Source organism: Stenotrophomonas sp. NPDC047960 (assembly GCF_043204395.1).
Classification (GTDB): Bacteria; Pseudomonadota; Gammaproteobacteria; order Xanthomonadales; family Xanthomonadaceae; genus Stenotrophomonas.
On sequence record NZ_JBIDBX010000008.1, the window covers coordinates 1 to 57,671 of the forward strand.

The window sequence follows — 57,671 nt, forward strand, 5'->3', positions numbered from 1 at the left end:
CCTGCGCGCGCCATCGTGCCACCCCACTTTATTTCGTAATGTATTACATACCATGTAATTACATACTATTAAAGCAGGTAGACGACCGCTCGTCGGCGAAAATAGTTATACGGGATAATATTGAATTATCCCGCGTAACCGGCGTTTCGGCCATTTCAAGTCGTCAAAACGGTACGAAACCGCCCAAGGCCGGCGATCGCTGGGTACTATGGCCCAGAGCGGAAAGGAGGCCAGCCGGGGTGCAAGCAGGCGCCGCCACCGAACTCGTTGGCCATCAAAGGACTGTGCATGCCGATCGAACGTATCGTCATCGACAATTTCAAGTCGTTTCGCCATCTGGACCTGCCGCTCAACGCCCACATGAACTTGGTGGTGGGCGATAACGAGGTCGGCAAGTCCACTCTGCTGGAGGCCATCCACGCGGTGGTCACCGGCCAGCTGCATGGGCGCAATCTCGCCTACGAGCTCACGCCCTACCTGTTCCATCAGCCGACGGTGCGGGAGTACTTCGCGGCGCTTGCAGCAGGCACGCCGGCCTCGCCGCCACGGATCTCCATCGAAGCCTATCTGGGCGGCGATGCCGCGCTGGCGTCGTTACGCGGCACCAACAACTCCCTGCGCCTAGATACTGCCGGCATCCGGCTGCTGGTCGAGCTCAACGACGACTACCGCGAGGAGTTCAACGCCTACCTGCAGCAGCACCAGGGTGCGGTCAGCCTGCCGGTGGAGTACTACACGGTGCGATGGTATTCCTTCGCCAACAATGGCGTCACCGCCCGCAGTATTCCGTTCGACTCGACCATCATCGACACGCACGGCATCAAGACCTTGTCCGGTGCCGATCGCTATATTGCCGGCATCATCGAGCAGGCACTGACGCCTGCGCAGCGCGTCTCGCTGTCGCTCAGCTTCCGACGCATGCGGCAGAGTTTCTCCGAAGAAGCCGATGTGGCGGCCATCAATGCCTACCTGACCGAGCACACCGGGGACATCAGCCACCGAGCGCTGACGGTGGGGGTGGATACATCGCCGCGCTCAACATGGGAAACCAGCCTGTCTCCGTACCTGGATGAGCTCCCCTTCACCCAGGCCGGCAAGGGGGAACAAAGCGCGGTGAAGATGAAGCTGGCCATGCACGCGGCAGGGGCGGCCCACGTGCTGCTGATCGAAGAGCCAGAGAACCATCTGTCCTTCTCCAGCATGACGCAACTGATCGACAAGATTGCGACCCTCTCCACCGCGCAGCAGGTGATCATCGCCACCCACAGCAGCTTCGTGTTGAACAAGCTGGGCGTGGACAATGTGATCCTGTTCAGCGCGCAGGGCCAGATGAAGCTGGACCAGCTGCCGAGCGATACACACGACTATTTCATGAAGCTGCCAGGCCACGACACGCTGCGGCTGATCCTGGCCAAGCAGGCAATCCTGGTGGAGGGCCCGTCTGATGAGCTGATCGTGCAGCGTGCCTACAGCGACCACCACGGCGTGGCGCCGATGGCTCGTGGCGTAGACATCATTTCGGTCAAGTCGTTGGCATTCAAGCGCTTCTTGCAGATTGCAGATCGGCTGAGAATTCAGGCCAAGGTGATAACCGACAACGATGGCGACATCGCCGTTGTGCAGGAGCGCTATGCCGAGCACATCAACGCGATCTATTACGATTCCGATGAGAGCGCCCCGTCGCTGGAAGAGCAGCTGATCAAAGCCAATTCGCTGGCCGAGCTCAATACCGTGCTGGGCAAGGCATTTGCCGATGAGGTAGCGTTGCTCAAGTACATGAAGGGCCATAAGACCGACACGGCCCTGGCGATCTTCAACAGCCCGCATTCGATCAGGTTCCCGGACTATGTCCAGCGTGCCATCACCTAACCGGGTACTGCTCTCAGCGGCCGGCTCGGGCAAGACCACCTTGCTGGTCCGGCAGGCCCTGGAACGCCCTGGGCGCCGCATCGCGATTGTGACCTACACGCTGGAGAATCTAGAAGAGATCCGGCGCTCGTTTGAGGTCCACGCTGGTGCGGTCCCCGCGCATGTCACCTTGCACAGCTGGTATGGCTTCCTACTGCGCCAGTGCATCCGCCCGTACCAGGCGGCACTGTGCCCTGAGCCTCGCATCGAGACCATCCTGTTCGTAGAAGGTGTCACCAACAACCGGGCCCCACGCACCCAGGTGGCGCGCCACTACCGGGCAGGCAACCGGATGTATTCGGACCGGGCCGCCGACTTTGCTGTGCGCTGCGATGAGCTGACCCAAGGTCAGGTCATCGCACGCCTGGCGGCCATGTACGACGAGCTCTACATCGACGAAGTTCAGGACCTGGCCGGCTTTGATTTGGATCTGGTCGAGCGGCTGTTGAAGAGCCATATCGCCGTCACGTTGGTGGGTGATACGCGGCAGGCGACGTATGCCACCAACTATGCGCAAAGGCACAGCCAGTATCGTGGACCCAATCTGGCAGCGCTGTTTCAGATCTGGGAGTCGGACGGCTTATGCCAGCTGGATCACCGCCTCATCAGTCTGCGCTGCGTCCAGGCCCTGTGCGATATGGCGGACACGCTCTATCCGCAGATGCCGCGAACCCAATCAGGCAATGGCGAGGTCACCGGGCACGATGGCATCTACCTCGTCGCTCCAGCGGATGTTGCAGCGTATATGCAGGAGTTTGCCCCCACCGTGCTCCGGCATGACCGGCGGCAAGCGTGCGACGGACTACCGGCCGTGAACTTTGGGCAGTGCAAGGGCCGCACCTACAGTCGAGTCCTCATCTTTCCGAACGGGCCATTGACGCAGTACCTGCGCACCGCAGATGCGGCGCGTATCACCGCGCCACCGAAGTACTACGTGGCTTTCACCAGGGCGCGGCAAAGCGTGGCCTTTGTGTATGCCGGCGCGTGCGCCCTGCCGGGTCATCAGCTCTATGCGCCAGCCAGCGCAGACGCATAGAGCCACGGACAGCGATCACATCTTCTTCAACGGCGCCCCGGTGGGTGGCGGTGGCACCGGGCCCGGGTCGTTGAAGCACAGCATGACCTGATCGATGCCGAATTGGTCGGCCAGCACGCGGGCGGTCACCGCGTGCACCAAGTCCAGGTCGACTGAGGGCGCAGCGACCGTGATGGTGGCAGCGATCGCACGGCCATGTTCTTTGCCGGGGACCAGGCGTAGATCGTCTACCGCCTTCACACCGGGGTCGGTAAACATCGCCGCACGGACCTGTTCCAGGTTGATCTCGTTCATGATGTCGAGGACTCCAAGGCAGTGCGATCGCCGCGGGGAGCTCGGTCGCGATGCAGCCAACGATAGAGCACCGGCAGCACCAACAAAGTCAATGCGGTGGATGAGACGATGCCGCCGATGACGACGGTGGCCAGCGGTCGCTGCACCTCCGAACCAGCACCGACATTCAAGGCCATGGGCAGGAAGCCCAGCGAGGCTACCAGGGCGGTCATCAACACCGGCCGCAGGCGTCCAAGGGCGCCGTCGCGTACCGCCTCGTCCAGCGGATCACCCTGTTCGCGCAAGCGGCGAATGAACGCGATCATGACCAGCCCATTGAGTACGGCCACGCCCGACAGTGCGATGAAGCCCACGCCGGCCGAGATCGACAGCGGAATCCCACGCAGAGCCAGTGCCAGCACACCGCCGGTCAGCGCCAGTGGCACGCCACTGAACACGATGGTCGCATCCTTGGCCGAACCGAAGGCCATGAACAGCAGAGCGAAGATCAACGCCAGTGTCACCGGAACGACCACCCCCAGGCGTTGGGTGGCCGAGATCAGCTGCTCGAAGGTGCCGCCGTAATCGATCCAGTAGCCCTCTGGAAGCGTGACATCCTGGCCGATGCGCGTGCGCAACTCGCCGACGAACCCGCCCAGGTCGCGTTCCCGCACATTGGCGGTGATCACCACACGCCGCTTGCCGTTCTCCCGATTGATCTGATTGGGCCCGCGTTCCACCTGGATCTTCGCCACTTCCCGCAGTGGCACCGTACGAGGCCCGCCATTGGCGCCGGCGGCCAGACGGCTGGACTCATCGACACTGGTGCTTGCCGGCAGCGGAATGGGCAGATCTGCCAGCACGGCCGGGTCTTGGCGCTGGGACTCGGGCAGGCGCACCACCAGGTCAAAGCGTCGGTCGCCGTCGATCAACTGGCCTGCGATACTGCCACCAATGGCCGTGGCCACCGTTTCCTGCACATCGCCCGGGTTCAGGCCATACCGTGCCAATGCCGCCGGATCTGGCGTGATGGTCAACAGCGGCAGGCCCGAGACCTGCTCGGCCTTGACGTCTTCGGCGCCAGGGACGCTGCGCATCACCCGCTCGACCCGGCTGGCCAGACGCGTCAGCTGGTCCAGATTGTCGCCGTAGACCTTGACCGCCACGTCCGAACGGACGCCGGAGATCAACTCGTTGGTGCGCATCTGGATGGGCTGGGTGAACTCGTAGTTGCTGCCCGGAATTTCCTTGGCCGCCGCCTCCAGCTCTTCCACCAGCTCGGCCTTGGGCTTGCGCGGATCGGGCCACTGGCCGCGGGGCTTGAGCATCAGGAAGGTGTCGGCCATCGACGGGGGCATCGGGTCGGTGGCCACCTCGGCGGTGCCGATCTTGGAGAAGATGTTGGCCACCTCCGGGAACTGGGCCAGGCGCTTCTCCAGCGTTTCCTGCATAGCCACCGACTGCTCCAGGCTGGTGCCGGGAATACGCATGGGCTGCAAGGTGATGTCGCCCTCATCCAGGCTCGGCACGAACTCCGAGCCCAAGCGGGTGGCCAGCACGCCACAGCCCACCACCAGCACGGCCGCGCCTGCCAGCACCACGACCCGGCGCCGCAGTGCCCAATCCAGCAGCGGCGTATAGCGGGCCCGCGACCAGCGCATGAGGCGGTTGTCGTGCTCAGCCACGCGGCCGCGCAGGAAGGTGGCGATCGCCGCCGGCACGAAGGTCAGCGACAACACCATGGCGCCGGTAAGGGCGAGCACCACCGTGATCGCCATCGGGTGGAACATTTTTCCTTCCACCCCGGACAGCGCGAAGATCGGCAGGTAGACCGCCGCGATGATGCCCAGGCCAAACAGGCTGGGACGGATCACCTCGGCGGTGGCCGAGGCGGTCAGGTCATAGCGCTCTTCATCGTTGAGCTGGCGGCCCAGCGCGTGCTGCGCCTCCCCGAACCGGCGCAGACAGTTCTCGATGATGATCACCGCCCCGTCCACGATCAGGCCGAAGTCCAGCGCACCCAGACTCATCAGGTTGCCCGATACGCCGCCACGCACCATGCCGATGATGGTGAACAGCATCGCCAGCGGAATCACCGCCGCGGTGATCAACGAGGCGCGCACATTGCCTAGCAGCAGGAACAGCACCACCACCACCAGCAGCGCGCCCTCGATCAGGTTCTTGGACACCGTGCCGATGGTGCGGTCCACCAGCGCGGTGCGGTCATAGACGGCCTTGGCATGTACACCGGCAGGCAAGCTGGCGTTGGCGGCGTCCAGCTTGGCCGCGGCCGCCTGGGAGACTTCCCGGCTGTTGGCGCCGAACAGCATGAAGGCGGTACCGACCACGACCTCATGGCCATTCTGGGTGGCCGCGCCGGTGCGAAGCTCCTTGCCTTCGCCGACGCTGGCGACGTCGCGCACCCGGATGGGCACGCCGTCACGGCGGTCCAGCACGATGTTGCCGATCGCCTCTAGATTGGCCAGCTGACCTGGCACGCGCACCAGGAACTGCTGGCCATTGCGCTCGATGTAGCCGGCGCCAATGTTCTGATTGTTGCGCATGACCGCGGCGACCACGTCGTTCAACGTGAAGCCCAGCGCCACCAGCTGGGCCGGGTCGGGGGTGATGTGGATCTGCCGCTCAAAGCCGCCGATGGTGTTGACCTCGGTGACGCCCGGCGTGGTGCGCAGCTGCGGCCGGATCACCCAGTCCTGCAGGGTGCGCAGGTCCGTGGCCGTGTACGGGGTGCCGTCGGGCTTGCGAGCGTTGGGCTCGGCCTCCACGGTGTACATGAAAATCTCGCCCAGCCCGGTGGAGATGGGGCCCATTTCCGGGTCCAACCCTTCGGGCAGCTGGGAAGAGATCTGCTGCAGGCGCTCAGCGACCTGCTGGCGGGCAAAGTACAGGTCGGTGCCGTCCTTGAACACGACAGTGACCTGGGAGAGCCCATAACGCGACAGCGAGCGGCTGTAGTCCAGCTTGGGCAGGCCGGCCATGGCCGTTTCAATGGCAAAGGTCACCCGTTGCTCGGCCTCCAGCGGCGAGTAGCCCGGGGCTTGGGTGTTGATCTGGACCTGGACGTTGGTGATGTCCGGCGTGGCGTCGATGGAAAGGTGACGGTAGCTCCACACGCCCAGCGCAACCAGCGCAGCGGTGAGCACCAGCGTCAGCCAGCGATGGCGGATGGACAGCCCAATGAGGCGTTCGAGCATGGCGGGCCTCATTCCTCTTCCACGGTGGACTTTTCGATGTCGGCCTTGATCAGGAAGCTCTGAGCCACCACCACCTGTTCACCGGCCTTGAGTCCTTCCAGTACTTCGGCGCGTTCGGCGTCGCGGCGGCCCAGCTTGACCGGCCGGGTGTGGTAGGTCTCGCCCTGCTGCACGTAGACCACGTCCTGGTCTTCAGCGGTCTGCAGCGCGGTGATCGGCACCACCAGCGCTGCCGATTGGCGATCCACAGTCACCCGCGCCTTGACCGCCGAACCGGGCCGCCACAGGCCATCGGTGTTGGCCACCGTGGCGCGCGCAATGGTGCTTTGGCTGGCGGTGGCGGTGCCGGGAAGGACGCGCTCTAAGGTGGTCTGCGCCGTGACGCCATCGCTCAAGCGGGTGACCGTCACCGGCACGCCGGCACCGATGTGCTGGACGTCGGCCCCGAAGATGTGCAGGTCCACCCACAGCGTGGACAGGTCCGCTACCTCGAACAGCGGTGCGCCCTCAGCGGCTGCCATGCCCACAGCGGCCGTACGCGCCATGACCACGCCACTGATCGGCGCGGTGACGGTGTAGGTGGTCAGGCTCAGGTTGCTCTCCACGGTGGCCAGTGCCTGGCCGGCGCGTACCTGATCGCCCACGCCGGCTCGCACGGAGCGGACCGGTCCGGGAAAGCGTGCAGTGACCTGCGCGATGCGCCCGTCAATCGGGGTCAACAGCCCTTGCACCTCATGCTCATCGGCAATCTCACCGGGGCCTGCAGGCGCGACCTGGATACCCGCCGCCTGCGCCGCTTTGGCGGCAATCTTGGTTTCCAACGGTGCCTCCTCGTGCTCACCGTGTTCTTCGCCCTCAGCGGCGGCGCCGCTCTCGGAGGCTTCGTTGGGGGCCGACGCGTTGCAGGCGGCCAGCATCAGGGCCATGCCCAGTGCGGTCCAGGAAAAGCGATTCATGGGGTCTCTCCAGTGGAAGCGGCCGCCGGCGGCGTGACAAGCGCCTGGCCGGTCAGTCGTTGAATTTCGATCAGGGCGCGCTGCGCATCGAGCGCCACGTCCAGCTGCTGCTGGGCCATGGCCGTGCATTCGGACTGCAACTGTGCCCATTCCAGGTAGCTGATCGCGCCAGCGCGATAGGCGCGCTCGGCGGCCTGCTCAGCCCGGGCCAGCTTCGGCAGCACGTCGCCTTGCAACCGTGCCACCTCGGCCTGTGCCACGGTGTAGCGGCCATGGGCCTCGACCAACGTGGAATACAGCGACAAGCCCTTGGCCTCGCGCTCGATTGCCAGCACCTCCAGTTCGGCTTCACCGGCGCGAATCTCCGGCTGTGCACGGCTGCGGCTGCCCAGCGGCATGGACAGGCTGGCCACCAGCGCGGTGTCATCGGACTCCTGCAGGCGACGCACACCCAGCTGCCAGGACAGGTCCGGCGCGGCCGCCGAACGCGCCAGCTGCAGTCGTGCCTGCGCGATCCGACGGGCGTCGGCAAACTGCGCCAGTTCCGGAGTCCGCTCCAGCTCCTCGGCCAGCGTCTGCATGGACGCGATCGCCGGCAAGACCATGGGATCGGCCGCAGCCACCTCGAAGCTGGGAGCACGTTCGCCCCACAGTGCGGCCAGATGCTGACGAGCGGCGATTCGCTGCTGCTCGGCCCGATCACGGGTCAGCTCGGCCCGCGCCAGTGCAGCTTGGGCGGTGAGCACCACCGATTCTGGTGAGGCGCCGGCCTGTAGGCGCTGCCGGGCGGCCGCCACGGTCCGCTGGCGCTGACCGACATCCATGTTCGCCAGTTTGCGTTGCCGATCGGCACCGACCACGGCCAGGTAGCGCTGCGCCGTTTCGGCGAGCAGGTCCAGTCGGCCGGTCTCCCGCTGCACGGCCAGTGCATCAATCCGGCCCTGGGCCAAGGTGCGGCGGGCGTCGAGCTTGCCGCCGCGCTCCAGCACCGAGCTCAGGCTCAGGGTCAGCTCGGCGCTGTCCAGGCCGCGAGCGGCGCCGCTGCCCAGCGCATTTTCGACCTCCGCCCCCAACGTCCACGGTGGCCGCTGTACGGCCTGGTCGCGCTCGGCAGCGAGCACGATGGCCCGCGCATCGACCAAGCGCAGCTCGGGGTGGGTTTGGGCCACGCGTGCAAACGCGTCGTCCAAGGTCATCAACTCGGCGGCCGCGGCCGCCGCCGTCGTCGCCGCGCTGCCCAACAGCAGCCATGCGGCCAAGGCCGCCAATCGCACATGCATGGAAGTACTCCGAAAGATTTCGATATCAACAAACGATCACCACCGCGCGCAGCAGCGGGTCGCTGGGCCGGCACTGCCGGCGGACATCACCCTGCGATCGGAGGCCGGAACGGCGCGACCGGATGCTCGTGCGGATAAGAGCGCGTGTTGGCTTGGATCACCGGAAAATGCCGGCCGATGTCCGCCACGGCCAGCAGGATCTCAGGCGCTGGCGCGGCCTGGCTGCAACACAGCACCAGCTGCTGAAGCCGGTGCAGGGCGGCGTCTACGCCACGCTCGGAAGCTGGCGGCGCCACTGCCGGGCCGCGGTCGGCAGTGACCAGGTGGGTTTGGGCATGCAGCTCGCCGACCAGGGCCAGCACCGGCTGTGTCACCAGGCCCACGGCCAGATGCGCCAGCAGAAGCCAGCGCAGGCCCGAGCCCTGCCGGCCAAACCTGGTCATGCAGCCGTCTTGCGCGCGTCGGCACGTGCCCGGCGGGCATCACCCAAAATCTCGAAGGCTTCCTTGATCACATACAGGCCGATCAGGGCGCCGATCACGAAATCCGGGTACGGGCTGGCCAGCCACCACACCAACAGACCGGCCAGGATCACCCCAACATTGGCGACCACATCGGCCCGCGTGAACAGCCACGTCGCTCGCAGATGCACTTCGCCGGACTTTAGCGGCGCCAGCATGCGCAGCACGGTCATATTGACCGCCAGCGACAGCAGGGCGGTGCCAATCATCCAGCCGCTGACCGGCTCGGCGCCGTACATCACGCGACGGCCGACCTCAACCAACACGCCCACACCCAGCACAAGCAGCACGCTGCCGCTGACCCACGCGGCATTGGCCTTGAATCGCGCCGTGCGCCCGATAGCGACCAGGCCAATGGCATAGGCGGTGGCATCGGACAGCATGTCCAGAGCGTCGGCCAGTAGGCCAGTGGAATGGGCAATCCAGCCGGCGATGCCGCCGATCACGGCCATCGCCGCGTTCAACGCTAGGGCGATCCAGAGGACGCGCCGCTCCTGCGCATTCTTGGCCTCGTGGTGGCAGCCGCAATCACTCATCGGAACATCTCCAGTCGCAGGGAAGCCGGGCCCGGGCGGGCCGCTGGCATGACACAGCAGGTGAGGGTAAAGTCCGTAGCTACTACGGAGTCAAGCGTACTACGAATGAAAATCAGTGAGGCTGCCGACGCCAGTGGATGCCACCTGGAGACGATCCGCTATTACGAGCGGATCGGCCTGCTGCCGCGCCCGGGGCGCTCGGGCAATGGCTACCGGGTCTATGGCCCGGCCGACATCGAGCGGCTGCGCTTCATTGCGCGCGGCCGGGACCTAGGCTTCAGCCTAGAGGAGGTCCGCAGCCTGCTGCAGCTGGCCGGCGATGAGGAGCTTTCGTGCGGGGACGTGGATCGGCTGGCACGCAGCCATCTGACCGACGTGCGGGCGCGCATGGCCGACCTGCAGCGCATGGCCAGCGAGTTGGAACGGGTGATTGCCAGTTGCCACGGTGGGCAGCGGGCGGAATGCACCATCCTGTCGACCCTGCGGCAGCCGGTCGCTGTGGAGGCCACGCGCCAGTGACCGAACTGGACCGCTACCTCGATGCGGCCACGCGCCAGAACACGGTGCGCAGCTATGCGTCGGCGCTGCGGCACTTTGAAGTCGAGTGGCAAGGCCACCTCCCAGCGACACCTGACAGCGTGGCCCGATACCTGGCCGCGTATGCGCAGACCCTGGCCACCAGCACCCTTCGCCAACGCCTGGCGGCCATCGCCTCTTGGCACCGCGACCACGGATTTGTCGATCCCACCCGGTCGCCGCTGGTGCGCAAGGTGCTCAAAGGCATCCAGACCCTGCACCCCGGGCAGGTCAAGCAAGCCGCGCCGCTTCAGATTCGGCGGCTGGTCGAGCTCGACGACTGGCTGGCCGCTGCGATCGCGGCGGCACGCGCGCGGGGCGACGGAGCGGCAGCGCTGCGCCACCAACGGGACCGAGCGCTGGTGCTGCTCGGATTCTGGCGTGGCTTTCGCGGCGATGAACTGCTGCGTCTGGACGTGGCCCATCTCACGCTGGTGCCGGGACAGGGGATGACCTGTTTCCTGCCGCGCAGCAAGGGCGATCGCCGAGCGGCCGGCGTTACCTACAAGGTGCCGGCGTTGTCGCGGCTGTGCCCGGTGGAGGCGACCCAGGTGTGGCTGCAGGCGGCCGACCTGCAGGAAGGACCGGTATTTCGGGCGGTCAACCAATGGGGCCAGGTGAGCGCCGAAGGCCTCCATCCCAATAGCTTGGTGCGCCTGCTACGCGAGTTGCTGACCAGTGCCGGCTTTGCCGATGCGGGGCTCCACAGCAGCCATTCGTTGCGCCGCGGCTTTGCCAGTTGGGCCAACGACCAAGGCTGGGACATGAAGGCGTTGATGGAGTACGTGGGCTGGCGCGATGTGCAGTCGGCCATGCGCTACCTGGATGGGCGTGACCCGTTTGCCCGGGACCGCATTGAAGCGAGCCTACCCAGTCCAACCGCGCCGGTACCGGCGATGGCACTGCCGGCACCCGAGGGCAAATCTGCGCTGCAGCTCCGTCTGCGCATGGTGCTGACCCCGTTTGCCCGCGCGGGCCGCGGCGCGGCCAAGGCCCGGGGCCGGATTGAAGAGATCTGCTTGGCTCCGTTCCAGGCAGTGCGTCTGAACACCGCCAGCAGCGAGTACCGGTTAACTGTTCCCACCGATCCCGATCGGGATCTGGATGAAATCCTGGCCACGTTGCTCGATGACATGCACCGCATGGCCGATACGCACCAGTGTTTCCTGGAAGCGTCTCTCAATACAGACGACGGCCGGCACTGGGATTGATCCCCTCATAACCTCCGGATCCAATGGCTACCCTTCACGAGACCGCCTACCCGCGACTGAAGCCTGATCCCACCGCCAAGGAACTGGAGGAGATCTCTACCCCCACCGCCGCTGAGATTGCATTCGCCAAGCAGCTGACCACCCAGCCGGGTCCGCAACTGGCGGTACTGATCCATCTCAAGCTCTTCCAGCGCTTGGGTTACCTCACAGTGTTGGCCGAAGTGCCCGAGCGGATCCGGAAGCACATCGCCAAGGCCGCCCGACTCGGGCGCGTATTGGACACCGACCAGCTCGAACGCTATGACGCCTCCGGCAGCCAGCGCCGGCATATGCCGCAGCTGCGGCAGTTCATTGGGGTGCGTCCCTTGGACAAAGCTGGGTTGTCTTGGCTGGACACAGTGGCCACCGGAGCAGCCCAGACCAAGCACACTATCCCGGACATCGTGAACGTCCTGCTCGAAGAGCTGGTGCACCACCGCTACGAACTGCCAGGCTTCCGCACCTTGGAGCTGGCCGCCATTGGCGCACGCGAGCGGGTCAATTTGGGGTACTACCGCAGCATCAGCCACGCACTGACGCCTGCCACACGCACGCTCATTGACGAATTGCTGCGCGCACCGGAAGGCTCCAGATTTACTGGCTGGCAATCGCTCAAGCGCGAGCCTGGCCGGCCGACCAACAAGGAAGTTCGTTTTTATCTGCAGCACATCCGCATGCTGCAGCAGTTGGCTGACCAACTGCCTCCCATCGATGTGCCGGTGCCCAAGCTCAAGCAATTCCGTGCAATGGCTCGGGCCTATGACGCCAGCGAACTGGCCGAATTGGCTGAGGACAAGCGCTATGCGCTGGCCACCATCTTCATTCGCTCCCAGCACGCCAAGACGCTGGATGATGCAGCCGAGTTGTTCATCAAGCAGGTGCGCGGGCTGGAGAACACGGCCCAGCAGAAGCTGCTGGCTTACCAGCTCGAACATGCCAAGCGGGCCGACTTCCTCATCGGCCAGCTCAAGGAGATCCTGCAGGCCTATCAGCTCGACGGCAGCGATAGTCAGCGCGTGGATGCCATCGACAACAGCCTGGAAGCGGAAGTGTCGACCTTGCTGGCCGAATGCGAAGAACATATGGCCTACGCCGGGAAGAATTACCTGCCTTTCATGCTGCAGCCCTATGGCGCGGTCAGGCCGCTGCTGTTCAATGGGCTTGAGCTGATGAACTTGCGGGCGACCAGCCACGATGCCGGCATGGAGCCGTTGATCGCAGCCGTGCTCTCGCTGCGCAACCAGCGCCGTGAGCTGATCGAGGTCGCTTCCCTCGGTTTGGACCCGGAAAAGGACTTCGACTGGATGTCCAAGCTCTGGCGTCAGCACGTGTTCGGCAAGCGGGCCAGCGCGGCCGGCGCCGGCTGGATGCACCGGAAGTATTTTGAGGTGGCCGTGCTGGTGCAGGTCAAAGACGAGCTGAAATCCGGAGATCTCTTCATTCCCAGCAGCGAACGGTTTGACGACTACCGCGAGCAGCTGGTCGATGAAGCCACCTTGGCCCAGGAACTGGAAGCCTATGGTCAGGTGTCAGGCCTGCCCACCGACGCCGAGTCTTTCGTGGCGGGGTTGCGTGCACAATTGACCGCCTTGGCCGATGAGGTTGACGCGCGTTTCCCGGAAAACGCGCATGCGGACATCCTAGATGGGCGCCTGGTGCTGCGGAAGGGGCAACGGGCCGAAGTCTCCAGCGCGATTACCGCCGTGGATCGCCTCATCGCCGAACGGCTCCCAGAGTCCAGCATCGTAGATGTCCTGATCGATGCCAGCCAATGGCTGGATCTGCACCGTTTCTTCCGCCCGATCGCCGGTACCGAGAGCCAAGTCGAAGATCTGCCCCGACGTGTGATCACCACGCTATTTTGCTATGGCTGCAACCTGGGGCCGACGCAGACGGCGCGGTCGATCAAGGGTTTCAGTCGGCGCCAGGTCGCTTGGCTCAACCTCAAATACGTGACCGAGGATGTGCTTGAGAAGGCCATCGTGGAGGTCATCAATACCTACAACAAATTCGACTTGCCGGGCTATTGGGGCAGCGGGAAGAGCGCCTCAGCAGATGGCACCAAATGGAGCGTCTACGAGGACAACCTGTTGTCGGAGTACCACATCCGTTACGGCGGTTACGGTGGCATCGGCTACTACCACGTATCCGACAAATACGTGGCGTTGTTCAGTCACTTCATTCCCTGTGGCGTGCACGAGGGCATCTACATCCTCGACGGCCTGCTGGCCAACACGTCCGACATCCAGCCTGAGATCGTCCATGGCGACACGCAGGCCCAAAGCTACCCGGTCTTCGGTCTGGCCCACATGCTGGGCATCCAGCTGATGCCCAGGATACGAAACATCAAGGATCTGACATTCTTCCGGCCCGAACCTGGCAGGGCCTATAAGAACATCCAGGCATTGTTCGGAGACAGCATCGACTGGCAACTGATCGCCACCCATCTCCACGACATGCTGCGGGTGGTGATCTCGATCCGATTGGGCAAGATCACCGCGTCCTCGATCCTGCGCCGGCTGGGCACCTATAGTCGGAAGAACAAGCTGTACTTCGCCTTCCGGGAACTTGGCAAGGCCGTCAGAACGCTGTTCTTGCTGCGCTACATTGATGACAACGAGATCTGCAAAACGATCCATGCTGCGACCAACAAGAGCGAGGAGTACAACGGCTTCGTGAAGTGGGTCTTCTTTGGCAGCCAGGGGATCATTGCTGAGAACGTCCAACACGAGCAGCGCAAGATCATCAAGTACAGCCAGCTGGTCGCCAACATGATCATCCTCCACAACGTGGAGGGCATGAGCCGCACCTTGGCTGAGATGCGGAAGGAGGGGATTGAACTGACGCCCGAGATCCTGGCCGGCCTGTCGCCGTATCGGACCAGCCACATCAATCGCTTCGGCGACTACCATCTCGACCTTGATAGGGAAGTGGCGCCGCTGAGCTATACAGCGAAAGTCCTTGAACAGGCCCCATAGACGGGGAGATCCGCTATCGGGACAAGGAAATTATGATTTTGTTTCAATCGCTTAGGCGGTTTTTTGCCCTGTACGTAACGATTCCCTGCCGACCCTCTACTACTGTCGATTCCGACCACCTGCTTCACGGTGCCGGCCCAGTGCGGATACTGGCGCCGCAGTGCCGGCACGACGATATTCTTGACCGCGTAGTTTATTTTCAACCCTGCCTTGGCCGCTGGCGTGGCTTGCCGGTTACCGACCCAGATACCCATGACGCGGTCACCGTCGTAGGAGGTAATCTTGCCGCCCTCCTTCTTGATGATGGTGGCGGCGCAATGCAGGAACGCTTTGTAGATCTCCGCGCTCAGCCACCAATGCTCGGCATCGACCATCTTGGTGGAGCCTTTAAGGTCTGCGTACAGGACCGTGGCGCGATCAAACTCGACTGCGTCGTTGCCGAGCCGCAGATCCTCAGGATCGGGCACGACCTGGCCCTGTCGGGTTGACCATTCGTTTTGCGTGATCGCTTCCACTGCTGCCGTCATCTCTTCCAGCACTGTCATGGTCAGTCTCTCGGTCCAGCGGCGAGAATCCGGGCGCGGATCTGCTCGCACGCCGGTGCCAGCAAGGCACGGGCATCGGCACCAGGTTTGTATCGGTAAGGAACGGTAGTCAGCCCCGCCAGATCGCTCGGCAGCTTCAGCTTGTCTTCGCGCGGCTCCATCAGGAAGGCGCGCCGACGTCCCAGAAACCCAATGAACATGCCCAGCTCAAAGACGACGTTGTCGCGCATGACCGGCCACTCGTCACCGCGGCTGATCACCATGTCGTCGGCATGCGCCACGGCAATTGCAAAGTCCGCCTGCTCCAGCTGGGCCTCCAGCTCATCAAGGGTGTAGTTGGCCGCGCGGAAAACGCCGTGGTCCCAGACCACCGTCAGGAAGGGATCGTGCTCGAAATGCTGCACCAGCAGGCGGGTGACCGGCAGCGCCTCCACCGAGGACATCACGAAGACCCGGACCCGTTCGCGGGGGGCCGTAATCATTCGGTTACGCTCCTTCAGCCGGCGCGACAGAGCAGCTGCCAAGCGCCGCCAGATCAATGGGTGTGCATCGGCAGCGCGACTGAAATCGCTTTCAGGCACCTTCAACACCACTGTGGGCTCGGTGGCGGTAATGGTGGCCGCACGCAACTGGGTCGGCTCGATGGCTGCCATCTCCCCCACGTGTTCCCCGACTCGGCGGGTATTGACCACCTTGCCATTGACGATCACGTCCACCGCACCGGCAACGATGAAAAACACGTCGGTTTCGGCATCTTCTTGCGTGATGAAGGACGCGCCAGCCGCGACTTCCAGCAGTTCCCCGGCCTCAGCCAGCTGCGTGGCAGCAGCCTCCAGCCCCGCCAGGGTGCGGAACTCGGCCAAGGCCGCCACCAGTCGCCTGCCGCCGTCGGCAGAAAGTCGCTCGATAATGCTCGCCCCCATACCTTCCCTCCCTTGAAAGTGTGAACTGGCTCCCAATATACGACAAATGAACCAGCCGAAAACCGGTTGGTGCCCGGCCCGAGAGCGACGCGACCCGCTCCGGCTCGGTCTCCATTTGGCCGCAGGGAGCAGGACGATGGGACATAGCTGGAAGGAAGACCGCACCAAGAAGCGCCTTACCACGCGTTACGAGGAAGTCCGTAAGGTCGATATTCGTGACTACACGCGCGAGACCTCGTTGGACAATATCGCGGTCAACCGCGCCTATCGGGTTAACGGCGCGCATGTCTACATCGACATCGTCAATCTGCAGGACATGCTCAACTGCACCAATGTTGAAGGGGAAACGTGCCACAAGCGCGCTCTCCGCTTCCTGAATCAGCATTACCGCGCCGTCCACCGCCTCCTGGTCGAGAGTGAGACGGTCCGCGTGGATTTCCACAACCAACGGTTGCATGCGGTGGTCACCAAGCCCTATGGCGATGCCGATGAGCGCGCACGGATCGAGCGCGCGGTGGCCATTGCCCAGCTGACCATCGACGTTCTGGCCGAAACGGGCGATACGGATGAGCACATCCCTAATGCACAGGTCCGTGTGGGTATCGACAGCGGGCTGGCACTGGCCGTCAACAACGGTCGCCGCGCCAGCCGCGAGCCGCTCTTCCTGGGCTCCCCGGCAAATCAGGCCGCCAAGTGCGCCGGCCATGGCGTGGCGGAGGGCATTTACCTCACCCATGGTGCACGGGCGCTGCTCGAGCTGCCGGCGCTGAGCGGCGACAAAGACCGCACCACGCCGCTGACCCAGGATCAGGTGGCGGCCTGCGTTGAGGCGGCAGGCTTGGGCGTTTCCAAGACGCGGATCATAGAGCTCTGGAAGGAGGAGCAGGAGGACCTGCCCATTGGCGAATTCGAATTCAGCCGCCCTACCCCGCCGATTTCCGATCTGGACTTCAGCCTGCTTAGCGCTGCCAAGTCCAAGCGCTTCGAGGGTGTGTCGCTGTATGCAGACATCGACGGCTTCACCAACTTCGTAGATAAGCATCTGGATGAGGATCCGCAGCATCTGGTACGCGCTCTCCACGTGCTGCGGTCAGAGCTGGATGCGGTAGTGCACTTGGACTTTGCCGGGCGGCGCATTCGCTTTATCGGCGATTGCCTGCAAGGCGTGCTGCTGGAAGGTACCTCAAAGGAGACCGACACCGAAGCGACGGTGAGTACAGCTGTACAGTGCGCAGGCGCACTTCGCAGCAGCTTCGCCGTGGCCATTGACTACTTGAACTCCGAGGGTTCGATCACCGAGGAGCTGGGTCTGGCCATCGGCTTTGAGCTTGGGCCGCTGGCACTGTCCCGGCTGGGAATGAAGGGCAGTTTGGTGCGCTGCGCAACCGGCAGGGCGGTGCTGGCCTCGGAGGCCGAACAGCGGCAGTGCGATGGCGTGCAGACCGCGATCGGTGAGAAGGCCTACAACGCCGGTACCGACGCAGTTCGTCGAGTGTTCGCATCTGACCGAAAGGTGGCCAACCTCGATTACGCGGCAGCGGTGGAAGAACTGGCCGCGTCGGGTGACCCAGTGGCCAAGGCGGTGTTGGCGGCCCATTACGCAGAGGCGGCCCCCGCGGTGGTTCCCGGCCTTGAACAGCCGATCCGCCCGCACTCAGATATCCACTGATGGCGTTGGCCTTCGAATTGCTGCAAGGCGTGGCATCGGACTACGGTGCCACGCTGCATCGCGCCGCAGGCGGAGGGAGGGCTGAGATCTCGGTCACTCGTCCAGGCGGGGCTGTGCATGTTTTCACCCTGGCGATCTCCATCGCCGGGGAGCACGTGTCTGCTAAGGAAGTCCCAGGACACCACCAACTTCCGCAATTCTGCCCTGACAGACACATCAACCCCAACCAAAGCTTCTGCCTGGGATGGGGTGACGGTAAGCCGGGGCACATTATCGACGAAGCGGCAGCCAGACAGTGGTGGTCGACGGTGTATCGATTCTTGGCCCATCAAATCAGCGCGAATGTACGCAGGGTCTTCCCAGGTGCAGAAAACGGCCGCGCCCATGGCGACGCGGCCAAGCATCAAGCTATCGCGGAGCAGGCGGCCGAATGCCTGGGCCCAGAATTCAAGGCGGCGGCGCAAGCCGGTCTGTTCGAAGTCCTGCAAGATGTGCGGCCGGGAAAGCGTCGACTGGAGCTGTGGCGTGGCGATCAACTGATTGCGCGCGTTTCACTTCGCAGCAATTCCCTGATTTCCGGAAAGCTGGCCTGCCCCTGCGGTTGCCGACCGAAGCGCACGACAGCGGAATGCGCGGACCACGCCGAAGCTCTGGCGACCTATGTCCTGGAGCGGCACCGCTGCGCGCTAGCCGACAGGGCCTTCCTTGATCAATGCGCGGCAGCGGGAATGGCTTGCTGCGGGACCTTGGAGACATGCGGTCTTCGCAACGCCATCCGGCGCAAGCAAGTCGGATGCACGAAGAAAGAGAACCCTCAACATGCAAGAAGTTCGAGATACTGGCGACCGCCAGCCAAATCAAAGCGACCGCGTTAACGCTGCATGGCAGCAGCTTCAACTCGTTCTTGGCTTCTTCTCGCGAGTGGACACGAAGCTATCGGTGGGTCTGGGCATCAACCTGGGCATGCTGGCGATGCTCTCCACCCGAATCCCCAAGCCAGAAGATCTCACCCTGCTTGTTTCAGTCGTTGGCGTGCTGTTCCTGACGCCCCTCACTTTGAGCTTCTGGAACCTGTGGTTGGGCTATTTTCCCGATCTTCGCGGCGGATCCAATTCGCTGATCTTCTTTAGTCGAATCGAAAAAATGACCGAGTCTGAGTTCCTGCGCGCGTGTGAAACCAGAACGCTGGATGGGTTTGAGCGCGACGTGTTGGGCCAATGCTGGAGGAATTCCAAGATCCTGGTCGCTAAGTTCAAGTGCTTGAAGAGGTCTTACCTCGCTACCGCCCTGACCATTGCACCTTGGATGGCGCTCATTACCCTGCTGCCACCGCCTGTAAAGTAGCAGCACGCTATCGATCCGGTAAAGTCGGCACCATGGCACCTTGATTGAATGAATCCCCCTCGAATCAGGTGGGGGCGTCACCCCTTGGCAGCCATTGCATTTGGCTTTCGGGAAACAAGAGGGCCGACGGTCGCCAGCGTCTTTCCCTCATACAGTCCTCATCCATCGCCATTGCACCCCATCGAGCCACCAGCTCGACAGTACGTCCATGGAACGACTGCCTCACCGGATCGAGGGAAGCGGCGTGCGTGATGTCGCCCTCGCCGGCATACGTCCCAGCGGCGGCAATCCATCTCGCAGATGTCCGACTTCGGCCAGAAGTGGGCATCTACCCTACCCCCGATAACGAATCCTAATCATGAAGCTGGATGCCTCCTCCCGCGTTTGGCGGAGGACAACTTCCGGCCCAAAGCACCTCACAACCCGGCGTCCGAGTCTTCTGCTCGACTGCGTCTTCTACGCCGCCCTCTACTCCGCGATTCCCAGTGCATCATGCTTTCTGATTTGATCTTCCGGCTAAGCACCGGCTCTGGATGCCCTATCCATGGGGGGGGGCGCTCCTCAAGGGAGATCGCTTTTCGGAACGTTGCAGGAGTCGAACGCTACCGGGGTGTCTCCTAGCTCCTCACAAGCGGTCGCTAATGACACGAGGAACTCAACCGCAAGCTTTCAAGCTTTGAAAGCCCAACCGGCGCAATTTCGCATTCCCAACCATGCGATTTGAAAGTGCTTCCACGCCTAATTGCCCCCAATTAAGTGCATTGCAATCAATATGTTAGCCATATTGCAGGGGGTTGCGCGCACGAGTAGAGTTGTTGTCAGTGCGCGACCTTGCGCGGCCAGACCACGACTGAGTACGGCAGATGTCCGAAGACTCGCTCGAAACGAAGTACCTGCGCACCTTCGGCGCTGTTCTGTCTGCGGCCCAGACCGCAAGGATCCTTGGCTACAAGAGCACTGCGTCGTTGGCCAAGGCGCGCGCACGCGGGTCGCTGCCCTTCCAAATGTTCCTGCTGCCCAAGCGCCGCGGCTGGTTTGCCGACACTGTCGATGTTGCCGCCTTCGTGGATTCTGCGAAGGCATCGTCCGGCGGCTAGCCGCATTTCCCAACCCACCAGGAAGCCCTGAGCATGAGCTGAAACCGCCCTCTCTGACCCCTGGAAATGACAATGCCCCCGCGTCAACGAGGGCATTAGCCTCTCGAAAGAGCGAGAGGTAGGAAGTACTAAACACCAACAGGTTTAGGCTCCTTCATTTCTTCCGCGAAGTCAAGCCGCCAGTGATGGTCGGCCAGACAGGTGTTGCCTTTACATGGGCCGGCATATGCCGACCCGAGTGAAGGTTGCGCCCTGGCCCGCCCCGTCCCTCGCGGTGTGGTGCCACCGTGCACCTAATCCGGAGAAAACCATGCTTTCAGGAGCTGCCTGCCCGGTAATGTTCGACACTGCTCGGGTCAATCACCCCAACCTGCGCCCCACCGAAACTTCTTATGCCGCTTGGCCTGTACGCCGAAGCCGGCTAGTCGCCACTCTGCGCGGCATCACCCGCCACTACCCCGTGATGACTGCCGCGAACAGTCACCATGACTGGCTAGCTGGGTACGCGGCTCGCTTCTTTCAGTTTCGGTGCCATGCCCTTGCCGCTCCTCCGGTCACCGCCTCCCCTGCCGGCCACCGGCTAGGGATTCAATGGGAGAGGCGTCATGGCTAGTCTTCCCCACCCTTCAGTCACCTCATCAGACACCCCGCCCGCGTCTAGCAAGGAGGCGTACACCGCTCGCCCACTCACGCCCTCTGAATCCACCAGACTGGACGCCTACTACTACCAGTCACCAAGGAATAACCAACGCCTGGTTGCTGTCGTGGAACCATGCCGCTTGGCCTTGGCGCTGGATCTGGAGTTTGATCCAAGCGTGGCAACCTACGTTGAGCGCCCTAGAACATTACTGGTGCGTGGCCGAGATGTTGAGCTCTGCTTCTGGATCTCCAGGAAGTGTGGCACCGAAAGCTTCATCGTATTCCGCAGACAGGCCGCCGCCACTGTTCCGGCGCTCCGCGCCGAACAGCAGTTTTGCGCCGAACTGATGGAAGCTTCACAGCGTGCGGGTTTGGACCTTGCAATCCGGAAGTTGCAGTCCATTCTTGCAGCACGGGTGGCCAATGCCACGCGACTTGAGCTGCTTCCTTATGTGCAGGCAGCTAGACGGTCGCGAGGAATCAGTGTCTTCATTGACGCAGTGATGACCCACATGAGAAGGCACCCCGTCAGCTCTTTCCATGCAATCGAAACGAGCCTGCGCCCGACGTTCGATTGGCGGGATATTCGCAGTGCGACCTGTCTTCTGGTACATCGCGGGGACCTGGCGATCAACTTCAATGAGAGGCTTCGGACCTCGTCGTCAGTTACGCTGGGAGCAAACCCATGAGCGGGGTGAGTCGCGAGGAGCTACTGTCCTGGGATCTGCTTAGTCCTCAAGGGCTGACCTCAAACCAACTCAAGTCCTACCAGGCTCGCGTTGACGCAGTTCATGCCGTCGTCGCAGGCTCCTCGATCGCTGCGGTCGCGAAGCGTCACGGGCTGAACGCCAAGACGCTTGCATTGACGCTGCGAAACACACAGCAGACGTCCCCAGATGGGCGGCCGTGGGGTTGGCGCGCCTGCCTGCCATACAGAGTAAGAAATTCCAGCCAACGCCTTGCCGCAGAATTTCCAGCCGCTGCGGGACCGGGAGCATTCAATTCGTTCCTGAGAAAGCTCCCGGAATTCGAAGAAATGCTCATAGGCTACGCCGGCCCACTGCCTTCGAGAAATGAGCGCAGCCCCAAGTTTGATCGATTCTTCAAACTACTGAAGAAGACTGTGCAGAAGTCGGTTCCGGCAGATCGCTATCCAGCTAACGACAAATCATGTGCGAGGAGAAGCGTCCTGCAGTACCTAAAAAGACTGCGTCAAGGCTCTCCGTTTGTAGATGATGGCTTCGAGATAGAGGACGCAACCCTAGCCAGCCAGCTGAACGAAGTGTTTGCGCTACAGATGGGTGACTGGGTGCAGTTCGATGGACACTCTTTGGACACGAATTTCAATGTTGAAGGCGAGGACGCGGATGGGAACCCGTTCTTCCAAACGATCACGAAGACGTGGTTGATAGTCGGCTACTTCGCGCTGATGCGGCTCTGCTCTAGCTGGTGGCTCTCCTTCTCCACCAACTACAACGGAACCGAATTCAACGCGGCATGCGCAGAAAGCTTGCGAGAAAGGTCCGTTCGTGACCTCGTTGTGCCCTCAATGAACTATGAGCCAGGGGCGTGCATCGGATCCTTGTCCGTCATTGGATTTGTGGCAACGGGAGCAATTACGAGTGTCGACAATGCGATGGCTCACAAATTGAAGGTCAATAGGTTGCGAATGGCGTCGGAGCTGATGGGTGTCATTCATCTTGGGCATAGCCATGTTCCTGAAACGCGTGGTCACCTCGAAGCGTGGAACAAGCGGATGGAAGAAGCGGTGGTCCGAAAGCTGCCAGGCGGGTTCCGGCCGGCGGGCGAGCTGTCCGATGCGACCAAAACGAATGGCTACAAATTCGAGAACTTCCCAATGCAGCCCACGGCACTCGAAGATCTCATGGATGTCACGATCGCGGCTTCTAACATATCGCCGATCAACACGCTCCAGAACCGCACGCCAGTCGAGGCGCTTCAGTCTTTTGCAGCGTCTGGCGGATGGCTGTTTGCCACCAAGGATCACGAGGATCGGGCTCGGTCACTTTCGAAGCACAACTTCTCCGTAACCATTCGTGGAGATCGACGTAAGAGGCGTCAGCCCTATGCGCGCTTTGGGCACGCGAAGTATCGAGCCGCATCAATGAAGAACAGGTGGGACTTGTTAGGCCAGAAATTCGCGGCAGAGGTCGACATCCACGATGGAAGGTTCTTGCATCTATACACCGCGTCAGGAGAGCTGTTCGTAGTCCTGAGGGCGCTCCGCCCTTGGGGTCGCTCACCGCATAGCCTTGCGCTTAGGCGGTTAATCCAACGCCGAAGCCGAACGGATGGCTTCGAGATCAGTGGTGCAGAAGATGCGGTCATCGCGTACAGGGAGCATGTAAGAAGGAACTTCAGCTCAGAGCACGGCGCTGCGCTTGCAGCAACGCGACACCGGCGTGACCTAGATGCGGCATCTGAGGCTTCACCGGTGGCTAAGGAAACGACACTGCCTTTGGCCGAGACCGGCCAACAGCGAGCACCTGCTGAGGACTTGTTCGTACCCATTACCGGCCGGGTCAACTTGGGCAGGAAGGGGCCGAAGCAATGACAACGTTCAACTACAAAGGAGAGCCCATCATCCCGACCCGCGGCATGGAAGATGCTCTGACCAAGATCATCTCCGCACTTGAGGTTGACTACCGCGGTATCGGGTTTCATTCGCTGACCCGGTTCGGAAAAAGTACCCTCGCGCAGTTCATCTGCGCAAACACTGAATGGACAGAATGCAAATACGTGGCCAAGCAGGCAAACCTCCGGGTGCTTGGTCCTGGAGAGTCCGCATTCCTGGACTGGTTCATTTCACAGCTCGGCTCACAAGTGATCTCCCACCAGGCTGCTGACCGAAAGATCGAGAGGATCGTTAATACCGTTGATCTGATGCTCAGGTCTGCAGGCGGCGGATCGCTATTCTTCATCGCCGATGATGCAAACTTGCTGGAGCAAGCCGCCTTTCAACATTTCATTACAATCGATAACGCGCTGGAGAAGAAGGGCATTTCGCTCTTTGTCATCTTCCTGTTTCAGGACAATCACACTTCCAGCCGGCGCGAAGAGATCAATAGAACCACGGTCACACCTCAGGTCCGTGGGCGCTTCTTGACCCGCTACCATCGCCTGCATGGAATTCGAGGGGCCCTGGACGTTGAGACGTTCTTGGAGCGCTTCGAGGACGAGGTAGAGGCTAGCGCCGGAGCCGGCGTTACCTTGCCCAGGAGCCTTGCGCCAGAGCTCTACGACGGGGAGTTCCGTTTACGGCATTTCAGTGAGCAGATCTGGAATGCCGGTTGCAGCTGTCGCGCCGCAGCCGGGCACTCCAGTCAAGATGAGTGGCCTCTCAAGGCTATGCGCCTCATTGCGTACTACTTGGCGACCAGGGTCATCTGCAAAATTGGCTTCAAGGAGGTCACGTCTAGTGACATTGAAATGTCGGTCGCCTTCTCGGATCTTGCTGCCTTTGATGGCGAATCGGGAGCGCTGACTTTCACAGCAGATGGAGGCATCAATGGATAGCGACAGTGAGGTCAGAACTGTAGCCCACCTACCGCCAGCGTGGAGTGCCGGCATTTCCCCGTTCGGATTCGTTGTTCAGACGCTGAGATTCAATAGCCTTTACTGCAGTGATGGTCATGGTGCGTTCGGCATTCGCCCAAGGTACACCGAGGATTTGTGTCGTCAGCTCTGTCTCTCTGCAAAGGCCAGAACTTCGATTGCGGCAAGAATTCCTGCTGCGTCTATCCTCGCGCCACTGTGGCAGCCAACTGCTTGGCAAGCATTCGGCGGTTCTGCGACGCACTGGCGTCCATACCTGTCGGGGTGTACTGAGTGCATGAAAACTGGGTATCACTCGATGTTGTTCCAGATGCCTTGGGTCAACCGGTGTCCGTGGCACTCGCAACCCCTCTCATCTCAGTGCGACCATTGCTCGAGACCGCTATGGCATGGCTTTCGCTCCGATGCCCCTCCCCTACTATGCCCATGCGGGCATGACCCGGTTTCGAGCCGGAATACCCTTGACGAAGAAGGTAGGATCGAGGACCTTCGTGGCAGCTGGATAAAGCGATACCTTCGCTGGGCCGGGGCGAGTCGAGGTCGGCGAACGCTGATCGGGGTGGGAGATGATCTGACGTCCGCCGAGGAGGCGGCAGTCCTGTTTCGCGGCAGGGCTTACCCTTGGTACCGACCGAAGTACGCCTCGTCGGACGTGCTCATCAGGGCGTCTACCGTACGTCATGGGCAATCCGTCGAAGCTCGCTCCCAGAAGGCCGCGTTCTCGCGCCTTGCCCCGTCCATGGGGCCAGGTCGTGACTTCTTTCTTGAGCTTCCTCAGGCGCTTGAAAGACCGATGGCGCGTATCACGGCCTCAGTTGCGGCGAAGTTCCGCGAGTCGACCTTCTCGGCACGTGAGCGAGCCTGCTTAGGCTTGCCTGAGGCCTCGGAAGGTGGGGGGCAGCCATCCTCGCGCGCTTCGGTTGTATTGCTCCCCGCCTACAGAGTCCGCGAGCACCTGTTCCTGGATGGCCGTGTATTGGGTAGGCCCACACAGGCGGTCCTAAGAGAGATCGCGCAGGCAATGTCTCTCCTCCCGTCTGACAACCCTGCGATCGAGGCCCTGGCGCGGGCATACGAACGGGTACTGGGTCGCGGCTTCGCGAGCTCCGCCCTTCACTTGCTCGGCCGACTTGACGGCTCTGCTACCGATGATGAAGCCGCACTGATCCGCCCAGTGGTGTTGATCAGACATAGAAGGAGCTCGTGCCTTCTGACTCTGGCGTGGCTGGGCTGCGCCCGCAAGGAGCGAAGCAGAGCCGGCGGTCAGGTGTAGTGGATGGAGGATCCTTCCCTGCCAAACCTGGACCGCCCCTTACTAGTTCGTTGAGATGCAGAATTGTCTGCATCGGATCTCCGAAGGGCGGAATTGTCGGCATCTGACCTTCCAGTGGAAGGAATGTCTGCGACTGGCATCCTAGGCACAGAAAGATCTGCGTTGGATCATGGAGATTGTGGCGTTGCGATAGAATTATGACCCAAGAAATCAGTGACTTAGCTTGCCGTCAAATCTCTGCGACGAACAGCCCCCAGGATTCGCCGAGAAAGGCGGTTGGGCATGGGTGATCCTGGCCCCACTGCCGAACCTTTAAATGTGGTCCAGATGCGACGTGGGCCGCGACCTGGCCGACGCGGGTGAAGCGATAGCCGTAGGGGTGCTGCCCCTACACCCTAAGGAACACCGCAAACTCTCAGACGATCACCAATGAGGGTTTTAAGATTCGACGCGGCGCTCATTGCAGCAACGTGAAGCTGCCAGATACCTGCTCCGTATGCGCGCAGCTCATCTTCCTTGAACATCACGAGGATCTTCAACGCCTCGCTGTCAGGACTAGACACCAGCTGTTGATCAAGCGCCTGCCGCTCCATCAAAAGCTGATTGTTATAGCCAAAGGTGTCAGCGAGTGACTTAAGGTGTGCATACGTCTCAACTACAGCTTTGCGGACCTCCGCGCTTTGAACACGCCCTATTCCGCCGCAGTTGGTGTCGTACACAACAAAATAATTGGACAAAATTGGGAAATATATTTCAAGGATGTCTTGACCCCCGTTCATTTCGACAGCTGCGCCGATTCTGTGCATGTAGAGCGATTCAAGTACAGATATCTCATGGATAATTGCCTGGAGCACTGCGCGAACCTGCTTGCGCTCCGCAAGCCACGTCACAACGAGCTGAAGTAGCCATGCAACTACTATGCCGAATAACGCAAAGCCGCCGCCAACAACGGCGCCAATGATGGCGCCCACTAACGATCCGAAGAAGCCATCTCCAAGAATATCCACTCCCTTACCCCTATCGGCCGGATCTGGCGTGATTGTATGCCTGTGATAATCAGAATGTTACAGGCACGGCTGGCAGCGCAATGGCTAGCCGCCACCGTGGCGGTTCGGCACGGACTAGTGGAACGTGCCCATAGGACGCGGTGCTACGGCGATGGACGTGTGGCCCGGGTCGGCTGCGGTCATCGGCTGCCTCTTGCCGAGACAGCCTGGATAGCCTGCCCGTCGACTTGCCCTCAAAAGGGCTGACCAAACCCGTCAGGTGGTTTGGCCGCCCTCCAGCACCGCCAAGACTCACGGCAACTCTTTCAGCTCAGGAAAGTTCGAGCTTTTCCTATGCAATTTCTTAGCCTCCTTGGTCCTCATGGAAAGAGCCAAGCCCGCACCAAGCCGGCACCTCCAACGTCGGAAGCTCGCCGCTACAAGTCAGGTCCGCAATCAGGAAGTCCACCCATGCTGGCTCGTACCCATTGCTCGCGCCCTTTTTGATTCCCGGCTGCTGATGTCGGTTTCTATGCCAAGCGTCAAATCGCTCGCAAACCGCTCTCGGATCGCCGAAAAACTCGGAGAACTGCTCCATCAGCGCAACGTACTCTACTTCGTCAACATTCCCTGAGCGGATCTTTTCCAGCGGTTGGTATGCCAGCTCAAATTCATCCTTTGAGTGTGGTGAATCCTTCGACTTGAACAGCCAACGCTTTAGCAATGCTTCCAGTCCAGCAACCTCAGGCGCTCTTTTGGCCAACCAAGCATCCTCTTCTTCAAGCGTTTTCAGATGTGGTTTGTCAGCATGTATCAACGCCTTCGCCAGCATTATGTCGTTGTGCTCTTTGTCCACCACCTCAACCACCGGGAGGTACGCCACCAAGGCCATAGGCTCGGGTAGCAACTGTGGCCGCGGCTTTCCACTCACCACATGCACCGGGTCAATATCAACCACTACAAGCGCCTGATCCTTATTTGACAGCGCTCCCTTGCAATCGGGCTGGAGGATGCCCGTATGCCACCCGTGGTAAGGCGTCAGAAGCTTTACCGCGCCCGCAGTTGAATGCGAACGAGTGACCGAGTCTATGCCGATGAAGCAGCTCTCTCCGCTGGCGCCACCAAGCACGGCATTGCAGAAAACCGTAGCCGTCCCGGAGGCCAATACGCTGGCTTGGCCGGCATGCCAGTAGTCGTTTGTGCGGTTGGTATGGGCCGGCACCAGCAGCACCGACCGCCGCTCGCGCTGTGTCTGCGCAATGGTGAGCAGATCACCCACTGCCTCTAGATCACGATTGACCATATTGTTTGCGTCCGCCACCACTCCCGCCGGCGCCTCAAAAATGGCCAATATCTTCTCCAGCTCCTGTACCAACGGCTTGCGATTTGCCGGGCTGGTCAATAGGAAAAGCTCTGAGCAGATCAGCTCCATACAATGGCGCAGCTTAGGAGAGCCCTCGGCAAGGTTCACCATCAACCCTTTGACCTGGCTGGAAGTCCAGCCATCTTCTTGTTTGCTCTCCTCGCGCAACCGCATAACAGCGTCCATCACACGCCTGTCCGAATACAGTGGCGCTAGCTCATTCAAGTCCGGCCTGAACAGTTCATGTGAAGCTACTGACCTGTACTTCTTGCCTCTGGTCAGCTCAAAGGTTGTCTTTCCTTCCAGCCTGAACTCGTCCAGTAGCGACTTCTCAGGCCGCCACAGCAGGGTGAGCATTTCCTTCAAGTGGTCTGGGTGACTCTGTGCACTGAAATTTCGATAGGTCCCGGCCAGCACCGCAAGTCCAGGATAATGATTGGCCAACTTCCGCTTCATCCAATCAATGGTCTCCTTGCGAAGAGAAACCTCTGGCAACACCAGCAACTCGACACCCAGCCTGTAGCATGCATCGAGCGCTGCCTCCAGCACTGCGCGCCGCCGGTGCTCCGGCCACGAGACAACCTGCACCGTGTCCTTCCATTGGTGCTCACTCCCAGGCTTGGCGGCTTTCCTGGCTGCTTTCAAGTCCTTGTTGTCCAGCTTCGACGCCAACACCTCGCGGGCCCCCTTACTCAGCGGCAGCCCATCAATGCCCACTTCCGCCAGTGGGTGGCAGTAGCTATCGTGGGCACTGAGCTGGAGCAACGCCACGCGGAAGTGACTTGATTCAGTGCCCGAGACATCGGCGGGAGTCTTTCGTTTACGAGTATCGAAGGAAGCGCTCTGCAGCTTGCGCAGCTTGGCCAGCACATCAAACCCCGACTCAGCACGGCCCTTCTGCCTAAACGCAGCCCTATCTTCGCCTACATCACCCCCTCCCCTTTCTGGCGGTGGGTTCGGTGCTGGCAGGACAGTCTCTTGACTGCGCGTGAAGAGCGTCTGGCCATCTTCCTCCGGCGACTGCGCACGTTCAACGGTTCCAACACCCTTTGCCTCCACAGGCATGGACGGTTCAAACGGGCTCACTACGGCATGCCCACGATGCATGCCAAACCAGCGCCCTAGCTTTCCGTTCAACCAGTGGACGGCTAATAGTTCGCCATCTGCGGTCCTCCGCGTTTCCGTCCAAGCAGACAGCCTGCCCCTGCCAACTTCCACGCGCTCAGGACCCTCCCGCCCCAAGAAGGAGTACTGGGGCACGGACATCTGCCAGCCCTTGCCGCTGGCATCGGTGAACTCACCGGTATGCGGGTCTCTACCAAAGCGCGACGCCTTCTCTCGAATGACCTGCACGCCCAGCACGCCATCAACAGCGACCATGGCCGCTGTTATCGCGCCCACTAACGCATCACAATCCAGCACACTGAGCGTGGGGAGATCCTCAAAAGGCCACGCGGATTCATCGCACAGCGCTTCGATTTCGATTGTGTCCGCGGGTTCGGTTGCCACGTCGGACGCGGCGTCTGCGTAGCGCCATTTAGCGAGCGTGGAGAACACCGTGGCCAGCGCTGGAATCTCCAGAGCCTGAGGGAAGCTGGCATCCAAGAGCCCCACCATCGCTAGCATCCAGTGCCATGGGGTAGCTCGTCCAAGCGCATCGCCATCAGCATCAATGAGCCATTTGCAGATGGCGCGGTAGTCACTTTGTGGGTCGGCGCTCAACACCTCGGGCAGCGCCCATGTTTCGGGCAACTGAGGCAGTTCGCTCAACCGGTTCGTATTGCCCCACATCAGCCCCCACAGAGCGGCAACGCTGCCCCGCAGCCCGGCAGTGGCAACCGCAAGCGCCAAAGCCACCCGCAGGGCGGGCGCTCTGTCGGACGCCTGCTCGGCGTGCACTCCCGGCGCCTCGTTCAGTGCGCCATAAAGCGCATGCATCAATCCAAGTTCAGGGCGCATCCCATCCGGACGCGCGGGTACGAGTTCCATGCCCTGCAGCACCCACAGAGGAAGGTGCTCAATTACCCGAGGAAATACCAAGTGAAGCAGATTGCGCAGGTCAGCGCCACCGCCACCGCCACCGCGCAAGCGAAGCGCCATCGCCTTGGTCTGCGCCTCCATGGTCAGCACATGGTGCGTCCTGGTGCGCAGGTCTGCGTTAGACGGGTACTTCCGCAACAGCTCCAGCGCTCGGCTTACTGTTCCAGGCAACGCGCCCAGCTTGGCCGCGGGGGCATCAGACAGCGCATCCGACAGGTAAGCGCCCTGTAGCTTGCGTAGCTGCTGCCTGAGTACATAGCTCTCAAGCTGGTCAGCGTGCACCTGGTCACGTTCAATGGAGGAGTCACCTTGAAGGACATTCTCAGCCAATGTCTCCTCGCGGTTTCCCGTCTCCCCCGATATTGTCGCCGCAATGCCCAGCACGTCGGCAACCGCCCAACCCACCCGCCAGATGTCTGCATGGAGGTGTGGAACGCTTGTAGCGCGGACCCGGCCATCATCATCGTGGAACCACGCATTGACACCCAGCAAGTCGCGCCGCACCGGCTCACCCACCAGGTGGATGACTACTTCACCGTTGCGTTCGTGCTGTACCAGCTGTGGTTTGAAGGGGACGTAGGCCATCGCCTCCTCAACGTCATCGCGGTGCATTGCGTACAGTCCGTCAAACAGCGCGGCGGCTAGGTACGTCAGTGGCCCCAGTAATGCCATTTCGCTTGGATCAATGCGCTTCCATGGCACCTCGGCGCTCGTTTCCACCCCCAGGCATGTGGTGTCGTCCTGCTCGCCACCGAATTGAAGCGTTGAAAAGCTGGCAGCGGAAGCTCTGTCGCCCAATGCAACTCGAATGAAATCACGTGAATGCGGCGCTTGGGGCGGAACGGTGTAGACGTATACGCGCTTTCCAAAGGCCCCTTCCCCGCCCCCCATTGCAAAGACCGAGGTTTGCTCGCGGGCGACAGGCAGGTTTGCGATCAGCTCTAGTGCCGTACCTGTTTCATCTTTGAATAGCTGCTTGAACCTGGTCAGAACTTCCAGGCCCTTCCCTTTGGGGGCGCTGTTCAACACGAAGTCTATCGCCATGCCCCGCGCGGTGCTCTCGCTAGACTCACAAACCGGAGCGTCGGCTCCGCTCCTCAGTATGTTTCTCACGGCGTTGGCGAGGCCCAGCCCATCATTTCCAAGCGAGAGGGTCTCTTCGCGTTTTGTCAGCGGGTTCAGCGGCGTCCACTGGTCAATTGCAACGTCGGGCACAGCATTGAGCGCCTCAGCAGCCAGGCACAGCCACTCCACCGAGGTTACCGCCCCTGCCTGATGAATGTCGTCCATGCGGACTGAGGCGCTCTGGCGGGACAGCCTGTGTGCCTTCACGACCGTCAATCGCGCGCGCCGCCGAAGGTGTGACAGGTTTTCTTTGATGGCCACCGCGCCTTTGAGAAAAATGAAGAAGTCCCCTTGGCACACGCTGTGCGCCAAGTTTTGACGATGGGCCCGGTTCGCAGGCACCTCGCTCATTGTTTGGCCATTTTCCACCCAGGGGTTCGGATCAAGCAGCCGGTCCAGACCCTCAATGGCATACAGCCAGTGGTAGCCGCGCTGCTTAAACGAATCGTCCCAACTTTCCACAAGGTGCTCGCAGGCCTTTTCCCACAAATCCCAGTACTGCGCCCAGATTTCCTCGCTGCTCCTCAACAGCGGGCCCCTGCTTTCCAAGGCAACCAGCCACCAAAGCCAGCGGGTACACAGGCCAATGTCGTTCGGCCGTAACTCCTTGGCAGCCATCGCCGTCTGTACCTGCGGAAGGATGGTCCGAGGCCGGGTCAACAGGTCCGGGTGGCGCAGCATTTGCAGCGCACACTGGCGGTCGACGCTGGGTAGATCCTGCGCCAAGCTCCAACCTGCCTCACCATCTCCAACCAGTGGGGCCTCCCATCCTGGTACTGACGCGGCTAGCCCGCGGCCCTCATTGAGCTGTCGCATTACCTGCTCTGGCGACCCTGCTCGCACGCGATCGCCCTTGTGGATCAAGGCCAGCGACAGGCTCTGTGCTTCCGCCTGCAGCGCTTCCCGCAGTTGGCCAAGCAACTGTGCACTGTCGGCGAAGATCACAATGTCGTCGACGTAACGGGCGTACCCTGCTCTAGGAAGGGACTGCCCGCTTTCTGAGACCTTGGAACTTTCACGGATGAACTGTCGGGCGCAGTTGTCCACCGGAAACAGCGCAATAGTCCCAATATAGGCAGAGATCACCGGCCCCTGCGGGATGCCCATGGTCTCCGCGCTCAAGACAGCATCCCGGCCCTGCTGCTTGGGGTTACGGTAGGCATACCCGAACAGAAAACCCTTCAGCAGCCGTTCCAACGATTCGGCCCAGCTTCCGCCGTCCTGCTCGCCTCGCAGGGACAGCATGTCCGCAAGCCCAGTCGGCAGCCCCGATGCCTCCACCTCCTCGATCAATGGTGTGAGCAGGCTGTCGCGGACCACAAACTGCTGAACCGTATCGTAGTATCGCTGCACGTCCAAGCGAAGCACGTGCACTTGCGGGCCAATGGCGTGGCATTGCTGGCCCAGACAGGCCATGAAGTCGCGCCAGCATTGGCCGAACGGGCGGAACATGCCCTGGTCCGAAGGCGTCTTGTGCCCTTCCAGCACCTCCATGTCGATTTGGTAGCCAAAACTCAACGTCGCTGGCTCGCCGACGTGCAGGTCCGGCTCGTTGAGCGCAGGATATGGCCCGCTGACAACCACCTCATTCCGTGATGAATACCAGCGGACGGCCGGGATGCTGGCAGAGAAGGTCTTTCCGTCCGCACTGAGGCGGTCATGCCGTTCAGTCAGCAGTTCATTGAGAACAATCTGTTGAACATGCAGGTCAGCCGGGTGAGGCATCACTTTTAGCCGTGGGTCGTTCAGCACCTTCTCATCGCAGCTTAGTTTCCTGGGCAGGTTGACTGCCTCGAAGGGAGCGGCCTGACGCCAGGCACCCTCATGGGCGGTCACGCTTTTCAGTCTATCCAGCGCAACCGTGTCAAATAGGCGCGCGTTTGCGCTTAACGTCAGCCAAGCTTCCTCATCGCACGGCAGCTCCCCCCGCCGCGAGCCAAAGTACGCCAGCGTCCGTGCCAGCGCAGTGCGTTCATACTGGCCAACAAGGTATACCGCCTTTGAAGCTCGCGAGGACGCTGCTGCGTCCCCCGTTAGAAGCTCGCCCAGCTCGTATGCCCACTCCGACCCAACGTGGCCAAGGCGTGCAAGAAAAGCACTGTGCTGCCGCTTCCCGCGCGAACGGTTTATTGCAAGCGCCGCACGAAATAGCGCCCTTTCACGCGCCGAGACAGGCAGGTTATCCCAGTTCTCCTCCAGCACCGAACTGTCCTTGCCGCCCAGCGATGCGACCAACAGCACCGCTTCTGCGGGCATGCTGTACTGCGCCAGCCATTCTTGAGCAAAATCCTCTGTAGATGCTGCGCGCAGACAGGCGTCCGGGTCTTTGCCAATGCCAGGTCGTGTGCGCCAAGGTATGCCCATCCACTGCAGGTCTACCCCGGTCATCCCAAGCAGGTCCCTGACAAGCCTCTCTGCGCCGCTGAACCCTGCAGCATCGTTGTCCAGAAATACACACAGGCTCAGCGGCTGCGCACTGTCCGGCTGGCTCTCCACAAACCTGGACAACAGCCCGTGCTGCTCCTTGCTCAGGCTTGTGCCCATCAGGGCAACCGCATGTTGCCCGAGGTACTCCAGGCGCAATGCATCTAGGAACCCTTCCACCAGATACAATCTGGACGGCTCGTCTGCTTTGAGTTCAGCGGTCACACCCGCAAACGCGGCCTGCGCATTGAAAAGGTATTCGGCCTTTCTGAATCCTGGCGTTAATCGGTACTTAGGTACATCGCTGGCCGCAGCAACATCCAGCAGCCGCCCCGCAAAGCCGACAACTTTGTTGGGCGCTTTTTCAGCAGCATAGACAGGGATTACAATGCGGCCGTCAGCAAAATAGTCATTGAACTGATCGCGGTAATCCAGTTTGAGCTGAGGGGTTTCCTCAACTATACGGAGGCGCCGGACAAGCCCCAACTCAAGTAAGCCATCCAGCAACTCCAGCTGCTCACCGAGCGCCCGCGCTTTGGTCGCAGCCACCAAAACCGGGCCGGTGATGCAGCGCAACCCTTTCTCGTACAGGAACTCTTTGTCAAACCCACGCTTGATGCACCAACGTTCAAACTCCCCTGCGTCGTGATTGCGGTCGAACTCGCGAAGCGCAAAATCCAGCGCCGATAGTCTCCGCCCTCGTGTCTTTACACTATCGGGCTCACCCCGTGCGGGTTGGATGCTGTATTGCCGGGCAAGCCACTCGACGCTGGTCTTGAAGTCGCTCCCGTTTACCTCTTTTACGAGGTCAATCGCATTGCCGTGTGCGCCGCACGCAAAGCAATGGAAATGAGGGGGCATCCCCTTTGCTGCCGCGTAAATTCTGAGCGACGGACGCGTATCCTGATGGAAGGGGCACACCGCGGTCACTTGATGGCCGCGCCGCTCTGTCTTCAGGCCCAGACGATTTACCAGATCTTCCAGCGGAACCTTCTCAAGAAGGTTTCCCACGTCGTACCACGCCATCTTTGCCCCCTGTTCAATCAGTAGCGACTTTCCCCAGAGCTTATCAGCTCGATCCATCAGTTCAATCAAGTCAGATGGTCCACACTCCGTTGACCCCACTCATGGCGCAGCTGTAGCTTGGACTCTCCGACTTTTGGCGAACAGTGGCGTCAATCCTTTGCCTCGAACTCACCGATGCTGTTTGCAATTGAATGGCTTGCTCGAACTCGCCATCGAGTTGTGCCCTGGTTGTGGACCTTCAGATTTTGGCCAGGGCGCAGGCTACGTCGCCTTGTGAATCTGCGAAGCCGCAGCTGACGACATTCCAGTCGTGGGCATCCACAAACGAACCCGCATGTAATCCCCTAGTGTGGACCTCGCCAATTCGGGGCAAATTCTGGGGTGCTGTCATAGGGTTGCCCCGTCCCGGATCGAGAACTCCAGAGCGGTGCTGCTGACGCCTAGTAATCGCATCATTCATCCAAGTAGACCCCGTTCCCAATCGGCCAACCTTCCTCGAATTGGATCATTAGATTAGAATTTCTAGTCTCTGTCCATGGATTTTAATGCCCAAGTTAAGGCATGCAGGAAGCGGCATCGGCTTGATTGAAATGTTAGGTGCCGATGCGCTGATGGGCAAAAGTTTCCATCTTGGCGTTGAGGAGGTCATTGGCAAAGCCCCGGACAAGTAGCGCTTCAAGGTCATCAATCATGCCGTATTCAATCTTGTAAGCACTAAAGTACCCCGCAAGATTGCTAAGCTCCAGCTGAGTTCTCTTGGGCTGCCTGAGTTTCTCGTGGCCCGGCCGGAACTCTTGGTTCCTGTCGGGATGGTGAGTGAGGTTGATTTTCTGGAGCTCACGGTCTCTGTTGAAGGCAAGATTCATTTCCTTCCATAGAGATTGATCTTTTGCTTTGCCTGCATATAGTGCCTTTCCTCTTGAGTCATAGAAGATGTACACCCCATTTGCGTGCTCTAGAGCCGATCGAAGTCCATTGCGGTATGAATTTACGGCGCTTCCAGTTTCAAGTATCTGCCAAGAGCCTCCATTCCTGGTCTTGCATGGGTCAATCGAGTAGAACTCAACAATTGGTTGTATCGTCTGAAACTGCGAAGTCTTAACTGCGGCAACTTTTGACTTGGATATTGCGTTCGCAATTTGTCCTGCGGTCAGTGACTTGTTCTTGCTTTTCCAGTTGTGGAGCGTCATCACACTGACGCCTAACGCAGATGCAAGGCTTGCTTGCGATGTTGTCTTGAGCTTCTTCGCGAGTGCTTCAAGTAGTGGCTTGGCTTTCATACTAGCTCCATGATTTTTCGCACGATGCTTGGTTGCCTTGCAGCAACGATGTTCGTTGTAGACGTTGCTTCGAGTAGGGTTGTCTAGAGGATGGCTGCGCCACCGACACCTCCCTGGCCATCGAACGCGATTGCAATCCGGACTTTGCCACTGGCATCGATAAGGCGGGAGACACTCTCATCCAGTGCGCGCCGCACCTGCAGGTAGCTGGCCTGCTGATCATTGCCGAGCCGGTGATAGTCGGATGTCATTGACCTCAGCTTATCTTTTCGCAACTGGAGGGTTTCACCGGAGTTCCAGAACGCCTTACCCATCAGTGCGGCCTCCCTAGTGGAAACAGCTTTCCCGAACTGCTCCAGGAGATCATTCCAGCGCTCCTCGTTCACCGATATGCGTGAGTAGTTACGCTGCGCCGGATCGAGATAGGCGGTGACAAAATCAAGCGCTGAGGCGAGGTTGAGAAAGAGTTCGCGCCTGGCTAGTAGAGGCCTCATCCGCTCGATAAAGCCTTTGAGCTTATTGAACGTTTCGCCAGTCCCAAAGGTATCCGAGTCGGTCAACGTCGAAATCTGCCTGATCAGCGAGCACATGTCCTCCTCAAGCTTGTTGCGCCACGCGTAGGAGTCCTTAATGACGCCTTCGATCGTGTTCATCTTGTGCTGGGGCAGCTCATCTGGACAGCGCAGCTCTCGCATGTGCGAGGCAATCTCTTTGATGTAGTCGAATGCGCCTGTGATTCGTGCTTTGTCCTCGTTCTCCTGCCTTTCAATTATTTCGGCGATGGAGTCCCTGATTATGCCAAGGCTCTTCTCGATGTCTGCAAGATGGGATTGAGCCACGGCAATGCTGACAAGCTGAAACGCTCCACCGGCGAGCTGTTTGGCCTTTCCGCCCTGCATAAGCCTTGCCTTTCCGACCACTTTGTTGGACGAGTCAACCGCATCGGCGAGGATCTCTCCCGACTTGGTCTTCATCAATGAGTAAGTGCCTTCCGTGAGTCCCTTTTGGATCTCGGGCTTGAAGACCACCTCGACAGTCCTGCCGGGAACGCTTGCAGCACCCTTGAACAGATCGGCTGCAAGGTGTTTGACGCGTTCGATGCCACTACCTGACGAATCGAGAGTGTGCGTTCGCGCCGGGATGCGCTCGATTTCTCTGCATTCAAGCAGGCTCGTTCCGTTGTCGTCAAACAGAGCGAAGTCGCAGCCTAGGTCGGTCTTCGCCTCCGGCATACCGGCCGACGATGAATCGAGGCGACTGGGCTCGCCGGCGTCAATAGGAGTGCTGGTTGTTTTCCGGCGGATGACGATGAACGAGGCGCCTGCGATGAGCAGCGCCAAGATGGTGATAAGCAGAATGGTGTTCACAGCTTCCTCAAAAATGTGTTCGTATGGGTTTAGCGATAGACAGCTCTTCGTGTCGCCCTGAGCGATGCCCAGTTGATGTCGGCCTCAAGCGGGCTGACTTAGGTGTCCAGCCGCGTGCGCATAGCTACCGGTATCCACCCCATTAGATAGATCATCGCCATTGCATAGATCAGCAGTGCCCCGACCGAGTCGCATGCTGCTGCCCAAGCTCCTCCATTCCCAGTTGAGGAACTGGAGATACGAAGGAACCAGAACGGGGAACGGGGAACGGGGAACGGGCCTAGTTTCTGCAGTCCACCGAGGAACAGGCGCATATGCTCGAGCCTATTTTGGTGCAGGCTGGTAACGAACCGCGTGCGCTGTTCAAGCTCTATCCGCCCCCACTGCTGCACTAGCTGGTAGAGCCAGCCGTACCTAAAGATTATGGATTCGGCCGGGCCCGCATCTGCGGGGGGCACCTCCACCTGCATATCCATTGCGGTGACCTAGGGTATTGAAGAGCAGACGCCCTGCCCTGGCGCGGCACATTGGACCGGTAGTCAATCATAGCGTTGGGGGCCGTATTCGGATGTCGGGATTCCCCCGACCTCAGGTGCGGAAGACTCACTTATCCGACTGCAGTCGCCCATCGTCAGCACCAGCGTGCACAGCAGGATCAGGCGCAAAGCGTGGACCAAAGCGGTGGGCGCCCCGCAATCTTCATGCCGAAGCCTCCCTTCATCGTCAGAGATCCGTCATCTGGCCATTGTGGGCCGCAGGAATCCCGGTCAGGTCTTGGCGTTGCGCGACCTAGAACTCCGCTTCCTTGCTGGCAGGCTGCAGCACTTGCTGCCCCTCATCATTGCCGATGCTGAGGAACCCGATTCCGCCGGACAGCCCTTGTGCTCGCATGGGCTGCGATTGCACGACCGAGGAATAATCCGCAAAAAAATCACGCTTGCGCCACTGCGCGGAGATCGAATCGCGGCTGCCGCCAAGATCGTTGTTCCAGGTCACCGCTTTTTCCGCACTGGGCGAGCCGAACTTTCGCTTGAGCAGCTCCATCACGCGCGGCTGCGCCTCGAACCCAGTGGTGTTGAAGCGCAGGGCGATCACACGCCCGTTGCGCAGTAGCACCAGGCCGCCTGCACCCTCCAGAGAAAACGCGTCACCCGCGCCCGCCCCGATCGCCATGCCGATGGGCGCAACCCACGCTGGGAACTCTTCCGTGGCGAAGACCAGGTAACCATACTCCCCTGCCCCGAACTCCGTATTGCCTACAGCTATGTTTGTCGTGCCGGGCGCGACGCACAACCCTGTTGCTGGTGGGGTGGCCTTCGGCGGTTCCGGCGGCGGGGTCATCAGCTTGTTGAACGCCCTGGCCCCTACCCCTTTGTTGCTTCTGGGGGCGGCTGGAGCGGGCAAGGATAGCTGGCAGAGGGGCAGCGCTAATGGTGCCCCTAATTTGATGCCGAATATTTCAGGTTCCGCCGCAGAGACCGGGACGGTAGATGCCATGGACAGTAGAACGACAAGCGAACTGGCTGCTGCAGTGAGACGCATAGGGCTGTAATCCATCCTGGATCCTGAGTGAGGGAAGTATATCTCCTATGGGAGGCCGGGCTCTGGCACTCGGGAAGCCGCACCTCGCCCTTTCATCTTGCGCAAGCAACCCAATGCAGCGACGATACCCAGAGCCGCGCATCCTGCGGCCTGCCCGACGGGGGACGGACATGGAACTGTTGACGCTGGAACACTTCGCCGGTTGCGTGAATGAGACGTTCGCTGCCGAGTACGACGGCATGGCGATGGAATTCGTGTTGGTGGAAGCCCGCCCCCTGGCCTCGCCGCACCCCGGCGCGGCGCGTGCACCGTTCTCGCTGCTGTTCCGCAACGCCGCACCGATTGTATTTCCGCAGAAGATCTACCCTCTGCGCCACGGGCGGGTGGGTGAAGTCGGCATCTTCCTGGTCCCTGTCGCGCAGGAGCGCGCCGGTTTCCTCTACCAGGCCGTCTTCAACTAGGTTGCCAGCGCAGCGGCAGGTACAGGCCATCTGCCGACTCGCCGTTTTCCACGAAGCCCAGCCGCGCATACAGACGCTGCGCGGCCATGTTGTGGACCATCACATGCAGCGCCAGCCCACGCCCCTGCCCACCCGATGCCTGCTGCTGGCGCTGTATCAGCGCGCTTCCGATGCCCTGCCCCCGCCATGATGGGAACAGGCTTATATCTACAAGAAGGTCGTCCGCGCCGCTCTCATCGACATAAATGCGTCCCACGGCCTCGCCGTTGCGTTCGATGGCAAGATAATGCGCGTGGGGGTGGTGGGCGAGATAGTGCTGGTGCTGAGCGTTGAACTGCTGTGCCAGGAACTGCTGTTTGACATCGGCGGGCCATGGCACGGCCTGCAGTTCCTGCTCACGGGTGCTGGCGTACAACGCCGGCAACCACGCCAGATCGTCGCCACCGAGCGCGCGGCAGTGCCATGCTGTGTCCGACGTCGCCGCCAGCGCCGCGAAGCGCGCAGGCGGAAACGGTGCCAGGGGTGGTGAGGCCATCATCCGAAGCTGGGGTAGTCACCGGTCAGCGCGATGCAGAAGTTCACCGCCAGGTAGGGCTGCTGATTGGCATGGGGCTGTGCACCGCCGGCCGCGGGCTTGAGCATGGTCGGTGACATAGGCGCATTCGGTGGGCTGCTGCTGAACGGCTTCACCGTACTGGACCCCGGCTGGGAGAGGCCGCCGCCCTGAACCGGCGTGCTGCTGCGCTTGGTGGTGTCACCCTGCTGGAAGGCCGTTAGCACGTGCTGATGGGCGGGCATCTGCTGCTCCGTCAGGGTCACTGCGGTGACACCGAAGGCGTCGCCAGCCCTGCGCGGTGTCAGGCCCGGGCCGGTGCCCTGGCCGCATGCCGCACGCGTTACCAGATTGGGAAGCTGGAACGTGGAACTGCCATTGCCGCCGTACATCACGCCCAACAGCGAATACAAAACGGTGTTCTGTGTCACAGGCAACGTGGTGCCATTGCAGAACGCCCAGCCGTAGGGATTGTAGTCGAAGCCGAACATCTGGATCTCACCGATGAAGGGTGTGGTCATGGTCGTCTCTCTGTGCGGGCGCGTCGGTCAGGACTGCGAGGGGTAGATGCCGGACCACGCGATGCAGTACTGCACGGTCAGCGTGGGCATGCAGTTTTCGTGCGGCTGGCTGCCGCCGGCAACGGACACGGCGGTGGGTTCCATCGATACCGCGGTCGCGGTAGCCACGTCGCTGACGTAGAACGTCTCACCGCTGACCGCGCCTGGTAATGACGTGGCGCCCGGGGTATCCAGGGATGCGGAGACGCTGGTGGCAACCAGCACGTGGGTGTGGCTGGGCATCTGAGCTGCGGTCAGCGTCACCGTCTCGCTGCCGCCGCGCTGCCCAAGCGGGCGCATCGTCAGGCCAGGGCCCTGGCCCTGATGAAGCGGCACGGCACCGCGCAGGTCCGGTATGCCGAAGGTGTTCTGCCCATCGCCGCCATAGGTGGTGCCGAGCAGGGTATACAGGACCTCGTAATCTGCAATGGAGAGCAGCGAGCCATCGCAGGCGACCCATCCCGTGGGAACCCGCGTAAACCCGAACATGCGAATCTCGCCGATGTAAGGTTCACTCATGTGGTTGTACTCCTGGGGCTCAGCTGCGGGAGGGGTAGATGCCGTTGAGGGCAACGCAGAAGTTCAATGCGGTATACGGCTGCATGTTGGGGTGCGGCATATTCCCACCTTCGGGTGCCACCGAACCCGGTGCCTGGGCAACTTCCGCCCCGCCCTGCGTTGCGTACAGCTTGACCCCGCCGTTGGCGCCGGCAAAGGTGCGGCTGCTCGGGTTGCGGTTGTCGCCCGCGGCGGCCACGCCGCTCACCTGGTGCCCATGCGGCGGCAGCTGGTTGCTGAGCACTGTCACCGTTTCGTTACCGGCCATCTGCCCTGCCTGCATCGGGGGTGGCTGCCAATTTGCATCCGCGGACGACCCAGAGCCCACCGGGGTGCGGCCGCGCAGATCCGGCAGTCCGAAGGTTTGGCTGCCATTGCCGCCGTAGCGGGTGCCCAATAGTGAAAACAGTGCCTGGTTCTGCTGGATGGGCATGATCTGCCCGTTGCATTGCGCCCAGTTTTTGGGCGCGAAGCCGAAACCGGTCATCATGATCTGACCGACGTAGAATTCGCTCATCTGATCCCCCTTGGATGCTGAGCGGCGGCGCCGGAGTGACGCGCGCTTACTCTGAACGCCATTCAGGCTGTTCACAAGCCCCATCTGACGGCCCCTTCCTTCGCTGCGCAGACTCTGTTCCAATTGCCTCCAGGGGGGAGGCGTGGAATGCCTGCCGCTGGCAACGTCAAGGAACGACGGGAGCGAAACGCTCACGGGGCAGCCAGCAAAGGACGCGCACCTCGATGTTGTTCTGCATCAGGTGAAATCTTTCCAAGGGGGAAAGGTCATGGCGTACCTCAATGACCGCGCGCGCTTCGCGCGCGTGTTTGCAGTCTCGATGTTTCTGTTGTGCGCCGCGCTGTGCTGGCCAGGTGCCGCATGGGCAGCGCACACCTCACCGGTGTGTGCGGAAAAGTTTGCCACCGTGGCCAACGGTGGCGCCGTCACGATAGATGTCACGGACTGCGCACAGGGCGCGGCAAACTTCTTCTACGGCCCAGCGGATGGCCCTGCCTTTCCCCAGAACGGCACGGCGAACCTCCGCGTCGATGGCAACCGCTGGTTGCTCGACTACAGTCACGACGGCAGCGCCACCACCTCCGACGCATTCGAATTCACCGATGGGGAGGCCCAAGGTAACGGCGGCGCGGTGCGGGTCAACATCACCGTCACCCCGGCCAACTCCGCCATTGTGGTCGCGCCGGCGACGCTGCCGACGCTGAGTGCCGGTACTGCGTTCTCGCAGACCCTGAGCGCCAGCGGTGGCAGCGGGCCCTACACCTACGCGCTTGTCGGCGGCAGCCTGCCCCCGGGCGTCTCGCTTTCCGGCGCCACATTGAGCGGCACGCCGACGCAGCGCGGCGCGTACTCCTTCAGCGTGCGTGCCACCGACAGCACCGCTGCGACGGTCGACAAGAGCTACGGCGGCACCGTACAGAATCCCAGCCTTTCCCTGGCGCCGGGCTCTGCAACCGCGATCCAGGGCGTGCCCTTCACCCAGACGCTTGCCACCACTGGCGGCGTTGCGCCTTTCACCTACCAGCTTGAAACGGGCGCCCTGCCTGCCGGCCTCGTGCTTGGCAGCACCGGGGTGATCAGCGGCACCACGGGAAGCGCCCCAGGCAACTACGCGGTGAGCATCCGGGTTACCGACAGCAGCACCGGTGCGGGTAGCTATTTCGAGGTGGAGAATTTCACCCTGACGGTCAGTCCGGCGCCAACTGTGTCCATTGCTGTGGCGCCAGCGAGCGTGTCGGAAGATGGCGCCACAAATCTGGTCTACACGGTCACTCGTAGTCTGAATCTTTCCTCGGCCACCGTCGTCAACCTGACCACCGGCGGCACGGCAACCCCCGGCACCGATTACACCGGCGCGACCACGACACTGACCATTCCTGCCGGTGCCACCACCGCCACGCTGACCATCGACCCGGTCGCCGACGGCGTGGTTGAGGCCAACGAGACCGTCATTCTCACGGTGGGCACTGGCAGCGGCTACACGGTGGGCACCCCGTCCAGCGCCACCGGCACGATTCTCAATGATGACGTGCCAGTCGCATCGATCTCGGTGTCCCCTGCATCGGTGAACGAAGACAGCGGCACTGCGCTGGTGTACACCGTTTCGCTGGACCAGGCGCCATTGGCACCCCTCTCGATTGCGTTCAGCGTGGGCGGCAGCGCCACCAGTGGCAGCGATTACGCGGCAGTGAGTTCCCCGCTGGTCATCGCTGCGGGTGCTACCAGCGGCTCCATCATGGTCATGCCGATCGCCGACGCCAACATCGAAGGCAATGAGACGGTAACGATCGCCCTGGGGTCTGGTGCCGGTTACACCCTGGGTGCGCCGACCGTGGCGACGGGCACGATCATCGACGACGATCTGCCGGCGTTGTCCATCAACGACGTCAGCCTCAACGAGGGTGACGGCGGCACCACAATCATGGCCTTCACGGTGTCACTCAGCGCGCCGGCGGGCCCGGGCGGGGTCAGCTTCGACATCGCTACCGCCGATGGCACCGCAACGGCCGGCAGTGACTATGTTGCGGCCGCGTTGAGCGGGCAGGTCATTCCTGCAGGCAGCAGCATCGCGAATTTCACCGTGTTGGTGCTTGGCGATACGTTGAACGAACCCAATGAAAACCTGTTCGTCAATGTCAGCAACGTCAGCGGTGCGACCGTCACCGACGCCCAGGCTGTTGGCACCATCGTCAATGATGACCCGGTTCCGGCGTTGTCGATCAACGACGTCTCGTTGAGCGAGGGTAATGCAGGTACGTCAGCCGCCACACTCACAGTGGCACTGTCAGCGGCCAGCGGGCAGCCCGTCACGGTCAACTACGCGACCTCGAACAACACCGCGGTATCGCCGACGGATTATGTGAGCACCAGCGGCACCCTCGTCTTTGCGCCGGGCGTCACCTCCCGTGACATCGTGGTCCAGGTCAATGGAGACACCACGCCTGAGGCCGACGAAACCTTTACCGTCAACCTGTCCGGGGCCAGCAACGCCGTTATTGCCGGTACGTCCGGCACCGTTACCATCCTCAATGATGACCAGCCGGTGACAGTCTCGCCGACGACGCTGCCGAACCCAGCCGTGGGCGTGGCGTACAGCCAGACGATCACCGCCAGCGGTGGCAGCGGCAGCTACACCTTTGCGTTGACTGCGGGCGGGCTGCCGCCGGGCCTTGTCGTCAGTCCGGCGGGCACATTCAGCGGCACGCCCACGGCTGGCGGCTCGTATGTCTTCACCGTCACCGCCACCGATACCAGTACGGCACCTGGCCCTTACATCGGCGCGCAGTCCTATACGCTGACGCTGGGAGCGCCTGCGCTGCAGCTGCCCGGCGGGCCGTTGCCGAATGCAACGCGGTCGCAGGCGTACACCGCTCCGGTTGACCCCGCCAGTGGTGGCACCGCGCCGTACATCTATTCGATCACCGCCGGTGCCCTGCCCCCGGGGTTGACCATGGACATCACCGGCGCCATCGCCGGCACCCCGACCGCGTTGGGAACGTTCACGTTCACTGTCACTGCGACTGACAGCTCGGGGGGTTCCGGCCCTTACAGCGTCAGTTCGAGCCGGTCGATCACCGTGGCCGACGGCCTGCCCGTGGCCGGCGACGTCAGTGCCTCGTTCGGTTACGGTGCGCCTGCTGCCCCGGTGACGTTGGCGCTCTCCGGCGGCGCGGCCACCTCCGTCGAAGTGGCCGGTGCACCGTTGCACGGCACCGCGACCGTGAGCGGTCCGACGGCGATCAGCTACCAGCCGGCTGCGGGCTTTGCGGGTAATGACAGTTTCACCTACCTCGCCAGAAACGGCAGCGGCGCCTCCGCACCGGCGACGGTGAGTATCACCGTGGGCAATCCGACCATCACCGTCAGCACCGCCGGCACTCTTTCGGCGGTGGCAGGATCGGCGTACAGCCAGACCTTCAGCTGGGCCGGGGGCACTGCGCCTTACACCGGCTACCAGGTGACCAACCTGCCGGCCGGTGTTTCGATCGCCACCAGCACGGCTGACAGTGTCACCATCTCCGGTGCGCCGACCCAGGCCGGCAGCTTCACCCTGCAGGTGTCGGCCACCGACAGCAGCAGCGGCGCCGGACCCTTCACCACCACCCAGGCATTCACACTTGCCGTGGCCAGCCCCACGCTGGTGGTGACCCCGGCAACCCTCGCACCTGCCACCGCAGGCACGTCCTACCAGCAGGTGGTCACCACGGCCGGCGGTGTGGCTCCCTACAGCTACGCCGTGAGTGGCGCGCTGCCAAGTGGCGTGGTCTTTGATGGCGCCAGCGGCGTGCTGTCCGGCACGCCGACCCAAGCCGGCAGCTTCGCGCTCACGATCACCGTGACCGACAGTACGAGTGGAACGCCAGGCAGCGTGGTGCAGAACTACACGCTGGAGGTTGCCCGCCCTGCATTGAGGTTGACTCCGGCCGCAGGTGCCCTGCCCGCCACCACGGCAGGCAGCGCTTATCAGGTTGCCTTCAGCGCCGGGAATGGCGTTGCACCGTATTCGTTCGCCACCAGCGCCGGGGTATTGCCTGCGGGTCTGGCACTGGATGCGGCGAGTGGCCGGCTGTCAGGCACGCCGACCGCGGCCGGCACGTACAGCTTCAACGTCACCGCTACGGACAGCACCACGGGCACCGCAAGCACGGTCACCCAGGCCTACACGGTGAGCGTGGCCGCTCCGGTGCTCACGCTGACCCCTGAAACGCTGCCGGCGGGTCTGTTCGCCAACGGCTACCAGCAGCAGCTGTCCACCACCGGCGGCACGGCACCCTACAGCTACGCGGTTACCGGCGGTGCGCTTCCGGGCGGTCTGGCGCTTGCCGGTTCCGGTGCGCTTTCCGGCGCGCCGACCGTTTCCGGTGCGTTTGCCTTCACCATCACCGCCACCGATGCGCTGGGCTTCACCGGCACGCGGAATTACACCGTGCAGATCGCCCAGCGCCCCGATCCGACCCGTGACCCGGAGGTGCGTGGGCTGTTGTCGGCGCAGGCCGACACTGCCCGCCGCTTTGCCACTTCCCAGATCGAGAACATCCAGCAACGCATGCAGCGCCTGCACGGCGCCAGCCGCAACAACGGCTTCAGCAACAACGTGAGCCTGGCCTATGGTGAGCAGCGTTGCGACCCAGCAGTCGGCACCCTGCCCGGCACCCGTTGCGACGCACAGCGGCGCCAGCCGTTCGACCGCGAGCCCAGCCTGGATGCACCGGCGGCTACCGCAAACGAGTCCCAGGCCCCGCTCGGGCTTTGGGTGGGCGGCAACGTGCGTAGCGGGCGCAGCAATGGGGGCGGCAGCGCAGGTCGAGACTTCAACACAGATGGCGTGACGCTGGGCAGCGACCTGCAGGTCGGGCGCGACCTCGCGCTGGGCGTGGCATTGGGATACGCCCGGGACCGCACCGACGTGGGCGAAAGCGGGAGTCGCAGCGATGGCCAGGCCTACACCCTGGCGCTGTATGCCAGCTACTCCCCGGGCGACCATCTGTTCGTGGACGCGCTGGTGGGCCACCAGCTGCTGGACTACGAGCTGCGCCGCTACGTGACCAGCGATGGCAGCCTGGTGCATGCGCTGCGCGATGGCAGCCAGTGGTTCGGTTCGCTTTCGCTCGGTGCAGACCTGGCGCGCGGCAACTGGCTGGTGACGCCCTACGCACGGCTGGATGCATCGCAAGGCACCCTCGACCCTTATGCGGAACGCGGCAGCGAACTGTACGCGCTGCGCTACGGCGACCAGGATGTGGATACCAGCACCGGCAATGCAGGCCTCCGCGTCGAATTCCGCAACACGGCCGTGTGGGGTGCGTGGACGCCGCAGCTGCGGGTGGAATACCAGCACGACTTCAAGGGCAGCGGCGTGGCAACCATGCAGTACGCCGATCTGGTCGGTGTGCCGTTCTACCGCACATCGCTGGATGGCTTCGACCGCAACCGCTGGATGCTCGGTGCCGGGTTGATGTTCGACTTCAGGCGCAACTGGGGCCTGCGGGTGGACTACCGGGGCCTGGTGGGCAGCGGCGAGGATCGCGACCACGGTGTGCAGATCAGCTTGGACAAGCAGTTGTAAGAGGCCTGTTGGTAGCGCCGGGCTCTGCCCGGCGCTACGCCTGCCTTAGCCAATCGGCCCCAGCCTCCAGCTGCCCCCGGTCTTCTCGAAGCGGACCATGGCCTTGGACAGCGCCTCCGGCGACGGGTCTGCTGCCAGGACGAACAGCTCGCGTCCGATGCCCAGGTACATGCGCGTCCCGGGCTTAATGCCCAGCTCACGCATCCACAGCCCCCTCGCCTTCAGGCACGGAATCGTTGGACAGCCGGGATAGGTTTCGAGCCCTTCGTGATGAAGTGCGTTGATCATTACGCTCTTCGGCGCGCGCCAGAAGCCCCTGAGAAGGGCGCGTTGCTCGGGGGTCAAGCTCGTCCAGTCGTCGTGCATGATGGTTCTCCTCTGTGTTCTCCCTCGCCGGAATGGCGAGGGAGTCGGGAGGTTCAGAACCGTGAAACAAACAAAACGGTGCGACGTGTTTCCACGAGGGTGTTGTATTCCGCCACCCTCCCGACACAGGAAGTCCAACTTGCGATGCTTGTTTCGGGTTCTGACACCCAAGACACACCATGCGACAGACGTGAGGGTACTGGAACTCGACGTCGTCCGATCGCGGTTCACGGCATCAATGGAACAGCTAAACAGCATGTGGCGAGCAAATCATTTCGTGAAAATCCGCGTGTCGTCACGCATTTACCAAGGCACCCGGTCGCACTTCCGGAGCTGCTTGCGCTAGCGAAAATACTCGCCGAGCAACCCGCAACCCTGTCGCTCCCAACCCACACCGCGCACCAACAGCAAGATCCCGCAAACGCACTCCCCCGCCCTGCGGTACGCTCCCACCCAGTCACTGGCACGGAGCAGGCGTCATGGGAGCGGCACGCAAGGCCCTGTGGTATATCGAAAGCCACTTCGCCGAGAATCCGCCGCTGGCCCAGATCGCCGAGGCGGTTCAGCTCTCGCCGTTCCACCTCTCACGCCTGTTCCAGGTCAGTACCGGAACCTCAATGGCGCGCTACCTGCGTGCGCGTCGCCTGACCGAGGCCGCCCGCACCCTGGCCACTGGCGGCATGCCCATTCTGGATGTCGCCCTGGCCGCCGGTTATGCCTCGCATGCGGCCTTTACCCATGCCTTTACCGAGCAGTTCAAGCAGGCACCGGAACAGGTGCGGCGCGAAGGTCTGCAGGGGCTGGCGCTGGTGGAGGCGGTCAAGCTCGACGCCCCACCCCTGCCCTGCGAGGTGGAGCCGGTGCACCGCCAGCAGGGCCCACTGCGTGTGGCCGGCATCCGCGCCCGCCACACCGCTGCCACGGTGGCGTCCATTCCCTCGCAGTGGCAGCAGTTGGCGCTGACCCGGGAGCTGGGCAAGGACATCGCCTTCGGGGTCTGCTGCAACCGCGATGGCGAGGGGGCGTTCGACTACATCGCCGGCATGGAGATCGGGGCGACCGCCGCCGTGCCCTTGGCCTGGCATGCCGTTTCCATCCCGGCCGGGGATTATCTGGTGGCGTGGCATGCGGGCCACATCTCCACGATCCGCTCCACCTGGTTCTGGCTGTTGAACGACCACCTGCCCCGCTCCGGCCTGACCCTCGCCGACGCACCCGACTTTGAACGCTATGACGCCCGCTTCGACGACCGCACCGGACACGGTGGCGTGGAGATCTGGCTGCCGCTGTCCAACCTGAGTTGACCCAAGGAGATTCATCCGTGCGAGTAATGCCACACGCCCTCGTTCTGCTGTCCTGTCTGTTCGTGCCGCCGTCATGGGCGGCTCAGCCCGCTCCCGCTGTTGGCGAAAGCCATGGGGTGGCGCATACGGCCAGCGCAGCGGTGCGTGATGCCGGGCACAGCGACCGCGTGCGCTACACGGTGTGGTACCCGGCGCAGCCCGGTGCGCAGGAGCAGCCGCTCGCGATAGGGCCGCCGGGCGCGCCACTCTTCCAGGAGGGTTCGTCTGCCGTGGATGCGCCGGTTGCAGCCGGCCGCTGGCCACTGCTGCTGGTGTCGCATGGCAACGGCGGCAGTGCGCGCATGATGGGCTGGTTCGGTACCGCCTTGGCGCGCGCGGGGTATGTGGTGGTGGCGGTGGACCATCCCGGCAACAACGGCGTGGACCCGATGACGGACGCGGGCAGCATTCTTCCGTGGAACCGGGCCGACGACCTCGCCGCCGCGCTGGCGGCGGTGCAGGCCGACCCGGTGCTGTCTGCGCATGTGGATGCGGACCGGGTGGGTTTGGTTGGCTATTCGGCTGGGGGGTTCACGGCGCTGGTGGCTGCCGGTGCGCGTCCGGACATGTCCCGGTTGATCGCTTTCTGCCAGTCATCCCCGAAGGATGGGGTCTGCCTGCCGCAGGCCGAGAATCCCGAGCTGACCCTTGAGCGGCGGATGGCGGCGGCTGCAACGCCGGGGTTGGCGCCTTGGGTAGCCGGCGCTGGGGAGGATCGTCGTATTCCCGATGTGCGCGGTGTGTTCCTGATGGCGCCGGCGATTGTGCAGGCGTTTGAGCCGGGTGAGCTTGGGCGCTTGGAGGTGCCGGTGTCGGTGGTTGTGGGTGAGGTCGATAAGGTCGCCTCGTCTGCCACCAACAGCAAGGTCATTGCTGAAGCGAATGGCAAGGCGCGGCTGCAGGTGTTGCCGTTGGTGGGCCACTACGACTACCTGGCTGAGTGCACTGCGCTGGGGCGTGAGCGGGTGGGAGCGCTGTGCGCGGTGGAGGCTGATAAGGCGGCTACGCATCGGGTGGCGATTGAGCAGGCCAGGATGCTGTTTGATTCCGTGCTTCGGTAGGCGCGGAAATTCCATAGGCACTGTTACGTGACACTTCCTGGTTGGGCTTGGGCTTCGTTCGAGGTCATGCGTTACCAGGTGTTGGTGGGTTCAGGCCAGTCGTCTGGCCACCGACCGTACGTTTGCATCGCGTGGGACGGTGAGATCTCATTCCGCAGTGACCTGGAGCCGCCAGTGAATTAAGAGTTCGGCGCCGGACGGCACATTTCTGGAGCCCTCTCTCCTCGCGTACGGGCCCCCTCGCCTCGCCGGGAGTAGATAGCGGACGTCAGCTGCCTTGGTCTGCCAAGGCATCGTGGAAGTCGAGCTCGTGCACGATGACGATCCGTGATCCGGCCTTGCGCAGCTCAATAGCCTTTTCCACTTTGCGTCCGTAGCACGCAAATGCCCAACAAGGATTGCCTTCCGCGCCGATCACCAGGTAGTGAACCTTCTTCGATGGCGAAGAGTGCGCTGAGCCGCCCAGCTTCTGGACAAGGCGTTCAAACTCGGCGCGGGTGAATCGTGACGACGCGCCTGTAAAGCAGAAGCCCTTGTCCAGGAAGCTTATCTCTGGATCAACCGCGCATAGGCCTACGACCAGTTGTCCTTGGAGTACCGGCGCACGGGTGATTGTGCGGTCGTCGAGAAACGCGGTGAACTCCGCAAAGAAAGCGTGGAGCATCGCGTGCTCATTCTCATCAATCTGCTTGTCGGCCAATACGCCGGTGATGAGACTGCCGACCTCGTCGAACGGCCAGCAAGTCTTGAGGTGTTCGTGGTCGGCCATCCAATCTGAAAGTGCTCGCAGCTCTTCCACGGAGATGTGTGTGTCGGCAACAATGCCGCCCATGATGGCGTGCAATCGCTGCAGGTCGGCAGTCACGGAGTCATAGTACTCAGTCGAGCGAAGGCGCTCACAAAGCCAGAGTATGTCAGCGTGTTCTTCCTCGGTGAGAATGCCATCGGCTACGGCCGCAGTGACAACCGGTACGAGCTCGTTGAAAGGGTGCTGATCACGCAGCTCGTCGTGTTCGGCCAGCCATAGGTTGAGGTAGTCGTGCTCGAGGGAGTTGATGTGGCCGTCGATCGAGATGCCTTCGACGATGCCAATCAGCGCATTGATAGCTTTGTCCAGTCGGGCTTTCGAGGTGAACTTGAAATAGTCGCGAGGATTGGGTTGCACTGATTGACCTCTCTGTTCAATGCCGTCTCACGGCGAGTCTGGTCGGGCTGCAGGACCAAGTTACATCAGCCATGAGCCGCTTAGTCGGTACCTCGGGTCTCTGCCAGGGGACCGCGCCCTATCTCCAAGCTCCTGAGTTCGCTTGCAGGTAGAAGCAGTGTCGCTTTTCGCGCCTTATCCCAAAACGCATAGGAGTCGCCCAAGCGGCCAATCAGGCTCAGCCCACTCAGGCTCCCGGACTCGATTCTGATGTTCGCGACACGCGTTTCTTCACCTCGCGTGATCTTCTTTGCTCGCTCAGCGCCAAGCCAATTTGATGCTATGGAGACATACACAAGCATGACTACAGCGTAGGTCAGCCAGGGCGACTTTTTGATCGCAGCGGGAACCGTTGGAGCGATTGAGACTGCCGCTAGGCAGACGACCGTTAACAGGGCGCCGAGCAGTACCGCCCACGCGTTTGCCCACCAGATGATGGCTCCCAATCCTAGAAACAGGCCTGCCGGCGCAAGGAAGCCTAGTAACCTACGGTCTGGACCTATGCTGGTGAGCTTGTTCCCGAGCCAATCGCCTAGCAAAATGGCCACAAACATCATGCCGAGCGCCAAGCCGATGCCCGCCAGGCCAGCCAGCGCGATCTCGCTCACGGCGACATATTGGAATGGGTCCAGGCCAAAATGGCCCCAGTAGGCCTTTAGATAGAGGGCTCCTTGGATCAGTCCGAACGTTACCAGCGCCGATCCCCAGCCGGCTATGTCTGCCATCGACAGTTCCTTCGTCGTACGTTCCATGGACTGCTTCCTCTTCCTGAGGTTTGAATATAGCTAGGCGGGCATGGTTCAGCCAAGCGCCGGAATTGAAAATCGGGTGGTGGACCGGCCGCGGGTCGGTCGATGCCGAGAAGCCCCGTAGCGGAGCGTCGATCGGCCCACCCATCGCTAGCAGACGCTCCATTGCTTGTTCGTCGCCGGTAGGGCGCGAACCAGCACCCGATCGGCAAGGGCCCGGACAGGGCGATGCCGCCCGGCAGTGGCGCTACCTGCCGGTCTGCGAGAAGTTCTGGGCTCCGCGCATCTTTCGCCACTGGATCCACGCGATCGCGGCGACGAAGAAGACGCTGCACAGGTAACTACCTTCCGGCCCCTCCGCGCCACCGGTCAGGCTGTCGAGGCCTTGCGGGCGCAGCGCCACCAGCAGCGCCGGCAAGTGCGCATCAATGCCGGTGACGGGCAGTTCGAAGCCGGTCGCGAGCAACCAGTTCCACCCCGCGTGCCAGCCCATCACGCCCCAGATATTGCCGGTCCGCAGCGCCCAGGCGCAGGCGAACAGCGAGAACAGGAACGTGCCGAGCATGACCCGGGGCGGCTGGTGCGGACTGAAGTGCAGGAAGCAGAAAACGAGCGACACCAGCAGCACTGCCACCGCGACATTGGTCTTGCGTGCCACCACCGACAGCATCCAGCCGCGGAAGATGACTTCCTCCACGCTCGCCTGGAACGTGAAACTCAATAGCAGCAGTCCGATGTGCAGCAGACTGACGGGCGACCGCCAGGCCGGCCCCAAGCCCGCCGCCTGCATGCCGCCAGCCATCCAGATCGCAACTACGACCAGCGCGACGGTGCCGAATCCAACGGCCAGTCCGCGCAGGAAGGTTTTCAGCGGCGCCGGACCGGTCAGCCCGATACTCGCCAGCGAGCGCCCTTCGACGAAGCGTACCCAGGCGAGCACGGCCGCCAGCGTCGGCGCGAAGCCGATCCACAGCACCGCATGCAAGCCAGCGAGGCCGATCGGATCGCCACGCGGCGTCGACCAATGCTGCGACTGCATCCACCCGTCCAGCGCGATCACCGGTACCGCGTTGAACAGGATCATCAGGATCGGCGTCACCCAGGCCCAGGGCAGCCAGCCGCGGGGCGGATCGGGCGAATACAGGGCTAAGGGGGTCATGCGGGGCTCCAGCTCGACGTGATCGCCGCTGCAAGTTGCCATCCGCGTGGGGGCGTGGCAACCCGTTTGCGACCAAGCCACAGAAGCCGCCGATGGATCACCCGGATCGGCGACGAAATGGCGCTGAGTCGTCGCACGTGGTGTCCGCTTTGGGTGGCGGTTTCATACGTTCGATGAAACACGGACAGTTGCTCAAGCAGCAGGAGTGTTGCGGACAGCGATATCAACAAGCTGTTGCATTGACCAGTCGAAACCGCCGTTGAAAGCGGATATTACCAGCGGTCGGCGCCTCTATCCTCCCCAAACGTCCACTTTCGGCCAGGAGCAGACATCTAAACCTCAGGAACGAATTGGGAGAAAATCCAAGTGCGCGCCCACTTCGACCCGTCCGCCCGCCAAGGGGACTGTGAGCATCGCGGGTGCTGAAATCGGGTGAACCATCGCAATACTGGCGGCAAACTTGAAGCACCCAGGTTGAGATACACGCACCGCAACAGCCGCGCCACGCTTAGGCGGGCATCGCTGAAGGAGCTCCGCGTATGAGCAGGAGAGAGTGAGGATCTGGACGGAAGGCCGTTTCCCGCGAAAATTCTCCAACTCCACCTTTAGCACGCGGAAACTCATTTCTGACCTCTCAGGTGGCTGCGCATCACTGAAGTAGCCTCGGCACCGCAACTATACGGATGGCTGCCTGATCGACGAAGCCAACAACTGACAGCAAGCGAGCGCCTGCCAGGGTTCCCGTTGACGGGCATTAAGAATTTGATGCATTCGTCCGATTCACACGTCCTGTTTTGCCCCAGAGGAGCATTATTATGAGATGCGCAGAATCTCGTGCGGCATCCTACCGGTTGGACTGAACTCGGCCTTTATCTTTGACGTCAGTGCAAGCACGCAACGCAGGTCTGTCGAGACGAGGCCTATCTCCTCCGCGCCGGCGGCATGGATGATGCTTGGCTGCCAAGCGTCCTGGGTAAGGGTAAACGTTCCTGATACGTTGCTAGCCATCAAAAAATCGGGGTAGAAAGAGTATATGAACACCCCGGCGGGTGACTGCTCTCGGAGGACCGCCCTGTAATGAAACATGCCCACGCCGGTTAAGCTCCGCGAAACACTCTTGTTGGAGGTAAACAATAGCACCCTGCAATTGGGCTCTCCAAGTCTGTTTTGGGCCAATAGCGGTCATTTTTCTGGCGACCGTTTGGGCGTGGAGAATCAGGGTTCTCCGTACATCCAGGGGCTGTTGGGTTCGGGCGTTAAGGCGCGTCTTCGATCTGGGTCATGCGTTCTCGGGTGACCCAGGCGATCGGCGGCGTTTAGTAACCGACCTTACGACCTTCGGGGCGATAGTACGGAACTGGGGCGAACCGGTGGGTAGGCTGTGCGAGAGATCGATGCCGACAAGGCCGCTGCGCATGAGTAGCGATTTGGCGGACCAGGATGTTATTTGACTCATCCCCACTGTACCTTAGTATGTAACAATGTAGGTTACATATCAGTGGGCACGCGCAGGCCGAGTATCCATGTCGACGTTCAAGGACCCCTCCTCGGTCAGCAGCTATCAGCAAACGGCACAGGCCAAGGTGCCTGGCATGGCGGCACTCCATCGCATGACCCACATCCTGCTGGCCGACTCCGTTCCGCCAACGGGCGAGGTGCTGGTGCTGGGTGCTGGGGGCGGGCTGGAGCTCAACGCCTTTGCCCAGGCGCAGCCTGGCTGGCGATTCGTTGGTGTGGACCCTTCACTTCCAATGCTGGAGCTTGCACGGGAGACCTTGGGCGCGAACGCCTCGCGTGCTGTGCTGGTGGAGGGCCTCATCGAGGATGCGCCGCCGCGTGAGTTCGACGGCGCTACCTGCCTGCTGACGCTGCACTTCCTTGACCCGGATGCGCGGCTGAAGACCCTGCGAGGGTTGTTCCAGCGCCTCCGGCCTGGTGGTCTGCTGGTGGTCGCCCACCACAGCTATGCGCCGAAAGCCCGTATGCGCTGGCTTCGCCGCTCAGCTGCATTCGCGTCGATCAACGGTGTGCTGGACGAGCGGGACGAAGCGTCGATTGCGGTCATGGCCGATAAGCTGCCGGCCATCTCCGCAGAGGACGAGGTGGCGTTGCTGGAGGCGGCCGGCTTCACGGACGTGGAGCTGTTCTACGCCGCCTTCAGCTTCCGGGGCTGGGTCGCGCGCCGGCCTGACTGATCACCCAGCCACCACGCTCCGGATCACTGATACGGTCCGGTCAATGGCTTCCCGGTCGATCTGCCAATGGGTCACCAGGCGCATCTTGCCGTCGTACGCACCGTTGGCCCGTATGCCGGCGGTTTCCAGGGCTTGCATCAGCCCCGGCATGTCTACGCCTTCGGGTAGCGCGAACCACACCATGTTGATGTGGACGTCTTCCATGTCCACGTCAATGCCTGGCACTTGGGCCAACTGCTGGGCGAGGTACGTTGCATTGTCGTGGTCCACATCCAGCCTTTGCGTCATTTCGGTGAGCGCAAGAATGGCCGGCGCGGCAATCACCCCGGCCTGGCGCCACCCTCCTCCCAGCAGCTTGCGGTTGTAACGGGCGCGCTTGATGAAGGCCGCGGGCCCGGCCAGGATCGAACCGACCGGTGCGGCCAGGCCCTTGGAAAGGCAGCACATTACCGTGTCCACATGCTGGGTGATCGCTTTCACGTCGCAGCCCAGGTAGGTGGCGGCATTGAACACGCGTGCGCCGTCCAGATGGATGGGAACGCCTTGTTCCCGGGCGATGGCGGCGGTGGCCTCCATCGTTGCCAGCGGAATCACGCGGCCGTTGCCGTGCGCGTTTTCCAGGCAGATCAGTCCGGTGCGGGGAATGTGGATGTCCTCCCCCACCCGGATGCGGGCTGCGATCTCGCGGGGGTCCAACTGGCCCCGGTTGCTGGCGATGGTACGCAGCTGGACGCCACTGATGACCGCCGCCGCACCGTTTTCGTGCCAGACCAGGTGCGAGTCGTCGCCGGCGATGACTTCGTCGCCCCGGCGGCAATGGGTGAATACTGCGAGCTGGTTGCCGAATACCCCCGTGGGAACGAACAGCGCGTCGTCCTTGCCCAGCATGTCGGCGGCCAGACGCTCAAGCTGGATGACGGTGGGGTCGTCCTGGTAGACGTCATCCCCCACCTCTGCGGTGGCCATGGCCTGGCGCATCGCGGGGGTGGGTTGGGTGACGGTGTCGCTGCGCAGATCAATCCACTGCATTGGGGAACTCGCTGAATGGGGTGCCGAGGTGGCTTCGCGTCTACTGGGTGTAGTACAGGCACCCTGCCACGGCGGACGGTCCATGATCGGCGTCGATCCTCGAGGTTATCAATGCCTTCACCTCGATGCCATCCCCTTCGGCTTCCGGCGTTGACTCAACAATGCGCATCCCGGCAGGACCGCCCTGCCTCATCTCCGGTTCAATGCCCATGGACTTGGCGAGGCCTGCGCCGATGGCTGGGTCATCGAAGGTGGCGACTACGGAACTGCGCGACAGTATCAAACGCCTGGTCGGATGGCCGAAAATGAGCACGGGTTCGGTGAGCTGCATTTCCGCCAGGACACCGGCAATGTTGCCCAGCGCCATGCCGTATTCTCCCGCTTCGCGGGCGACCGGTTGCCAGCCTGCCGAGGGCTCGCGGCTGGATGCGACGTCGCGTAGCTCATGGGCCAATGTGCGGAACGCTGCGCGGTCGGCCTTGCAGGTCGCGAGGGCTACGGCGCGGTCGATTTGTTCCTGATTGGGGGCGGGGTTCCGGGCTGGTTCTGTCGCTGACGCCATGGGTGCCAAGGCTAGTGCCATGCCAATGAGACCGAGGGACTTACACCATTCGCTTGCGATCAATTTGTAATGCTCTCTTCCTGGGGCAGCCACGCATGGCGTGGCACTACGCTTCTTCGTGCACCGGTCAATGCGCGGTGCACGCGATTGTAAGCGTTTCTGGCACCTTGCCGGATGCGTCACTTCACGTGAGGGCGCTCGGTGCCGCAGAGCCGGTTGTTGGCGCCGCGGTCAACTGTCAAGCGGCAGCCGGAATCTTGATCGACTTGACGTTGACGAACTCCTTCAACCCTTCCGGGCCGTGCTCGCGGCCGTAGCCGGATGCCTTCACCCCGCCGAAGGGCAGCGCCGGGGAGGCAACGTCGAAGGTGTTGATGAAGACCATCCCGGTATCGAAGTATTTGGTGGCCAGCTCGCGGGCGCGCTTCACATCGCGGCTGAAAATGCCGCCGCCCAGGCCGTAGCGGCTGTCATTGGCAATGCGTAGCGCATCCTCATCGTCCTTGGCGCGGATGATGGCGGCCGCAGGGCCGAACAGCTCATCGTCGTACGCCACCTGCCCCGGCGCGACGTCGGCCAGTACGGTGGCCGGATAGAACCAGCCGGTGCGCTCTGGTACCTCACCGCCTACCAGCAGGCGGGCGCCTTGCGAGACACTCTTTGTGACCTGTTCGTGCAGCTTGTCACGCTGCGCCTCGGAGACCAGCGGGCCCAGCTGCGTATCGGCGGCGTTCGGGTTGCCCATCTTGATCGCCTTGAACTTACTGGCGTAGGCGCTGACGAAGGCATCGTAGTTCTTCTCGGTCACGATGAAGCGCTTCGCATTGACGCAGGTCTGCCCATTGTTGAACAGGCGTCCTTTGACGCAGGTCTCCACGGCCAGATCAAGGTCGGCATCGTCAAGCACGAGGTAGGCGTCGTTGGAGCCCAGCTCGAGTACCGTCTTCTTGAGCGCTGCGCCCGCCTTGGCTGCCACGGTGCGCCCTGCGGTTTCGCTGCCGGTCAGCGTCACGGCCCGTACCAGGTCGTTCTCCACGATG

General features: G+C 62.0%; 41 protein-coding genes (1 of these 41 running past the window's edge). 17 read left to right on the plus strand and 24 right to left on the minus strand.

Features of this window, described 5'->3' with window-relative positions:
- The first annotated feature begins 288 nt into the window (after positions 1-288).
- Positions 289-1,869, plus strand: coding sequence for an ATP-dependent endonuclease (locus ACGFZ3_RS16660; RefSeq protein WP_392923631.1), 1,581 nt, complete (start codon positions 289-291; stop codon positions 1,867-1,869).
- Positions 1,847-2,944 carry a UvrD-helicase domain-containing protein gene (locus ACGFZ3_RS16665; RefSeq protein WP_392923634.1) on the plus strand — a complete coding sequence of 366 codons (1,098 nt, stop codon included), beginning with the start codon at positions 1,847-1,849 and terminating at the stop codon, positions 2,942-2,944. The genes ACGFZ3_RS16660 and ACGFZ3_RS16665 overlap by 23 nt, the downstream gene beginning before the upstream one ends.
- Before the next feature lie 15 nt (positions 2,945-2,959).
- Here the strand turns inward: ACGFZ3_RS16665 and ACGFZ3_RS16670 are convergent, their stop codons facing one another.
- The 6 genes from ACGFZ3_RS16670 to ACGFZ3_RS16695 all read right to left on the minus strand — a co-directional run bounded on the left by ACGFZ3_RS16670 (position 2,960) and on the right by ACGFZ3_RS16695 (position 9,725).
- Entirely contained in the window at positions 2,960-3,238 is a 279-nt protein-coding gene (locus tag ACGFZ3_RS16670) for a hypothetical protein (RefSeq protein WP_251755145.1), read from the minus strand.
- Positions 3,235-6,432: an efflux RND transporter permease subunit gene (locus ACGFZ3_RS16675; RefSeq protein ID WP_392923639.1), complete on the minus strand. Its 3,198-nt coding sequence runs from the start codon at positions 6,430-6,432 to the stop codon at positions 3,235-3,237. Before ACGFZ3_RS16675 ends, ACGFZ3_RS16670 begins: the two co-directional genes overlap by 4 nt.
- 8 nt (positions 6,433-6,440) lie before the next feature.
- Complete coding sequence (locus ACGFZ3_RS16680) at positions 6,441-7,388, minus strand: efflux RND transporter periplasmic adaptor subunit (protein ID WP_251755150.1); 948 nt, start codon at positions 7,386-7,388, stop codon at positions 6,441-6,443.
- On the minus strand, positions 7,385-8,668 hold the full coding sequence (locus tag ACGFZ3_RS16685; RefSeq protein ID WP_392923643.1) for a TolC family protein: 1,284 nt from the start codon (positions 8,666-8,668) through the stop codon (positions 7,385-7,387). The genes ACGFZ3_RS16680 and ACGFZ3_RS16685 overlap by 4 nt, the downstream gene beginning before the upstream one ends.
- 86 nt (positions 8,669-8,754) lie before the next feature.
- Complete coding sequence (locus tag ACGFZ3_RS16690; protein WP_182338179.1) at positions 8,755-9,111, minus strand: hypothetical protein; 357 nt, start codon at positions 9,109-9,111, stop codon at positions 8,755-8,757.
- Positions 9,108-9,725, minus strand: coding sequence for a cation transporter (locus tag ACGFZ3_RS16695; RefSeq protein WP_182338178.1), 618 nt, complete (start codon positions 9,723-9,725; stop codon positions 9,108-9,110). The genes ACGFZ3_RS16690 and ACGFZ3_RS16695 overlap by 4 nt, the downstream gene beginning before the upstream one ends.
- Before the next feature lie 105 nt (positions 9,726-9,830).
- On the opposite strand from ACGFZ3_RS16695, the gene ACGFZ3_RS16700 reads away from it, so the two are divergent.
- The 3 genes from ACGFZ3_RS16700 to ACGFZ3_RS16710 are packed head-to-tail and all read left to right on the plus strand — an operon-like array spanning position 9,831 to position 14,529.
- On the plus strand, positions 9,831-10,244 hold the full coding sequence (locus ACGFZ3_RS16700; RefSeq protein ID WP_017160757.1) for a helix-turn-helix domain-containing protein: 414 nt from the start codon (positions 9,831-9,833) through the stop codon (positions 10,242-10,244).
- Positions 10,241-11,512 carry a site-specific integrase gene (locus ACGFZ3_RS16705; RefSeq protein ID WP_102789687.1) on the plus strand — a complete coding sequence of 424 codons (1,272 nt, stop codon included), beginning with the start codon at positions 10,241-10,243 and terminating at the stop codon, positions 11,510-11,512. Before ACGFZ3_RS16700 ends, ACGFZ3_RS16705 begins: the two co-directional genes overlap by 4 nt.
- A gap of 23 nt (positions 11,513-11,535) precedes the next feature.
- Positions 11,536-14,529, plus strand: coding sequence for a Tn3 family transposase (locus ACGFZ3_RS16710; RefSeq protein WP_392923650.1), 2,994 nt, complete (start codon positions 11,536-11,538; stop codon positions 14,527-14,529).
- Here ACGFZ3_RS16710 and ACGFZ3_RS16715 read toward each other — a convergent pair.
- Together ACGFZ3_RS16715 and ACGFZ3_RS16720 are read right to left on the minus strand one after the other, a co-directional pair.
- A complete protein-coding gene (locus ACGFZ3_RS16715; protein ID WP_392923653.1) occupies positions 14,496-15,074 on the minus strand; it encodes an adenylate/guanylate cyclase domain-containing protein in 579 nt (192 codons plus the stop codon). The genes ACGFZ3_RS16710 and ACGFZ3_RS16715 overlap by 34 nt on opposite strands.
- Before the next feature lie 2 nt (positions 15,075-15,076).
- Positions 15,077-15,997, minus strand: a complete 921-nt coding sequence (locus ACGFZ3_RS16720) for a TIR domain-containing protein (protein WP_102789235.1) — start codon at positions 15,995-15,997, stop codon at positions 15,077-15,079.
- A gap of 136 nt (positions 15,998-16,133) precedes the next feature.
- Between ACGFZ3_RS16720 and ACGFZ3_RS16725 the strand changes: the two genes are divergently transcribed.
- From ACGFZ3_RS16725 to ACGFZ3_RS16755, 7 genes are all read left to right on the plus strand, one after another.
- Positions 16,134-17,666 carry an adenylate/guanylate cyclase domain-containing protein gene (locus ACGFZ3_RS16725; protein ID WP_102789236.1) on the plus strand — a complete coding sequence of 511 codons (1,533 nt, stop codon included), beginning with the start codon at positions 16,134-16,136 and terminating at the stop codon, positions 17,664-17,666.
- Positions 17,666-18,541 carry an E2 domain-containing protein gene (locus tag ACGFZ3_RS16730; protein WP_392923658.1) on the plus strand — a complete coding sequence of 292 codons (876 nt, stop codon included), beginning with the start codon at positions 17,666-17,668 and terminating at the stop codon, positions 18,539-18,541. The genes ACGFZ3_RS16725 and ACGFZ3_RS16730 overlap by 1 nt, the downstream gene beginning before the upstream one ends.
- Positions 18,486-19,010 (plus strand): Pycsar system effector family protein, encoded by a 525-nt coding sequence (locus ACGFZ3_RS16735; RefSeq protein ID WP_182338177.1) that lies wholly within the window; start codon positions 18,486-18,488, stop codon positions 19,008-19,010. The genes ACGFZ3_RS16730 and ACGFZ3_RS16735 overlap by 56 nt, the downstream gene beginning before the upstream one ends.
- An 863-nt stretch (positions 19,011-19,873) precedes the next feature.
- Positions 19,874-20,107 carry a hypothetical protein gene (locus ACGFZ3_RS16740; protein ID WP_102789238.1) on the plus strand — a complete coding sequence of 78 codons (234 nt, stop codon included), beginning with the start codon at positions 19,874-19,876 and terminating at the stop codon, positions 20,105-20,107.
- A 779-nt stretch (positions 20,108-20,886) separates the two neighbouring features.
- Positions 20,887-21,435 carry a hypothetical protein gene (locus ACGFZ3_RS16745; protein WP_146027615.1) on the plus strand — a complete coding sequence of 183 codons (549 nt, stop codon included), beginning with the start codon at positions 20,887-20,889 and terminating at the stop codon, positions 21,433-21,435.
- Positions 21,432-23,321 carry a hypothetical protein gene (locus ACGFZ3_RS16750; protein ID WP_392923664.1) on the plus strand — a complete coding sequence of 630 codons (1,890 nt, stop codon included), beginning with the start codon at positions 21,432-21,434 and terminating at the stop codon, positions 23,319-23,321. Before ACGFZ3_RS16745 ends, ACGFZ3_RS16750 begins: the two co-directional genes overlap by 4 nt.
- Entirely contained in the window at positions 23,318-24,283 is a 966-nt protein-coding gene (locus tag ACGFZ3_RS16755) for a hypothetical protein (protein ID WP_102789240.1), read from the plus strand. The genes ACGFZ3_RS16750 and ACGFZ3_RS16755 overlap by 4 nt, the downstream gene beginning before the upstream one ends.
- A 1,707-nt stretch (positions 24,284-25,990) precedes the next feature.
- On the opposite strand, the gene ACGFZ3_RS16760 is transcribed toward ACGFZ3_RS16755, so the two are convergent.
- The 5 genes from ACGFZ3_RS16760 to ACGFZ3_RS16780 form a co-directional block, all read right to left on the minus strand.
- The gene (locus ACGFZ3_RS16760; protein WP_392923668.1) at positions 25,991-26,602 is read right to left on the minus strand and encodes a hypothetical protein; all 612 of its coding nucleotides are present in this window, start codon (positions 26,600-26,602) and stop codon (positions 25,991-25,993) included.
- A 343-nt stretch (positions 26,603-26,945) separates the two neighbouring features.
- Positions 26,946-34,628, minus strand: coding sequence for a CHC2 zinc finger domain-containing protein (locus tag ACGFZ3_RS16765; RefSeq protein ID WP_392923671.1), 7,683 nt, complete (start codon positions 34,626-34,628; stop codon positions 26,946-26,948).
- 524 nt (positions 34,629-35,152) lie between these two features.
- Positions 35,153-35,839 (minus strand): hypothetical protein, encoded by a 687-nt coding sequence (locus ACGFZ3_RS16770; RefSeq protein ID WP_392923674.1) that lies wholly within the window; start codon positions 35,837-35,839, stop codon positions 35,153-35,155.
- Between the two features lie 83 nt (positions 35,840-35,922).
- A complete protein-coding gene (locus ACGFZ3_RS16775; protein WP_392923677.1) occupies positions 35,923-37,206 on the minus strand; it encodes a hypothetical protein in 1,284 nt (427 codons plus the stop codon).
- Positions 37,207-37,995: 789 nt separating this feature from the next.
- Entirely contained in the window at positions 37,996-38,547 is a 552-nt protein-coding gene (locus ACGFZ3_RS16780; RefSeq protein WP_392923679.1) for a hypothetical protein, read from the minus strand.
- A 371-nt stretch (positions 38,548-38,918) separates the two neighbouring features.
- Between ACGFZ3_RS16780 and ACGFZ3_RS16785 the strand changes: the two genes are divergently transcribed.
- The gene (locus tag ACGFZ3_RS16785) at positions 38,919-39,209 is read left to right on the plus strand and encodes a DUF6916 family protein (protein ID WP_392923681.1); all 291 of its coding nucleotides are present in this window, start codon (positions 38,919-38,921) and stop codon (positions 39,207-39,209) included.
- On the opposite strand, the gene ACGFZ3_RS16790 is transcribed toward ACGFZ3_RS16785, so the two are convergent.
- From ACGFZ3_RS16790 to ACGFZ3_RS16805, 4 genes are read right to left on the minus strand one after another with little or no spacing between them, the layout of a single operon-like run.
- Positions 39,202-39,744, minus strand: a complete 543-nt coding sequence (locus ACGFZ3_RS16790) for a GNAT family N-acetyltransferase (protein WP_392923684.1) — start codon at positions 39,742-39,744, stop codon at positions 39,202-39,204. The two genes, ACGFZ3_RS16785 and ACGFZ3_RS16790, sit on opposite strands and share 8 nt — an antisense overlap.
- Positions 39,744-40,283, minus strand: coding sequence for a phage tail protein (locus tag ACGFZ3_RS16795; protein ID WP_392923686.1), 540 nt, complete (start codon positions 40,281-40,283; stop codon positions 39,744-39,746). The genes ACGFZ3_RS16790 and ACGFZ3_RS16795 overlap by 1 nt, the downstream gene beginning before the upstream one ends.
- Before the next feature lie 27 nt (positions 40,284-40,310).
- On the minus strand, positions 40,311-40,841 hold the full coding sequence (locus ACGFZ3_RS16800; protein ID WP_392923689.1) for a phage tail protein: 531 nt from the start codon (positions 40,839-40,841) through the stop codon (positions 40,311-40,313).
- A 19-nt stretch (positions 40,842-40,860) separates the two neighbouring features.
- Positions 40,861-41,397, minus strand: coding sequence for a phage tail protein (locus tag ACGFZ3_RS16805; RefSeq protein ID WP_392924244.1), 537 nt, complete (start codon positions 41,395-41,397; stop codon positions 40,861-40,863).
- A gap of 268 nt (positions 41,398-41,665) precedes the next feature.
- Between ACGFZ3_RS16805 and ACGFZ3_RS16810 the strand changes: the two genes are divergently transcribed.
- Positions 41,666-46,963 (plus strand): putative Ig domain-containing protein, encoded by a 5,298-nt coding sequence (locus ACGFZ3_RS16810; RefSeq protein WP_392923692.1) that lies wholly within the window; start codon positions 41,666-41,668, stop codon positions 46,961-46,963.
- Positions 46,964-47,008: 45 nt separating this feature from the next.
- Here ACGFZ3_RS16810 and ACGFZ3_RS16815 read toward each other — a convergent pair whose 3' ends face one another.
- Complete coding sequence (locus ACGFZ3_RS16815) at positions 47,009-47,329, minus strand: hypothetical protein (RefSeq protein WP_392923694.1); 321 nt, start codon at positions 47,327-47,329, stop codon at positions 47,009-47,011.
- Between the two features lie 479 nt (positions 47,330-47,808).
- Between ACGFZ3_RS16815 and ACGFZ3_RS16820 the strand changes: the two genes are divergently transcribed.
- Together ACGFZ3_RS16820 and ACGFZ3_RS16825 are read left to right on the plus strand one after the other, a co-directional pair.
- Entirely contained in the window at positions 47,809-48,633 is an 825-nt protein-coding gene (locus tag ACGFZ3_RS16820) for a helix-turn-helix domain-containing protein (protein WP_392923697.1), read from the plus strand.
- A 26-nt stretch (positions 48,634-48,659) separates the two neighbouring features.
- Positions 48,660-49,733, plus strand: coding sequence for an alpha/beta hydrolase family protein (locus ACGFZ3_RS16825; protein ID WP_392924247.1), 1,074 nt, complete (start codon positions 48,660-48,662; stop codon positions 49,731-49,733).
- A gap of 268 nt (positions 49,734-50,001) precedes the next feature.
- Here ACGFZ3_RS16825 and ACGFZ3_RS16830 read toward each other — a convergent pair whose 3' ends face one another.
- From ACGFZ3_RS16830 to ACGFZ3_RS16840, 3 genes are all read right to left on the minus strand, one after another.
- Positions 50,002-50,898 carry a BRCT domain-containing protein gene (locus ACGFZ3_RS16830; protein ID WP_392923700.1) on the minus strand — a complete coding sequence of 299 codons (897 nt, stop codon included), beginning with the start codon at positions 50,896-50,898 and terminating at the stop codon, positions 50,002-50,004.
- An 80-nt stretch (positions 50,899-50,978) separates the two neighbouring features.
- A complete protein-coding gene (locus ACGFZ3_RS16835) occupies positions 50,979-51,689 on the minus strand; it encodes a hypothetical protein (protein WP_392923703.1) in 711 nt (236 codons plus the stop codon).
- Between the two features lie 244 nt (positions 51,690-51,933).
- Positions 51,934-52,845 carry a CPBP family intramembrane glutamic endopeptidase gene (locus tag ACGFZ3_RS16840; protein ID WP_392923705.1) on the minus strand — a complete coding sequence of 304 codons (912 nt, stop codon included), beginning with the start codon at positions 52,843-52,845 and terminating at the stop codon, positions 51,934-51,936.
- Positions 52,846-54,368: 1,523 nt separating this feature from the next.
- Between ACGFZ3_RS16840 and ACGFZ3_RS16845 the strand changes: the two genes are divergently transcribed.
- Positions 54,369-55,040 (plus strand): class I SAM-dependent methyltransferase, encoded by a 672-nt coding sequence (locus ACGFZ3_RS16845; RefSeq protein ID WP_392923708.1) that lies wholly within the window; start codon positions 54,369-54,371, stop codon positions 55,038-55,040.
- Here the strand turns inward: ACGFZ3_RS16845 and ltaE are convergent, their stop codons facing one another.
- The 3 genes from ltaE to ACGFZ3_RS16860 all read right to left on the minus strand — a co-directional run.
- Positions 55,041-56,069 (minus strand): low-specificity L-threonine aldolase, encoded by a 1,029-nt coding sequence (gene ltaE, locus ACGFZ3_RS16850; protein WP_392923712.1) that lies wholly within the window; start codon positions 56,067-56,069, stop codon positions 55,041-55,043.
- Between the two features lie 40 nt (positions 56,070-56,109).
- Positions 56,110-56,631, minus strand: a complete 522-nt coding sequence (locus tag ACGFZ3_RS16855) for a hypothetical protein (RefSeq protein ID WP_392923715.1) — start codon at positions 56,629-56,631, stop codon at positions 56,110-56,112.
- A gap of 238 nt (positions 56,632-56,869) precedes the next feature.
- Positions 56,870-57,671, minus strand: partial view of an NAD-dependent succinate-semialdehyde dehydrogenase gene (locus tag ACGFZ3_RS16860; RefSeq protein WP_392923718.1) — the 3' portion only. Its footprint extends 584 nt past the window's final position; 802 of the gene's 1,386 nt are visible here — the last part of the coding sequence; its start codon lies beyond the right edge, outside the window — the gene reads right to left on this strand; the stop codon is at positions 56,870-56,872.

Bases quoted from the DNA above. Each gene is read 5' to 3' on its own strand.
- ACGFZ3_RS16660 (WP_392923631.1), top strand. From the start codon at position 289: ATGCCGATCGAACGTATCGTCATCGACAATTTCAAGTCGTTTCGCCAT.
- ACGFZ3_RS16665 (WP_392923634.1), top strand. From the start codon at position 1,847: ATGTCCAGCGTGCCATCACCTAACCGGGTACTGCTCTCAGCGGCCGGC.
- ACGFZ3_RS16670 (WP_251755145.1), bottom strand. From the start codon at position 3,238: ATGAACGAGATCAACCTGGAACAGGTCCGTGCGGCGATGTTTACCGAC.
- ACGFZ3_RS16675 (WP_392923639.1), bottom strand. From the start codon at position 6,432: ATGCTCGAACGCCTCATTGGGCTGTCCATCCGCCATCGCTGGCTGACG.
- ACGFZ3_RS16680 (WP_251755150.1), bottom strand. From the start codon at position 7,388: ATGAATCGCTTTTCCTGGACCGCACTGGGCATGGCCCTGATGCTGGCC.
- ACGFZ3_RS16685 (WP_392923643.1), bottom strand. From the start codon at position 8,668: ATGCATGTGCGATTGGCGGCCTTGGCCGCATGGCTGCTGTTGGGCAGC.
- ACGFZ3_RS16690 (WP_182338179.1), bottom strand. From the start codon at position 9,111: ATGACCAGGTTTGGCCGGCAGGGCTCGGGCCTGCGCTGGCTTCTGCTG.
- ACGFZ3_RS16695 (WP_182338178.1), bottom strand. From the start codon at position 9,725: ATGAGTGATTGCGGCTGCCACCACGAGGCCAAGAATGCGCAGGAGCGG.
- ACGFZ3_RS16700 (WP_017160757.1), top strand. From the start codon at position 9,831: ATGAAAATCAGTGAGGCTGCCGACGCCAGTGGATGCCACCTGGAGACG.
- ACGFZ3_RS16710 (WP_392923650.1), top strand. From the start codon at position 11,536: ATGGCTACCCTTCACGAGACCGCCTACCCGCGACTGAAGCCTGATCCC.
- ACGFZ3_RS16715 (WP_392923653.1), bottom strand. From the start codon at position 15,074: ATGACAGTGCTGGAAGAGATGACGGCAGCAGTGGAAGCGATCACGCAA.
- ACGFZ3_RS16720 (WP_102789235.1), bottom strand. From the start codon at position 15,997: ATGGGGGCGAGCATTATCGAGCGACTTTCTGCCGACGGCGGCAGGCGA.
- ACGFZ3_RS16725 (WP_102789236.1), top strand. From the start codon at position 16,134: ATGGGACATAGCTGGAAGGAAGACCGCACCAAGAAGCGCCTTACCACG.
- ACGFZ3_RS16730 (WP_392923658.1), top strand. From the start codon at position 17,666: ATGGCGTTGGCCTTCGAATTGCTGCAAGGCGTGGCATCGGACTACGGT.
- ACGFZ3_RS16735 (WP_182338177.1), top strand. From the start codon at position 18,486: ATGCAAGAAGTTCGAGATACTGGCGACCGCCAGCCAAATCAAAGCGAC.
- ACGFZ3_RS16740 (WP_102789238.1), top strand. From the start codon at position 19,874: ATGTCCGAAGACTCGCTCGAAACGAAGTACCTGCGCACCTTCGGCGCT.
- ACGFZ3_RS16750 (WP_392923664.1), top strand. From the start codon at position 21,432: ATGAGCGGGGTGAGTCGCGAGGAGCTACTGTCCTGGGATCTGCTTAGT.
- ACGFZ3_RS16755 (WP_102789240.1), top strand. From the start codon at position 23,318: ATGACAACGTTCAACTACAAAGGAGAGCCCATCATCCCGACCCGCGGC.
- ACGFZ3_RS16770 (WP_392923674.1), bottom strand. From the start codon at position 35,839: ATGAAAGCCAAGCCACTACTTGAAGCACTCGCGAAGAAGCTCAAGACA.
- ACGFZ3_RS16780 (WP_392923679.1), bottom strand. From the start codon at position 38,547: ATGACCCCGCCGCCGGAACCGCCGAAGGCCACCCCACCAGCAACAGGG.
- ACGFZ3_RS16785 (WP_392923681.1), top strand. From the start codon at position 38,919: ATGGAACTGTTGACGCTGGAACACTTCGCCGGTTGCGTGAATGAGACG.
- ACGFZ3_RS16790 (WP_392923684.1), bottom strand. From the start codon at position 39,744: ATGGCCTCACCACCCCTGGCACCGTTTCCGCCTGCGCGCTTCGCGGCG.
- ACGFZ3_RS16795 (WP_392923686.1), bottom strand. From the start codon at position 40,283: ATGACCACACCCTTCATCGGTGAGATCCAGATGTTCGGCTTCGACTAC.
- ACGFZ3_RS16800 (WP_392923689.1), bottom strand. From the start codon at position 40,841: ATGAGTGAACCTTACATCGGCGAGATTCGCATGTTCGGGTTTACGCGG.
- ACGFZ3_RS16805 (WP_392924244.1), bottom strand. From the start codon at position 41,397: ATGAGCGAATTCTACGTCGGTCAGATCATGATGACCGGTTTCGGCTTC.
- ACGFZ3_RS16810 (WP_392923692.1), top strand. From the start codon at position 41,666: ATGGCGTACCTCAATGACCGCGCGCGCTTCGCGCGCGTGTTTGCAGTC.
- ACGFZ3_RS16815 (WP_392923694.1), bottom strand. From the start codon at position 47,329: ATGCACGACGACTGGACGAGCTTGACCCCCGAGCAACGCGCCCTTCTC.
- ACGFZ3_RS16820 (WP_392923697.1), top strand. From the start codon at position 47,809: ATGGGAGCGGCACGCAAGGCCCTGTGGTATATCGAAAGCCACTTCGCC.
- ACGFZ3_RS16825 (WP_392924247.1), top strand. From the start codon at position 48,660: ATGCCACACGCCCTCGTTCTGCTGTCCTGTCTGTTCGTGCCGCCGTCA.
- ACGFZ3_RS16835 (WP_392923703.1), bottom strand. From the start codon at position 51,689: ATGGAACGTACGACGAAGGAACTGTCGATGGCAGACATAGCCGGCTGG.
- ACGFZ3_RS16840 (WP_392923705.1), bottom strand. From the start codon at position 52,845: ATGACCCCCTTAGCCCTGTATTCGCCCGATCCGCCCCGCGGCTGGCTG.
- ACGFZ3_RS16845 (WP_392923708.1), top strand. From the start codon at position 54,369: ATGTCGACGTTCAAGGACCCCTCCTCGGTCAGCAGCTATCAGCAAACG.
- ltaE (WP_392923712.1), bottom strand. From the start codon at position 56,069: ATGCAGTGGATTGATCTGCGCAGCGACACCGTCACCCAACCCACCCCC.
- ACGFZ3_RS16855 (WP_392923715.1), bottom strand. From the start codon at position 56,631: ATGGCGTCAGCGACAGAACCAGCCCGGAACCCCGCCCCCAATCAGGAA.